Source organism: Streptomyces sp. NPDC127097 (genome assembly GCF_042724075.1).
Classification (GTDB): domain Bacteria; phylum Actinomycetota; class Actinomycetes; order Streptomycetales; family Streptomycetaceae; genus Streptomyces.
In genome coordinates this window covers 40,425-81,822 of the sequence record NZ_JBHXFI010000039.1, presented here as the reverse complement: position 1 = coordinate 81,822, position 41,398 = coordinate 40,425, and the positions used below count along the sequence as shown (strand labels likewise).

Here is a 41,398-nt window from a genome sequence, read left to right as displayed (position 1 = left end):
GGCCTGGTGTGTGGACGTAAAGCGAAGCAGTCCACACACCAGGCCCCGGAGGCCCGTCACCGCACCCACAGCCCCGCGCAGCGGACCCAGCCCGCCGCGTGGGGGTACCTCCCACGCCCTTCAGGCAGTGGGGGAGCAACGGCGAGCAACAACCACGGCGGGAAAGCCGAAAACGTGGGCCGAAGGCAAAGCGCAGCGGAAAGGCGGGAAAGCCGACAACGTGGGCCAACTACCTAACGCGGCAAGCCGCTACCGCTCCCGTAAGCGCAACCGCCGCCATCGTCGCGAACACGGCCACAAACGCCACGGAGTGGCTCGCGGAGCCACTCCCCCCGCCGAACGCGACGAACAACACACCGCCCAGGCCGACGAACGTCACATTGCCGAGCGCGTCCGACATCTGTAGGGACGCCGAGTTGCTGCCGGCCTCCTCGGGGCGGGACAGCTTGAGGAGCAGGACGCCGGCGCTGGAGATGTTCAGGCCCATGCCGAGGCCGCCGATCGTCCAGGCCACCGCGACGATCCAGACGGGCACGCCGTCGAGCAACGCCAGCGGCACCAGCGCGATGGCCAGCGCGAGGAGCACCATGCCCAGGACCATCAGCCGTTCCCGGTGCGGTTCCAGGCGCGGCCGGCTCTGTACGTACGAGCCGAGGGCCCAGGTCAGGCCGCCGCCGGTGAGCGAGAGCCCGGCGAGGGTGGCGGAGAGTCCGCGCTGGGTGACCAGCATCAGCGGGATGAAGCTCTCGGCGGCGACCATCGCCCCGGCGGCCAGCCCGCGCAGCAGCACCACGCTCGGCAGGCCGCGCGCCGCCCGGAACGTACCGCGGGGCAGCAGCCGCACGATGCCGGGCGCCAGCAGTACCAGGCCGACGGCCGCGGGCAACAGCGCGGTCCAGGCCGGGTGCTGGCCCGCGTATTGCAGCAGACAGGCGCCCACCGCGACGGCCAGCGCGAGCAGACAGCGCCGGCTGCCCAGCACCTGCCGTACGCCGCCCGGCGGGCCCGGCCGGGTCCGTGGCAGGGTGCGCAGCGCGGGCAGCATCACCGCGAGCGGCAGCAGTATCAGGACAGGGATGGCGAGGAAGACCCAGCGCCAGCCGAGGTGTTCGGTGACGGTCCCGGCGACCAGCGGGCCGACGATCACCGGCAGCACCCAGGCCGCCGAGAACGACGCCATGATCGACGGCCGCAGCCGCTCGGGGTAGGCGCGCCCGACGACCACGTAGAGCGAGACCACCACCAGCCCGCCGCCGATGCCCTGGACCCCGCGGCCCACGATGAACATCCCCATGCTCCGGGCGGCGCCCGCGATCAGCAGCCCCGTCCCGAACGCGGCGATCCCGGTGAACAGCGGCCCGAGCGGCCCGCGCCGGTCGCTCCACTCCCCCGCGAGCGCCATCGCGAACAGACTCGCCGTGAAGAACGCGGAGAAGCCGAAGGCGTACAGCCCGATGCCGTCCAGGGCACGGGCGGCGACCGGCATCGCGGTGTTCACGGCGCTGGCCTCGAAGGCGACGAGCGAGACGACGGAGATGATGCCGAGGGTGAGCGCCCGGTAGGCCCGGCCGAGGATGCCGCCGTCCGGCCCGCCAGCGCCGCCACCGCCACCGCCGCTGTCGTCGGCGGCCTGAGTGGGGTGGCCGGGGGTGGTGGACTCCGCGATGAGGGTGGCGGTGGACTCCGCCACGGGGATGGCGATGGGCTCCGCCACGGGCGTGGCGGTGATCTCTGCGCCGGGTGCGGCAGTGGACTCCGTGCCGGATTCGGCGGGGGTCATCGCCCCGGGTGCGGCGGGGGTCATCGCCCCCGGTGCGGCGTCGGTGCCCTCGGCGCCGAGTGCGGCGTCGGTGCCCTCGGCGGTGCCGATTCCGAGGCCGGCACCCTCGTCGGCGCCTAGGTGGGGGCCGGCGCCAGTGCCAGTGCCCGTGCCACTACCCATGCCGGCGCCGGTGCCGATGTCGTGCGAGCGGTCAGCGGTCATCGGGCCACCGTAAGGGCCGTACGACGGTGACGCCCCTGGCGGAGGACGGGGATCGGCTCGGTCATCGGTCCTACGCCGCCGAGCCCGCCCGGACCGCCGTCGCCCCGCCGCCGCCCGCCGCCCCGCCTGCATCGCCACACGTCGGGCAGGCTGTCCATATGCCGCACTTCCGTACGTACGACGATGCCGAGCTCCACTACCGCGTGCTCGGCCCGGCCGACTCCCCGCTGCCGCCCCTGGTGTGCCTGGCCGGCGGACCCGGGCGGGACGCCGCCTATCTGGGCGACCTCGGCGGCCTGGCCGTGCACCGGCAGCTGATCCTTCCCGACAGCCGCGGCACCGGCGCCTCCCCGTCCGCCGCCGACCCGGCCCGCTATGCCTTCCCGCAGCTCGCCGAGGACCTGGAGGCGCTCCGGGCGCATCTGGGCCTGGAGCGGTTCGCGCTGCTCGCGCACGACGCGGGCGCCGCTGTCGCGCAGGCGTACGCGGCGGGGTACCCGCAGCGGCTGACCCGGCTGGTGCTGGTCTGCCCCGGCTCCCGGTTGCAGGGCGAACTCCCCGACGACGCACGGGAGATCTTCGAGGCCCGCCGTGCCGAGGAGTGGTGGCCGGAAGCCTCGGTAGCACTGGAGCAGCTGACCGAGGCCACCGATCTGAGCGAGGTACGGGAGCTGCTGTTCGCCGCGGCACCGCTCGCCTACGGCCGCTGGGACGAACCGCAGCGGGCCCATGCCGCCACGGAGGGCGAGCAGTTGGGACCGGTGCCACGGGCCGGCTTCTGGCAGGGCGTGGACGAGCAGCTGCGGCTGACCCTGCTGGCAGGGCTGCGCGAGGTGATCTGCCCGGTGCTGGTGGTCACCGGCGACCGGGACGGCGTGACCGGCATGCAAGCGGGCGAACTGGTGGCCGCCTCCTTCCCCGACGCCCAGGTGCACCCCCTGCACGGTGTCGGCCACTACCCATGGGTGGACGAACCGGAAGTGTTCGGACCGCTGGTGGAGGGCTTCCTGCACGCGACGTGAGGCCCCCGCCGGGACGCCCCCGCAGCCCGTCTCCACGAACCCCGCACCCCGTGTTTCCCCGTGTTTCCCCACATTGCAACCTCATGGCACCCCGCCCCACACCCTTGCCGGGCCCCCCGCCCCGCGGCCTACAGTCGGGACAGCACCGCACCCCGGCCGTGTGCCCGAGTGGTTCAGGGGCTCGCCTGCAAAGCGAGTTACGTGGGTTCGAATCCCGCCACGGCCTCCACGCCCCGCAGGGTCCCGTGCCCTGCACGGGACCCCGTGCGGCGTCCGGAGGCGGCCCCAACCCCTGTGGGGACCGCCTCCGGACGCGCTCGGCGCCGAGGGCCCGCGCGGCACCACCGGTCCGCTCGGCGCCCCTATCGCGCTCGGGCCCCCCGCTGCCTCCCGGCTCTTCACCGGCTAAGCCGCCGCCCGGACCGCTCCCCCTTCCTGCCCCCTACCGGCCGACGGACAGCGCGGCCACGAAGCGGTAGATGTCGCCGGCCTCGCCGGAGTCCGTCGGGCGGCGCAGTTCCACCAGGGCCAGTGGGCGTTCCACCGGTTCGCCGGTGTCCGGGTCGAAGGCTATGTAGCCGCTGATGCCACGGACCCGGGACCTGCCGTTGGTCTGCTCCAGCAGGGCCAGGACCATACGGGCGGTGACCTGGCGGGTGCCGTAGACGCCGACGGCGTTCCGGGCCGCCTTGCCGATGGTGTACGTGGCGTCATGGCCGAGCATCGCCTGGCCGCTGGCGAGGTCGGTGGTGGGGCCGCCGACCTCTTCGCGGTAGGCCCGCTCGAAGCCCGCGAACGGGCCGTTCCCGGCGCCGCCGTAGACCTCCTTGGGTATCGCGGGGTGGGTGAACGCGGTGTAATAGACGGTCAGTTGGCTGTCCTTCCAGCGCGCGGCGAGGGTGGCGAGCTCGGCGCGGTGCCGGTCGCCTCCGGTGTCGAAGTAGACGCCCAGCGCACTGGAGCCGGAGAGCACCGTCGTACGGCAGTGCCGGCCGCCCTCGCCGGCCGCCTCGATGAACCGGCGCAGTTCCCGCCCCCGGCCGGCGAAATACACCACGTCCGGCGGCTTCGGGCCGCCGCAGACCTTGTCGGCGACCAGGGACAGCGCGTTGCCCGCCGTCGCCTCCTCGTCCTCCCCGGAACGGAACGGGATGACCTCGTCGTCCACGTCGAGACCCGCGCGCCGCGCCGCCGCCGAGAAGTCCTCGTAGAGCGAGGTGTTGTAGTCGTCCTTCTCGTTGCCGTCCCGGATCACCTGGACGCGGTAGCCGGGGTGCCTGCGCTGCTGCTCCTTGAGGTAGCCGGCGGCGGCCGCGGTCTGGTCGCGGTTGGGGAAGGAGACCCGGTAGAACCCGGCCGTACGGGAACTCAGCCCGTCCGCCGCCACCGTCGCCCCGACCATCGGCAGCCCGGCGGCCCGCAGCCGCTTCACGGCGCTCATCGTCCGGTCGTTGCTCTGCCCGAAGCCCGCCACCGCGACCAGGTGCTCCTTGTCCTTCATGGCGATGAGCTGGTCGACGACCGGGCGCCAATGGCGGTCGCCGCGGCCGGTGTTGGCGAGCAGCAGCCGTATCTTGGGGAGGGTCGAGCGCTCGGCGTTCAGTGTGCGCTGGGCGAGGTAGGCGCCGCTGACGGCCTGCCGGGTGGCCTCCGGCCCGCGGTCCGCGGAACCGCCCGCCATGGCCTCCAGATAGGCGATGGTGACCGAGGGGTCCCCGGACTTGACGACCTTGGCGTTCTCGGCGCGTATCTTGCCGCTGAGCGCCTTCATGTTCCCGAAGGCGTACGCACCGTCCGTGACGCCCACGCACTCGCCGTCGGCCACCTCACGGACGCCCTCCCCGCACCGTCCGTTCGTCTCGACGATCTGCACCACGCCGGCGACCACGACCGCCGCCGCCACCAGCACCGAGATGATCCACAGGCCCCAGCGCCGCGGCGGCCGGGGCGGTTCGAAGACACGGGTGCTCACAGCCACGGCTCCTTTCCGTACTGCTTCGCCTTCCGCAGCAGCGCCGAGGTCCACGGCACGCTGTCGGCATGCACGGCGAGGGTGTGGAAGCGGGCCTGGATCTCGCCGTACAACTCGGCCCCGGGGTCGCCGAGCGGATCGCGATACGGATCGCCGACCCGGTCCGTACGGGGATCGTCCGGCGGCTCGGGGCCGATCCAGACCGCCGCGAGCAACCGGGTGATCGTGCGCAGCCGCTGCTCCACGGCACCCTCGCCGAGGTGCTCCACCAGCCGCTCGTAGCGCTCCCACAACGGCTGGTCGAGGGCCGGGCCGGTTTCGGCGAGCGGGGCGCGCCGCAGCCGGCACAGGTCGGCGCACCACTCCTCCGGTGCGACCCGGCCGAACGCGTCGTCCAGATAGGCGGCCGCCGCGGCGAGATCGCCGCCCGCCAGCGCGTGGTAGGCGGCGGTGGCCTCCTCCCCCGCGGCGGCCGCCCGGTCCCGCAGCGCGGCATGCACCGTCCGCCGTCCCCGGACACCGGCCGCCCCGTCGCCGCCCCCGGCCGCTCCCCCCGCCCCGGCATCGGGCTCGGGGACCGCGGCGAGCCGTCGCAACAACAGCAGACGCAGCAGCGGGTGGGGAGTTTCCGTCCGGCCGTCGGACTCCTCGTCACCGCTGTCGAGATGCATGGTGCGCAGCACGTCCGTACAGAAGTCGTTGAACTCCTCCTGGACGCGGGCGCTCGACTCGTCCCACAGCACCCGGCCCGCCTGCGCCTGGGCCAGGTCGACGGCGGCCGCGCCCCGGGCCAGCGCCTGCATCAGCTCGCCGCTGGCATCGATCGGCAACAGCCGCTCCAGCAGGGCGTCGACCAGCTCCGAGGAGGGCTGAAGGACCTGCCGCAGCCGGGCCTCCCAGCCCGCGTCCGCCGGGCACTCCAGCAGGGCCGCCAACAGCTGTGCGGTGCCCGCCGGATGGCCACGGGTGATCTCATGCACCGCCCAGCCCAGCCACTGCACACCGTTGTCGGCGGCCGGCACCGGCACCCGGCGGCCGGCCGACCGCAGCGCCTCCTTGGCCTGCTGCTCGACCTCGTGCCGGACCAGATCGCGTAACCGGCCCACCACCAGCCCCTTCACGACCTGCTCCGGAACGAACCGCTCCTCCTGCGCGGGCCACCGGCCGGGCAGCGCACCGGGCCGCCGCGGCCCCCCGAACGCAAAGCCCTCCAGCGCCGCCGGATAGCTCCCGGCGGTGGCGAGCACCAACAGCGGATCGGCCGCCCCGGCCTTCCGCCGGGCGTCCAGCAGCGCCTTGAGGAAGTCGTTGCCCAGCGGACTGTCGACGTTGTCCAGCAGCACCAGACACTGCGTCGTACGCCGCTTGTCGCCGCCACGCGAGCCGTACGCCCGCCGCAGATCGTCCAGGAAGGCGTCGAAGAGCACCGCCTCGGCCCGCTGCCGCTCGGCCGCCTCGCGGTCGCCGTAACGCTGGTTGAGATCGACCAGAAAGCCGTCGACGGAACCGCCGCCACGGCTGCGGCGCCGGATACGCGCCAGCTGCCAGCGCACCCGCAGCCGCACCCAGTGACGCCGCCACTCCGGCAGCAGCGGCAGCGCGGCGGTGACCGCGGTCGGGGCGCCCAGGACCGTCGCGGCGTACGTGGCAAGCTGGTTGATCACCTCCGTCCGACTGCCCGGCGGTCCGACCAGCGCCTCTTCCATCTGCCGTACGGCGGCGTCCCGGTCGGCCGCGTCCATCCGCGCCGCGACCGCGATCGTCAGCAGCCCGAACGCCGGGAAGCTCAGCCGGGGGAAGTCCCTCTTCTTCTCGTTGAGCTGGAAGACCAACGCGGCCAGCACATCGATCGGTTTACGGCCCTCCTGGCCCAGCGCCGCCAGATCGAGCCGGGCCACCGGTGCCCGCCGGGCCCAGTCCGCCAGATGGCGCAGCACCGTCGTCTTACCGCTGCCACGCGGCCCCAGCAGCAGCGTGGCAGGCAACTCGGGCCGGCCGCCCGGCCGGCGCACCAACAACTCCTGGACGTACTGCTCCACAGCCCGGTCCCGCCCGGACTCCCCCGCCCACTCCTGCGGCATCCCGCTCCCCCTCGACCTCGCGAACCCCTGCGATCCCCGCGATCCCCACGACAGCCCGGCGCCCACTCCGGCCGCCCCAGCATCCTCCAATTCCCGCTCCCCGCAAGCCGTTTGCCCCCACAAGGCCGTTTCCCTCCCCTCGCACGACGCCATCCCGCCCACCGGAAATCACTCTAAGTGACCCCACTGACAATCTCCGTGACGGACCGTGAAACCCCAGGTCATCGCCCGATCCCAGAGAAAGCCGGCACGAGGCACCCACCCAGCCCGGAACGGATACGCAGCCACTCACGCACACCGATCCGCCACGACCACCGGCCACAGCGGCGTCGGCGCACGGACACCACACCTGGCAACTTTGGTGCACGATCATCGGCCCCGCGCATCGGCTCAGTACGCGGGAAGCTCCACGCCGCACCCGCCACGCATCGGTTCAGCGCGCAGGACGCCCCACGCCACACCCGCACGCAGGCGCCCGCCCACGCCCCAGCCACACGCAGGCGCCCGCCCACGTCGCACCCCCAACGCACGCCCCGCCCACGCCGCACCCTCACACACGCACGCCCAGGCCCCAGCCACGCACCCCCACGCCCCGTCCACAGGCACAGGCGCGCCCCCCACCCCCAAACCCCCACGTACGCGCGCCACCTGAAACCGACCCACATACACCCGCCCACCCCCCGAAGGGGGGTGGGCGGCGGGGAAAAACCCAAGGGGGCGAGCAGCCAACCCCAAAGGCGCGCGGCCCCAACCGCCCCGCCTCGCCTCGCCCCATCCCGCTCCTACTGCTGCACCACCTGCGCCACCGCCGCCTGGGGGCGGATCGGGAGGCGGCCGATGGGGCGGCCGGTGGCGGCGCGGACCGCGGAGGCCACGGCGGCGGGTGAGGTGACGACCGGGACCGCGCTGGCGGGCTTGGCGCCGAAGGGGGCGATCACGTCGCGCTCCTCGACCAGTTTGACGATGCGGATCTCGGGGGCGTCCAAGGCGGTCGGCAGTGCGTAACCGGTCAGGTCGGGGTGGCGGACCTGGCCGCGGGTGGTACGCAAATTCTCCATCAGGGCGGCGCCCATGCCCTGGGTGACCCCGGCCTCGATACGGGCCCGCAGCTGGCGGGGGTTGAGCACCCGGCCCACATCCTGGGCGACGGTCATCTCCACGACCCGGATGGTGCCGAGCTCGATGTCGACATCGGCGACGCAGCGGATCGCGCAGAAGGCGAGGCCGACGAACGCATCGCCCTGGCCGCTCTCGTCCAGCGGCTCGGTCGGATGCGGCCGGCACTGGGCGGTGGCCCACAGTTCCTTGCCGTCCAGGGCCTCCGTGACGGTCGTGCTGAGCACCCCGTCGTACGAGGTGATCTTGCCGTCGTTGATCTGAAGCAGCTCGGTGGACATCCCGAACTTGTGGGCCAGCGGCTGGAGCAGCTGGGTGCGGACCATCTTGGCGGCGCGCTCGACGGCGCCGCCGGAGACCCAGGTGTGCCGCCCGTGGCAGGCCGCTCCGGCCGGCGGCTGGTCGGTGTCGACGCCCGCGACCTGCACGTCCTCGATGCCGAGCGTCTCCTGCACGATCTGCCGCGCCAGCGTGGAGAATCCGGAGCCGGTCTCGACGGCGGCGCAGATGACGGTGGCGGCCGAGCCGCTGACCTTGACGGTCGCGGTGGAGACCTCATCGGTGCCCTCCGCGCCGAGCATGTGCACCATGCCCAGCCCGTAGCCGACGCCCCGGCGTACCGCGCCCGGCTCGCCCGCCCCTTCGGGCCCGCCCGGCAGCAGCCATTCCGCTTCGGGCGCGTCCTTGGGCAGCTCGGGAAGCGGCGCTTCCTTGACGGCGTGCAGAAGTTCGGCGACCGGGGCGGGGCAGGTCACGGTCTGCCCCGTGGGGAGCAGATCGCCGGTGGCCATGACGTTGCGCAGCCGGATCTCGTCGGGCTCCAGGCCCAGTCGGGCGGCCAGCTTGTCCATCTGGCCCTCATAGGCGGCGCAGACCTGCATCGCGCCCTCGCCGCGCACATGGCCGGACGGCGGGTTGTTGGTGCGGACCGCCCAGCCGTCGACGACGGCGTGCGGGACGACGTACGGGCCGCAGGAGAACGACACCGCGGCGGCGAGCGCGTCGGCGGAGGTGTCGGCGTAGGCGCCGGCGTCCATGAGGATCTGCGCCTCCACCTTGACCAGCTTGCCGTCGGCGTCCGCGTGGTGGCGGTAGCGCAGCAGCGTGGGGTGGCGGTGGGCGTGCGAGAGGAAGGACTCCTCCCGGGTGGCGGCGAGCTTGACGGGGCAGCCCGTACGCAGCGCCAGCAGGCCGAGCGAGAGCTGGATGCCGGGGTCCTCGCGGTCGGCGGTGGCGCCGGGGACGCCGGTCACCACGACCTTGACCTGCTCCGGTTCGAGGCCGAAGGAGGCGGCGGCCAGATCGCGGTCGGTGTGCGGGTCCGTGGAGGCGGTGTAGATCTCCACGCCGCCATCGGGGCGCGGCACCGCGAGCCCGGCCTCGGCCCCGATGGGCGCCGGGTCCTGCCGGCCGATCCGGTAGAGCCCCTCGACCATCACCTCGCCGACGGCCTCGGCGTCGCCGAAGCGGAGCGGGATGTGCCGGATGAGGTTGCCGTCCGGGTGCAGCGGCTCGGCCTCGAAGGCCAGTTGGGGATCGGTGACCGCGTCCAGGACCTCGTATTCGACGGCGATGGCGGCGGCGGCCAGCCGTGCCGTGTCGGGGTGCTCGGCGGCCACCGCGGCGATCGGCTCCCCGTGGTGGCGGACCTCGTCCTTGGCGAACACCGGGCGGTCGGCGGTGCCCCGCCCGTGCCCCGCGTCACCGGGGACGTCCTCGTGCGTGACGACGACGCGTACGCCCGGCATCTCCACCGCGTGCTTGGTGTCGATGGACAGGATCCGCGCGCGCGGGTGCGGCGAGCGCAGCACCGCCGCCCACAGCAGCCCCTCGGCCCACAGGTCGGCGGCGTACGGGAAGGTGCCCTCGGTCTTCGCCGGCGCGTCGGCGGGCGGCAGCGAGACGCCCAGGCCGTGCGGCGGCGGCTCGTCGGGGACCGGGACACCCGCCGCGGGGGTCGCGGTGACGGCGCCCGCGCCGTCGGACGTGCCACTCATGCCGAAACCTCGCTTCGCCCGGCCCCGCTTACGCTCGGCGCGCGCCGCTCCCCGATGCTCCCCCGGCCTCCGGCCGGGGAGCCCCCCATGCTGTGCTCCCTCATGCGGAGCCTCCCGTGTGCCGATCGTGGTCGTGCGGGGCGTGGCCCGTTTCGTCGGCGGGGCCCGCCTGGTGGGGAATGCGGGCGGTGTCCGCGGGCGCCGCCCCGTCCGGTTCGTCCGCGGGCGCGTAGCCGGCCTCGGCGGCCTCCACACGGGCCTTGACGACCTCGCCGACGGCGTCCAGCACTCCCCGGTAGCCGGAGCAGCGGCACAGGTTGCCGCACAGCGCCTTGCGGGTCTCCAGCTCGCTGGGGGCGTGGTTGCCCTCCAGGAGGTCGTGGACGGTCATCGCCATCCCCGGTACGCAGAAGCCGCACTGCACCGCCCCTGACGCGGCGAGCGCGCGCTGCACGTCGGAGGGCACACCGTTCTCCGCGAGCCCCTCGACGGTACGGACCTCACTGCCCGCCGTGGTGGCCGCGGGCACCAGGCAGGACGCCACCAGGCGGCCGTCCACCTGGACGGAACAGGCTCCGCACTCGCCCTGTGAGCAGCCGTCCTTGGCGCCGGCCAGTCCGAGCCGCTCGCGCAGCACATAGAGCAGCGACTCGCCGATCCAGGCGTCGGTGACCGGCCGGTCGATGCCGTTCACGCGCAGGACGTAGGAGGCGGCGGGGTGTTCGTCGTGGTCGTCGAAGCCGGGGTCGGCCGCGAGGTCGGAGGTCTGCGCGGCGGCGGCGAGCCCCTCGACGAGGCCGGCGTGGTCCTCGGCGCCCGCGTCGGCCCCCGTGGGTGCCCCGGTCTCTGTGGGCTCCTCGGTAGCGGCGGGGGTCCGGTCAGCAGGGTGCTCGGCGGCGGCGCCGGGCGAACCGGCGGCGTTGGCGGCAGTGGTGTCGTGTGGCTCCGCGCGTTCGCCGGTGGCGTCCACCGGGCCGGCGGTGCCGGTGCGGTCCGCGAACTCGTCGGGCTCGTGGTGCGCAGCAGACTCGTGGTGCGCAGCGGGCTCGGTGTGCGCAGCGGGCTCGGTGTGCGTGGTGGGCTCCGCGGTCTCCGTCGGAGCGTCCGCCGCGCCGTCGGCCTCCTGGACGGCGGGCGAGGCGGGCCGCCCGGTCGCATCGAGGCGCGCGAACTCGCCGGAGTGCTCGTGCGGTTCGCCCTCGGCCACCGGGATCGTCCAGCCGCCCCCGCCGGTCGCGTCCGCCGCCCCGTCGGGACGTTCCGCGGCCTCCTGCGGGTGCGGTGCCGCGTCGTGCGACGGCTGCGCCGGCTCCGCGGGCGGCGGCCACTGGGCGAGCGCGTCGGCGGGCAGCGACCAGTGTCCGGTCGCGTCGCCGGCCCCGGCGTTCCGGCCGCCCGCGCCCGTGACGTACGGGTCGCCGGCCGACGGGCCGCCGTCTCCGCGCAGTTCGCCGCCCGGCTCGGTGCCGTGCCCCGGCAGACCGCCCTCGTGCGCGTACGGGGCGTCCTCAGGGCCGCCGAAGGGGTCGTGCGCAGCTCCGCCGTGCGCCGCGTCCTGCGCCTCCCCCGGGTGCGTCTCCGGCGCGCTCGTGGCGCTCAGCCCGGTGGTGAAGTTCCAGTGCCCGGTCGGGGCGGACTCGCCCGCGTCCGCCGCGTTCCCGGCGTCCCCGTACGCACCGGCGCCCGGGTATCCGCCGCCGTGGTAGCCGTCGGCGGCACCGTGCCCCGTAACACCCGGATGCCCAGGATGGCCTGGATGCCCCGGATGGCCGGGGAGGCCCGGGTGGCCGCCCGTAAGTCCCGTATGACCCGTCAGACCGTCCTCGCCGACCAGGTACTCGCCGGACTCCTCCAGTCCGTCGTCCGCCGCCGCGGGGACCGACCAGGAGCCGGTGGCGCCCGCCTCCGGGCTGCCCGCCACGGGCCAGTCCACGGCGTCGCCGCCCCAGGGCTGGGCCGCCTCGGGCGCGCCGCCCTGGTAGCCCGCGGAGGGGTCGTGGTGGGGCGCGTGCCCCGTGTGGGTGGGATATCCGGCGGCCGGGTCCGCGTAACCGGCCGAGGAGTCCGCGAAGGGCATCGTCCACTGGGCGGTGGTCGAGGGGTCGCCGCCCGCGTCCGCGGCCGGCGGGGTGTCGGGGTGCGAGCCGAAGGAGGAGGGCGGGGTGTAGCCATGGCCGGGTGCGGCGAGCGGCTCGGGGCCCGGGGTGTTGTACCGGGGCGACCCGCCGCCGTACACCCCGGTGGTGAAGCCCTCCGGGAGCTGCACGAAGGCCGTCGCCTCCGACTCGTACTCGCCGCCCTGGGGCAGCGGCTGCCAGCCCTGTTCAGGGTGCGGCTGGTACGGATGGCGGTTGTCTGCGTCGCTCATGCCGAGCCCTCACTTCGCCCGGCCTCGCATTCGCGAGGCGCGCACCTTTCGATGACGATCCACCGGTCTCCGACCGGGGCGGCCCCCGCACTGCGCTCGCTCATGAGAGCGCCCTCCCGAGTGCGCGGCGGGCCAAGGCTGCCACCGTACGGCGAAGGTGCAGGGCGGCGGGCGGCAGGGTGGCCGGTTCCGAACCGTCCTCGGGTGGTGCCGGGTCCGGGATGCAGGCGGCCGCGACATAGTCGCCGAAGGCCGTCAGCGCCTCGGGCACCAGGCCGCGTTCGCCGTCCCAGTCGATGAGCGAGGCCACCCACTGCTCGGCCTCCAGGGGGCGCAGCGGCATGGCGGCGACCGCGCCCACCGCGCAGCGCACCCCGCGCCGGGCCGGGTCCAGGACGAGCGCCACCGAGGCGGTGGCACGCCCGGGGCCGGTGCGGCCGGTGGCCTTGAGGAATGCCTGCGGGGCGTGCAGCAGCGGCACCCGTACGAAGCCGACGAGTTCGCCGGGGCTCAGCATCTCCCGGCCGGCCAGCAGGTGGCTGACCGGGATCTCGCGGCGGCTGCCCTTGGGGCCGGCGATGATCACCGTGGCCTCCAGGGCGGCGAGCACCGGGAGGGTGTCGCCCGTGGGGGCGGAGGTCACGATGTTGCCGCCGAGGGTGCCGGCGTTGCGGACCTGCGGCGGGCCGGCCGCGCGGGCGGCGGCGGCCAGTCCGGGGATCAGGGCGGCGAAGTCGGGTCGTCCCATACGGGCGAGGGTCAGGCCGGCACCGAGCAGCGCATGGCCGTCCAGGTACTGCCAGCCCCGGATCTCGCTGATCCGGCCGAGGCCCACCAGGGCCGCGGGTCTGAGGAGTCCGGCGTTGACCGCCGCCATGAGATCGGTGCCGCCCGCGACGGGCACGGCGGCGGGCATGGCGGTGAGCGCCGCCACCGCCTCGTCGAGCGAGTCCGGCAACGTCACCGTGTGCGACGCGTGCGGTGCGTGCGTGGTCAAGCCAGCTGCCCCTTCCCCGGTGTCCCGGCAGTTCCGCTCCGCCGTACGGTACGTGCTCACAGCCCGGACGTGGCAACTCTGGCACATCTTCCCGGGCCCCCGGCGCGAGGGTCCACGAAGGGACGATCCGTCCCCGAACAGGCTGCTGGTCCGGTTTCGGCCGCCGCGGCGGTGCGGAACTGCGCTGCGGTGCGTCGGCGGAGGCGTCCGGCGGGGCGCACACCGTCGTTGCGGCGGTGGTGCGGTACGGCGGCGCGGGGGAACCGCCGTACCGCACCACCGTCCCAGGGACCGGCCGCACGAGCGCCTTCCTTGCCTCCGGGCTCACACGTTTGGGGGCGCCCCGTCGATCGGGCGTCCGAGCACGCCGGGGCGTTTCTGCCACGGGAGGGGGCCGCCGGGCGGGCGGTAGCCGACACCGAGGGCGTCGAGGCGGGTGTAGTGGGCAGCCATCCGCCGGGTGAAGTCCTGGTAGTCGCGCGCGGCCGGGGCGGGCAGCCGGGACCAGGCGACCTCGGCGAACCCGGCCAGCCGGGGAAAGACCTGGTAGTCGAGGCGCTGCTGACTGTCCATGACCTCGGTCCAGACATTGGCCTGGGTGCCCAGGACGTGCGCGGCCTGCTCGGCCGTGAGCTCCGGTGGTACCGGCTCGAAGCGGTAGACGTCCTCCAGGGTCCGTACGAAGCCGATCGGCACCGGCTCGTCCGGGGAGGGGTGCTGACGGTGATCCAGATACACCTGCTGCTCGGGACACATGACGACGTCATGGCCGGATTTCGCGGCTGCGATACCGCCCGCGTAGCCGCGCCAGGAGGAGACCGCGGCGCCCGGGGCCAGTCCGCCCTCCAGGATTTCGTCCCAGCCGATCAGCCGCCGGCCGCGGCCGGTGAGCCAGCGGTCGAAGTGCCGGATGAACCAGCTCTGTAGTTCGTCCTCGTCGGCCAGCGACAGTTCGGCGATCCGCGCCTGGGCGGTGGCGGATGCCCGCCACTGGTCCTTGGGGCACTCGTCGCCGCCGATGTGCACGAACGGCGAGGGGAAGAGGCCGAGGACCTCGTCCAGGACGTGCTCGTAGAACCGCAGGGTGGTGTCAGTGGGGGCCAGTACGTTGGGGTTGACGCCCCACGTGTCCCAGACCTTCAGGGAGGTGGTGTCGATGGCGTCGGTGTTGCCGAGTTCGGGGTACGCGGCGATGGCGGCCTGCGAGTGTCCGGGGATGTCGATCTCGGGGACGACGGTGATATGCCGCTGGGCGGCGTAGGCGACGATCTCGCGGAGGTCGTCCTGGGTGTAGTAGCCGCCGTGCGGGCGCTCGTCCCACAACGGAGAGGCACGGTGGCCGAGTTTGGTGCGCTCCCGCCAGGCGCCGACCTCGGTCAGCTTCGGGTAGCGCCTGATCTCGATCCGCCAGCCCTGGTCATCAGTGAGGTGGAGGTGCAGGACATTGAGCTTGTGGGCGGCGAGCAGGTCGAGAGTGCGCAGCACCCCGTCCTTGGGCAGGAAGTGCCGGGCGACGTCCAGCAGCATGCCGCGCCAGGCGAAGCGGGGGCCGTCCTCGATGGTCTGTTCCGGCAGGACGGCCGGGCACCCCGGTGCGAGCGGCGCCCGGCGGAAGGCGTGCGGTCCTAGGAGCTGCCGCAGCGTCTGCGCTCCCCAGAAGACGCCGGCCGGGCCGCCGCCGGTGATCCGTACGCCCCAACGGGCGTCGGCCGCCAGCCGGTAGCCCTCCGGGGGCAGGGCCGGGTCGAGGGCGAGGGCGAGGGTGTCCGGCGCCGTGCCGGAGCCGGGCGGCAGCGGGAGACCGAAGGCCGCGCCGAGGGTGTCGCGCAGCCAGCGCGCGGTGTCCTCGGTACCGGGCCCGGCCGCCAACGCGGTGTCCGCGCCCAGCCGGACGGTGCCGCGGCCGGGCCCGTCGATGCTCAGCGGTGCCGGGACCAGGCCGCCGCCCGGTGCCGTGGGGGTGAGGTACGTATCCGGCATACCGTCCATCCTTCACCGTGCCGACCGGCCGGCCCGGGACCGTTCCGGCCTGTGGAGTACGCAGAAGACCAGCGACGCGTATGCAGAAGACCTGCCCGCGCACGGAGAAGACTGCCCGCGTACGCAGAGACCTGCCCGCGTACGCGGAGAGCAAGAGCGGGAAGCAAGGAGCGGGAAGCGGGGAGCCGGAAAGAGGAGCAGGGGCGCGGGTCGGGTAATTCCGGGGCGCCCATGGGCGGTTGTGCGCCCGGGTGCCGGGACGGCGGCCGTTCCCCGGTCCGGTGCGGCGGCTGCGGACCGTGCGCCCGTTTCACCCGAAGGCGCGGCCGGGCACGCGGACGGGCCCGGTCCGCGAGGGATCCGGGCCCGTACCCGAGGCGGGGTGGCGCGGCCGCAGGACGAGGACCGTGTCCTGCGGCTCCGCTGTGCTCATGGCAGGAGCTGAGCGCGTACGGCCGGGCGCGCGGCCGGGCTCATGCGCTGACGGACGGGCAGGACCGGCCCGGGGGGGGGCACGGTCCGCCGCGGCTACTTCTTGCCGCCGTCCTTGCCGCCCTTGTCCTTGTCGCCACCGGCGCCCATGGACTCGAAGATCTCCTTGCACATGGGGCAGACCGGGTACTTCTTCGGGTCGCGACCCGGAACCCAGACCTTGCCGCACAGCGCGACGACGGGGGTACCGTCGAGCGCGCTCGCCATGATCTTGTCTTTCTGGACGTAATGGGCGAAGCGCTCGTGGTCGCCGTCGCCGTGCGACACCTGCGGTGTCGGCTCTACGAGGGTCCCCGTACCTGCCCCGCGCTCGGGCTCAACAGTGCTCATAACAGCCAAGGGTACTCACGCGCGCGACAACCCGGGAGCGTCGGCCCACCGCCAGGAGGAGCGCCGGACCCGGTGGCCGCCACCCGCCGCCACCCGGGGCAGCGCGTACGGCGCCGGCCCGGCCCCGAGCACCGGCCGGCCCAGCACCGAACCGGCCGCGCTGCCCGGCCGGCTACGAAGCCACCGCCATCCCGCCCCGGTCCCCGGCCGTCAGCCCCAGCTCCGTGGCGAACGCCAGCGCGGCGTCCGGCCGGACCTCGTACCAGGTGTCCTGACCGCAGACCGTGTCGAGCAGGGTGGCGATGTCCTGGGCGCCGACCGTGCGGGCCTCGGCGGCGGTGAGGAAGGCGCGGACCGCGCCCACCGCATCGACCTCGGTCTCCGTACGGGCCATGAGGTCCTCGGCGATCTCCCGGACCGCGTCGTCACCGGGCGCGACCCAGCTCATGGCCGTCTCCAGGCCGTCGTCCGGCATCTTCCCGGGGTACGGCGCGCGGGCCCAGGCGCCGTCCTGCCACCAGTAGACGAAGCCGAAGAGATTGCCGTCGGCGTCCTCCCGCAGCTCCTCCCAAGGCAGCCACGCGGGGCCGCCGTCCAGGAAGTCGATCTGCCGGCCTCCGCTGTGCGTGTGACTGCCGTCGGAGTCCTGGCCGCACAGCAGGGCCCGGCCGCCCTCGAACATCTTCAGCCGCCACCAGTAGCTTCCGCCGACGTTCCAGCACTGCAATCCCTGGTCGCTCCAGGAGAATTCGTCCCCGTCGTCCACGGCGGCCGCCACTACCGCCAGCGTCGCGGCGCGCGCCCACAGGCGCGCCGGGTGGTCCAGATCCTCGGGCACGCTCGGCCTGTGCATGGCCTCTCCCCGTGTGTCCAGCGCGGCCCCGCCGACGCGGCCGCGCACCGTCCCCTGTCATCCCGCACCATAGCGACGGGGGCTGACAATCCCCCATGACGAAGCCGTCACAATAATCAAGTCGTCAACAAAATCGGGGTCATGAGGCACCGGCCGCCCGTCGCCCCGGGCGGGCGGGTTCAGTCCCGCCCCGGCGACGATCAGTTCAGCGACGGATCGTCCGGGTAGGTGGCCACCATGGCCAGCTCATTGCGTTGGCGACGCAGCACCGCGCGCCACAGCTGCTCCGGGTCCGGCGAGGAGACGTCGCCGGGCTCGGATTCGACCACGTACCAGGCGCCCTCGACCAGTTCGTCCTCCAACTGGCCCGGCCCCCAGCCCGCGTACCCGGCGAAGATCCGCAGACTGCCGAGCACCGCCGCGAGCAGTTCCGGAGGCGCCTCCAGATCGACCAGGCCGATCGCGCCGTGCACCCTGCGCCAGCCCAGCGGCTCGTCACCCGACTGGACGCCCGCCCGGTCCGCGGCCGGTGCGCCGGCGACCTCCACGGCGTCGTCACGGGGGCGGGCGCCGCTGTCCACCGACGGGATACCGCCCTCACCGGACAGCCCGCCGGGCACCACGGCCACCCCGAGCGCCGAGTCCAGCGACACCGGTCCGCCCTGGAAGACCACTCCCGGCTCACCGGCCAGTGCGGCCCAGGGCGCGAGGATGTCCGCCACCCCGACCGGGGTGGGGCGGTTCAGGACCACGCCGAGGGAGCCCTCCTCGTCGTGGTCGAGGAGCAGCACCACCGCGCGGTCGAAATTCGGATCGGCGAGCGCGGGCGTCGCGACGAGTAGCCGCCCTGTGAGCGAGGACACCTCGGTCATGGCCACATGATCCCGCACTTCTGCCCGGAGCGGGGAGTCAACGCCGGGACCCGCGTGAGAGCAGGGCAGGGCGTACGGCGGCAGCACCGGCGCACACCGTTGGCGCCGGACCGTCCATTGACGACATTCCCCGGCAATTCCCTCAAAGGGCGATTACAGAGCAAAGACTGATCGTAGCGGAGCGTGTTGTGACAAAGCCATTACATGTGCAAAGCGTGCACGGGCCTACGGGCACACCCCCCGGCGCCCTTACCATTTCAGCTTGGCCCCTGCCCGTCTCCAGGAACGCGAGATCCATGACCGTCTCTACTGACGACGTACTGCTTGTCCACGGCGGCACCCCGCTCGAGGGCGAGATCCGGGTTCGCGGCGCGAAGAACCTTGTGCCCAAGGCCATGGTCGCCGCCCTCCTCGGGAGCGGCCCCAGCCGACTGCGCAACGTGCCCGACATCCGCGACGTACGCGTGGTGCGCGGGCTGCTCCAGCTGCACGGCGTCACGGTGCGCCCGGGTGACGAGCCGGGCGAGCTGATCCTCGACCCGTCGCACGTGGAGAGCGCCAACGTCGCGGACATCGATGCGCACGCGGGCTCCTCCCGGATCCCGATCCTGTTCTGCGGCCCACTGCTGCACCGCCTCGGCCACGCCTTCATCCCCGGCCTGGGCGGCTGCGACATCGGCGGCCGGCCCGTGGACTTCCACTTCGACGTGCTGCGCCAGTTCGGCGCGACGATCGAGAAGCGCGCCGACGGGCAGTATCTGGAGGCGCCGCACCGACTGCGTGGCACCAAGATCCGGCTGCCGTACCCGTCGGTCGGCTCGACCGAACAGGTGCTGCTGACCGCCGTCCTGGCCGAGGGCGTCACCGAGCTGTCGAACGCCGCCGTGGAACCGGAGATCGAGGACCTCATCTGCGTCTTGCAGAAGATGGGCGCGATCATCTCCATGGACACCGACCGGACGATCCGGATCACCGGTGTCGACAAACTCGACGGCTACAACCACCGCGCCCTCCCGGACCGCCTGGAGGCGGCCTCCTGGGCGTCCGCGGCGCTGGCCACCGAGGGCAACATCTACGTCCGCGGCGCGCAGCAGCGGTCGATGATGACCTTCCTCAACACCTTCCGCAAGGTCGGCGGCGCCTTCGAGATCGACGACGAGGGCATCCGCTTCTGGCACCCGGGCGGTCTGCTCAACGCCATCGCCCTGGAGACCGATGTCCACCCCGGCTTCCAGACCGACTGGCAGCAGCCGCTGGTCGTCGCGCTGACCCAGGCGTCGGGCCTGTCGATCGTGCACGAGACGGTCTACGAGTCCCGGCTCGGCTTCACCTCCGCGCTCAACCAGATGGGCGCGCACATCCAGCTCTACCGGGAGTGCCTGGGCGGCTCCGCCTGCCGCTTCGGCCAGCGCAACTTCCTGCACTCCGCGGTCGTCTCCGGGCCCACCAAGCTCCAGGGCTCCGACCTGGTCATCCCCGACCTGCGCGGCGGCTTCTCGTATCTGATCGCGGCGCTGGCGGCCCAGGGCACCTCCCGGGTGCACGGCATCGACCTGATCAACCGCGGCTACGAGAACTTCATGGAGAAGCTGGTCGAACTCGGCGCCGATGTAGAGCTGCCGAACGGCGCCCTGCCCAACTGAGCCGCGCCGAAGGGGCGGTGCCCGGAGGGGTACCGCCCGATGGCTCCGGGACCGGGTGCGCCCGGCGGTCCCGGCTGCGTGCCGTCCGGCAGTCGCCGCGCACGGCGGTCCCGCGCCCCGTGGCGCAGCGCTGACACCGTCCCGCTTATTCGGGCGCGCACCCGAGGTACAGCGGGAGTTTCCCGGCCAATGCGCCCAGTTCGGCCTGCTCCGCCTCGGTCGGGGCCCGCCGTCCGGTGCCGACCAGCAGCGCGTCCTGGTCGGAGAACGACGCGGGGAACGCGGCCCCGGCGATCTGCTCCAGCATCGCGCGGGACCGGGCGAGCCCCTCCGCCGGCGGTTCCGCCGCGTCGGGCAGATGCGCGATCAGGTCGAGGTGGTGCAGCGTCCACTCCAGGACGTACGCGGAGAGGTACTCGCCCGTGGTGAGGACCTCTCCGCGGGTGCCGACCCGGCGGTCCGGATCGGCGAGTTCGGCGGCACGGCCGGCCGCGGAGCCGAGGTCGTCCAGGTGGAACCTGAGCAGCCACGGCTCCTGGTAGGCGGCGGCCAGCCGGACGGTCAGCGCGTCGAGCGGGTCGTCACCGGTCGGCGGCGTGGCCGAGACATCCCAGTAGGTCACCGCGTCGCGGGTGGGTTCCGTTTCGGCGGGGCTCACCAAGGTGATCAGGACATCCTGGGCGTCGATGACCAGATGGCACACCAGGTCCCGCACGAGCCAGCCGGTGCAGCCGCACGGCCGGGCGAAGTCCGCGTCCGGGAGTCCGGCGACCACCGCTCGCAGCGCCGTCCAGGAGCGTGAGAAGAGATCCACCCCGGCAAGGTAGTTCGGTGCCGTGAGGGCGGACAAGCGTATGAGGGCCCGGCGCCGGGACGGGTACGCCGCCCGCACACGGCCCCGCCGCGCACGGGCCCGACCGTGCCGCACCGTGTACCAGCCCCCCGTACGGCCGTGGCGGCCCGCCTGACGGACGTAGACCCGCGGGCTTCCCGTTCACCCCACCCAGCCCCTCCGGGGCGGGCACAGACCGCCTCGCGGGCACCGGCCCGCCCCCGTCACGGCGGAGGCCGCCCCGTACGACGCCAGACCGGCCCTGCGGGCGCCCCGGCACACGAAAAGGCGGCCACCCCGAAGGGATGGCCGCCCTGTCATGCCGTGCTGAGGGTCTTACTTACCCTTGGCGGCTTCCTTGAGCTTGGAGCCCGCGGAGACCTTCACGCTGTAGCCGGCCGGGATCTGGATCGGGTCGCCGGTCTGCGGGTTGCGCGCGGTGCGAGCGGCACGGTGGGTGCGCTCGAAGGTCAGGAAGCCGGGGATGGTGACCTTCTCGTCGCCCTTGGCGACGACCTCGCCGGTCACCTCGGCGAGGGCGGCCAGAACGGCGTCGGCGTCCTTGCGGGTCACCTCGGCGCGATCGGCCAGAGCGGCCACCAGCTCACTGCGGTTCATGTTTGTACTCCCGTGTTCTTCTTGCCAATGAGGCGTGAGATCGAAGCCGATGCTGCCAGGGTCCTCGGACAGTCCCCGGACCCGGGTCTGGTGCCAGACCCTCGCGCCCGATTACGCATCCTGCCCCCACCTGCGGCGGTAAAGCCAATCCGGCACCCAGGAGGGTCACACGAAAAGCGCCACTGCCTCGTTAGTGGTGACGCTCCGTATCATTCCCGCTCCGGGCCGGCCCCACAGGACGGCGGTCGCTTGCTGCCCGCCACCCTATGGGGGCCCCAACGACGGCGTGTCCAGCGACGCGCCGTACTCAGACCGCCGTGGTGGCCGTCACAGCCGGGTCACCGCTCTTCGCGGCCTCCCGGACCGCACCGGCCACCGCGCCCGCGACCTTCTCGTTGAAGACGCTGGGGATGATGTAGTTCGGGTTGACCTCGTCCTCCAGGACGACGTCCGCGAGGGCTCCGGCCGCGGCCAGCATCATCTCGGTGTTCACCGTACGGGAGTGGGCGTCCAGGAGGCCGCGGAAGACTCCGGGGAACACCAGGACGTTGTTGATCTGGTTGGGGAAGTCGGAGCGGCCGGTGGCCACCACGGCGGCGGTCTGCCGGGCGACGGCCGGGTCGACCTCGGGGTCCGGGTTGGCGAGTGCGAACACGATCGCGCCCTCGGCCATCTTCGCGACATCCTCGCCGCCCAGGACGTTGGGCGCGGAGACGCCGATGAAGACGTCCGCGCCGACCACGGCCTCCTTGAGGGTGCCGGTGACGCCCTCGGGGTTGGTGTTGTCGGCGATCCAGCGCAGCGGCGAGTCCGGGTCGGCGTCGACCAGGTCGGTACGGCCGGCGTGCACCACACCGTGGATGTCGGCGACGACGGCGTGCCGGACACCGGCCGCGATCAGCAGCTTGAGGATGGCGGTGCCGGCCGCGCCGGCGCCGGACATCACGACCCGGACGTCCTCGGTCTTCTTGCCGACGACGCGCAGCGCGTTGGTGAGCGCGGCGAGCACCACGATGGCGGTGCCGTGCTGGTCGTCGTGGAAGACCGGGATGTCCAGGGCCTCACGCAGCCGCGCCTCGATCTCGAAGCAGCGGGGGGCGGAGATGTCCTCCAGGTTGATGCCGGCGAACCCGGGGGCGATGGCCTTGACGATCTCCACGATGGCGTCGGTGTCCTGGGTGTCCAGGCACAGCGGCCAGGCGTCGATGCCGGCGAAGCGCTTGAAGAGGGCCGCCTTGCCCTCCATGACGGGCAGGGCGGCCTTGGGGCCGATGTTGCCGAGGCCGAGGACGGCGGAGCCGTCGGTGACCACCGCGACGCTGTTGCGTTTGATGGTCAGCCGGCGGGCGTCCTCGGGGTTGTCGGCGATGGCCTGGCAGACGCGGGCGACACCGGGGGTGTAGATCATCGAGAGGTCGTCACGGTTGCGGATCGGGTGCTTCGACGACATCTCGATCTTGCCGCCGAGGTGCATCAGGAAGGTACGGTCGGAGACCTTGCCGAGCGAGACGCCCTCGATGGTGCGCAGCTGCTGGACGATCTCGTCGGCGTGGGCCGTAGAGCTCGCCGCGATGGTGACGTCGATACGGAGCTTCTCGTGGCCGGAAGCCGTGACGTCGAGGCCGGTCACCGAGCCTCCGTGGGACTCGACGGCCGTGGTGAGCTGGGAGACCGCGGTTCCGCTCGCGGGCACCTCCAGCCGGACCGTCATCGAGTAGGAGACGCTGGGCGCCGTTGCCATGGCCGACTTCCTCTGCTTTCACCGTGTGGCTGAATTTGCCGTCCGATCGTCGCACCTACCGCGGAGTACGCGGTAGCCGCCCGGCATTGCGAACATTTTGTTCGCGGGCGGCGGCTACTTCGGAAAACGACTTCCACCATACGAGATGTCACAGCCACAGCAAAGAGGCCCACGTCACGGGGTGACGTGGGCCTCTCTCACGTTAACGGCACCGACCCGCCATGCTCGCCTCGCGGCAAGTGGTCGCTCGTAGCGACGATGGTTGGGCCCGGGGGCTTGGATCGAGCCGGTGCCGTCACCCAGGCTAACAAACCATCCCCGGAAGCGAATCCCGTCCCGCGGGGCCGATTTCAAGACCCCTCGGACGGCGGCGCGCACGCCCGGCGCGGGCCGCCGAACGGGTGCCGGCCCGGGCCCGGCCGGCGGCTCAGTCCCGCAGCAGGTCGGGCACTCCCGCCGCGTCCGGTTCGTCCCGTCCGGCCGACAGTACGGTCAGCTGCTGGGTGGCCCGGGTCAGCGCCACGTACAGGACCCGCAGGCCGGCCGGGGACTCATCGGCGATCTCGGCCGGCGAGACCACCAACGTCGCGTCGTACTCCAGCCCCTTGGCCTCCAGGGAGCCCAGCGCCACCACCCGGTCGCCGAGCGGGGCCAGCCAACGGCGGGCCTGCGCACGGCGGTTCATGGCCACCACGACGCCGACCGTGCCGTCCACCTCGCCCAATAGCCGCTCGGCCTCGGCCACCGTGGCCTCCGCCAGCGCCGTGTCATCGGCGGGCCGGTCCGGCCCCTCCCCGTCCACGGCGAGCGCGAAGCGGGGCTCCAGGCCCGTGGAGCGGACCGCCTTCGGGGACGCCATACCGGGCATCGCCAGCGCCAGCACCCGGGCGGCCAGCTCGGCGATCTCCGCGGGATTGCGGTAGTTCACGGTGAGCGTGAAGCGGCGGCGCGGGCGGGTGCCGAGCGCCTCGTCGCGGGCGACGGCGGCCTCGTCCGGGTCGGACCAGGAGGACTGCGCGGGGTCGCCGACCACCGTCCAGGTCGCGTGCCGGCCCCGGCGGCCGACCATCCGCCACTGCATCGGCGTCAGGTCCTGTGCCTCGTCGACGATGACATGGGCGTAGTCGGTGCGCTCCTCCTCCAGCCGTTCGCGCCGGCTGCGGCCGCCGCCGTTGCGGTCGGTGTAGGTCGTGAGCTCCTCCAGGCCGGTCAGGTGGTCCAGCGGATCGGCCTCCCGCGGCCGGGCCGGGCGCATCGGGGCGCCGAGGACCATCTGGAGCTCGTCCAGCAGGGCGACGTCGTGCACCGACAGCGGGCCGTGACCGGTCCGGTCCAACCGCTGGAGCGAACGGGCCAGTTGGCGTACCTCGCGGGGGTTGAGCAGCCGGCGCGCCCAGCGGCCCAGCAGCCGCTCGTCGGCCATGGCGGCCAGTACGCCGCGCGGGGTCAGCTCGGGCCACCAGGCGTCCAGGAACTCCTGGAAGTCGGGCTCGGTGATGATGTCCTCGTCGAAGCCCTCGCGGGCCTCGGCGGCGAGCTCGGGGTCCGTGTAGCGGCGCGCGGCACCCGACTTGGCCCACAGGGCGTCCAGGATCAGCCGGCGGGCCCGCGGGCGCAGCAGGTTGACCGGCGCGGTGCCGCCGAGCGCGGACTGCCGGATGGCGCGCAGCTCGTCGGCCGCCAGCTCGATCCGGCCGCCGAACGCGACGACCCGCAGCTGGGTGGGCGCCCCCGCGTCGGGCGCGGCCGGGCCGGGGCGCGGGCCCCGGGTGCGTCTCCGGCGGCTTCCGTTGGGGGCCGCGTCGCGGTCCGCCGGGTCCCGGTCCGCCGCGTTCCCGGCCGCGCCGAAGAGGTCGTCCAGGGACAGCTGGGCGTCACCGTCCCCGTGCCCGGCCCCGTCGCCCGCCCTGGCACCGCTCCCGTTGCCGTTCCCGTTCGCCGCCGTGGTGGCCGCCGGGCCGGTGGGCTGCCCGCCCGGCGCCGCCAGCTCCAGCGCTCCCCGGGCCGCCTTGCGCAGCAGCTTCTGCATCCGCGAGGAGCCCTTGATACGGGCCACCGCCGGCGGGTCGTAGGCGGTGGCCTCGGCGCCGTCCACCAGCGAGCCGAGCGCCCGGATGGCGACCTGGCCCTCCTCGCCCAGCGACGGCAGCACGCCTTCGGTGTAGGCGACCAGCAGCGGCGTCGGGGAGACGATCAGGATGCCGCCCGCGTAGCGGCGGCGGTCCTGGTAGAGGAGGTAGGCGGCGCGGTGCAGGGCGACCGCGGTCTTGCCCGTGCCGGGGCCGCCCTCGACCTCGGTGACGGAGGCGGCGGGCGCCCGGATGACCTTGTCCTGCTCGGCCTGGATGGAGGCGACGATGTCCCGCATGGTGTGGCTGCGGGCCCGGCCCAGGGCGGCCATCAGCGCACCGTCACCGATCGCCGGCAGCTCCGCGCCGTCCAGTGTCGCGGTGACCTCCGGGCGCATCAGATCGTCCTCGACGCCGAGGACCTTACGGCCCTTGGAGCGGATCACCCGGCGGCGCACGACCCGGCCGGGGGCGACCGGGGTGGCCCGGTAGAAGGGGGCGGCGGCCGGTGCCCGCCAGTCGATGACCAGCGGGGAGTAGTCCGCGTCGAGGACGCCGAGCCGGCCGATGTGCAGCGTCTCGGCGATGGTGGCGCGGTTGTTCTCGATCGCGCCGTCGGCGGGTTCGACGGAGGTGAAGGCGCCGTCCGGCCCCTTCTTGCCGTCCTTGCCGAGGAGCAGGTCGATGCGGCCGAAGAGGAAGTCCTCGTACTCGGAATTCAGGCGGTGGAGATGGACGCCGGCCTGGAAGACCTGGGCGTCCCGCTCGGCGAGCGCGCCGGGCGTGCCGACCTGGCCGCGCTTGGCGGCGTCGTCCATCAGGAACTCCGCCTCGTGGATCTTCTCCTCAAGGCGCCGGTAGACACGGTCCAGATGCGTCTGCTCGGCTTCGATCTCGCGGTCGCGAACGGAATCCGGGGCGTGCTCCGGTGCGTGCGTGGCGTTGTGCGCGGCCACCCAGGCCCCCTTCTGCTGTGCGTAGGGCAGCCGTCAACCGTACGCGAACCAGGCACGCTGCGCACCTGGTGAAAGGGACAAAAACGGGCGAGTTTGGTCGGATGTTGACTCGGACGGCTACGTCGGGTGTGCCGGGCGGGGGTTTCGCCGATCGGCGCCCCGCGGTTCTTGACCGGCGCCCGCACCGTCTCCGGCCGGGGCGCCGGTCCGGGCACCCCGGATTCTCAGGCTTTGATCGTGGCCAGCCGCTTGCCGTCGAGCGTGTTGATCTCGAAGTGGTCGATGTCGCCGCGGTTGAGGGCCGCGCCGCCGGTCGCGTAGAGCGGCTCGCGGTTCCACTTCTCGGCGCCGCCCGGGATGCCGTAGCCGCCCTTGGGGACCGCCCAGGTGGTGATGGTCTGCCGCTTGCCGTCCTTGCCGACGGCGACCAGATCGCAGCTCTGCGGCCCCTTGACGTTGGCGAGTTCCATGACGACCTGGGTGCCCCAGGGCCGGGCGGCCATGGAGACGCCCGCCGAGACCTTGGTCTCCGGGTCGACGGAGGTCACCTTCTCGCCCGCGGCGTACTGGGCCCGGACGGCGTTCGCCAGCGGCGGCGCCGGCTCCTTGTCGCCTCCCCCGGTGAGGGAGACGGCGGCGAGCGGCCCGCCGACGATCAGCACGACGGCCGCGGCGACCAGGAACAGCCGGCGCCGGCCGCGGCTGCGGCGGGTGGCGTCGACCTCGTCGAGCAGCCCGTCCAGCACCCGGCGGCCGGGGACGGCCGTGATCGTCTCCGGGGTGGGGGCGGACTGCTTGAACTCGGCGAGCACCGGCGTCAGGGCCATCAGCTCCTCGAGTTCGGCCGCGCACCGTTCACAGCCGACGAGATGCCGCTCGAACCGGTCCGCGTCGGCGGCGTCCAGGACGCCCAGCACATAGGCGCCGACGTCGCTGTGCCGGTCCGGCTGCGTGGGCGGGATCACTCCGTCACTCCTCGTTCCTCGAGCGAGAGCTTCAGGGAGCGCAGCGCGTAGAACACCCGGGACCGCACGGTTCCGGCCGGCACGCGCAGCACCTCCGCTGCCTCATTGACCGTACGTTCCTTGAAGTACGTCTCGACGAGGGCCTCTCGGTGGGCCTGGCTCAGGTCGCTCAGCGCCTCGGAGATCGTCATCAGGCGCAGCGCCCGGTCGATCACATCGGCGGCGGGCATGGTCTCCAGCGGGGTCGCGTCGACCTCTTGGGGCCGTGCCTTGCGGCTGCGGTGCCCGTCGATCACGATCCGCCGTGCGACGGTCACCAGCCAGGGACGGATCGAGCCGGTCGCCCGCTGGAGCTGGTCGGCGTTGCGCCAGGCGCGCACCAGCGTCTCCTGCACCACGTCCTCGGCGCGATGCCGGTCGCCCGCCACCAGCCGCAGGACGAAGGCGAGAAGCGGGCCCGCGTGATCGTCATAGAGGGCTCGCATGAGCTCCTCTTCAGGTGTCGTCCTGTCTGCCACGACGGCATCCTTACGCACTCCAACTCCCGGGTCGATAGCCCAGATCGCCCAAGATCGACGGGGACCCTGCCATGAATCGGACTTGCGGTGAGGAGTACGGACGGGACGGACGGGGTGTTCAGCGGCCGGCGGAAAATTTTTCCGCGGCGGTGACGGGGCTCGCGGCGGTGCCCGTAACGGGGTTTGTGACGGGATTCGTGACGGGGTCCGTGGCGGCGTCCCCGGACTGCTCCCGGCGCACCATCGTCCGCCGCCGGTGCCGCGCCACCCGCTCCCGGTTGCCGCACACTTCGCTGGAGCACCAACGACGGCGCCGGCCCCGCGAGGTGTCCAGGTAGACCAGGGTGCAGCTCTCGCCCTCGCACTGCCGCAGCTGCCCGCGCGCCACCGTGTCGGTGAGCAGCCCGATCGCGTCCCGGGCCACCGCGGCCAGCAGACCGGCGCACTCGGGCGGGCCGGTGAGGGCGCGGGCCAGGGTGCCGTCCGCGGCGCGTACCGCAGAGGGAGCGGGCGGCTGTCCGGCGGCGGCCGCGGAGTTGAGCAGCGCCAGATCGGCCCCGTCCGCCTGGCCCCGCAGCTCGTCGTGCACCACCCGGACCAGCAGGTCCCGCAGCGCGCGGAAGTGGCCGAGCCAGCCGGCGTCGACGCCGTCCAGCGGGGTGCCGTGCGGCACCAGGCCCGCGCCGGTCAGCCAGGCCCGCAACTGGTCCGGGCCGGTGAGGCGTTCGGCGGCGGTGCCGTCGGCGGTGGCGGCCAGGTCCAGGCAGAGCCGCCCGCAGTCGAACCGCAGATCGCAAGGCACCGCCATGTTCCTGTCACTCCTTGGGGACCGGACGTGTGTGCTCCCAGAGTGCCCGGCCCGCGGTCCGGCCGGAACCCTCCGGAGGCGGCCACTCCGCGCACCCGCGCCACGTAGACACCACACGTAGACTCTGGGTGTATACACCTGATGTATAGTCCCCGGCACGCGCTCCGCAGGCCGCCCGCACCGGTCCGCCGCATGCTGGGTGCGTGTCCCGCTCCACCTGCCCGGCCTACGCGCCCCAGCCCCTCCAGGACGAAGGTCTCCATGTCGCGCAAGTCCCTGCTCACGAACCGCGCCAGCCTCACCCACAAGGTCGGCTACGCGCTCCGCCACCCGGCCCGGATCACCCCGTACGTCAAACGCACCGCCCGCGACACCTGGCTGCGCCTCAAACACCCCGATCACGTGGCCTACTACCGGGCGGTGATGGCCTCCGACACCGGCCGCAACCCGGAGGCCGCGGTCGGCAGCCGCAGCCATGACCGCTGGCTGGCGCTGGGCGAGATGCAGTTCGACTACCTGGCCGAGCACGGCCTGAAGCCCGACCACCGGATGCTGGACATCGGCTGCGGCAATCTGCGCGCCGGCTGGCGCTTCATCGCCTACCTGGACACCGGCAACTACTACGGCATCGACATCTCGCCGGACATCCTGATCTCCGCGAAGCAGACCCTGACCACCTACGAACTCCAGGACAAACTGCCGCACTTGACGATCACGCAGGACCTGAAGCTGGATTTCCTGCCGTCCGCCCACTTCGACGTCGTCCACGCGCACAGCGTCTTCTCGCACTCACCGCTCGACGTCATCGACGAGTGCCTCGCCCACGTCGGCCGGATTCTGGCCCCCGACGGCTTCTTCGACTTCACCTTCGACCGCACCGAGGGCGCCGAACACCAGGTGCTGCGCGAGGACTTCTACTACCGGACCGAGACCCTGTTGCAGCTCGCCCGCAAGCACGGCCTGGAGGCGCGTTTCATGGACGACTGGGAGAAGCGGCCGCACGGCCAGTCCAAGATCCGCGTCAGCAACCCGGCGTAGGGCGGGGCCTTACACCGGACGGGCCTTAACGCCGGAGGGCCTTAAACGCCGGACGGGCCTTTACGCCGGGCCGCCCCCGTCTCCTGTCCGCCCCCGCCTCCGGACCGGCCCCACCTCCCGACCGCCCCGCCCCCTACTCCCCGCCGTACTTGTCCGTGCCCGCATGCGGGTCCAACGACAGCCGGTAGCCGCGCTTGACGACCGTCTGGATCAGCTTGGGCGCCCCCAGCGCCACCCGCAGCCGGGCCATCGCGGTCTCCACCGCATGCTCGTCCCGGCCCGCGCCCGGCAGCGCCCGCAGCAGGTCGGCACGGGACACCACCCAGCCGGGGCGGCGGGCCAGCGCGCGCAGCAGCCCCATGCCGGCCGGCGGCACCGGCCGCAGCACCCCGTCCAGCACCACGGCGTGCCCCCGGATCTCCAGCCGCCGCCCGGCCACCGGCAACGGCCGTACCCGGCCCGGGAGTTCCCGGCACAGCAGCTGCACCAGCGGCCCCAGCCGGAACCGCTCCGGCTGGAGGGTGGGCACGTCCTCCGCCTCCAACGGCAGCGCGGTCACCGGCCCCACGCACACCGTCAGCACGTCCCGCCGCAGCGCCGCCAGCACCTCCTCGCGGATCCCGCGCTCCCCGGCCCGGCGCAGCAGCGACGCGGCGGCCGGCGCGCTGGTGAAGGTCACCGCGTCCAGCCCGCGCCCGGTCACCGCGTCCAGCAGCCGGTCGACCGGCCCGATGTCCTCCGGCGGCATCCAGCGGTAGACGGGGACGCCGACGACCTCGGCGCCGTCCGCCCGCAGCGCCTCCACGAACCCCGGCAGCGGCTCCCCGTGCAGCTGGAGGGCCACCCGGCGCCCGGCGACGCCCTCCGCCAGCAGCCGGTCCAGCACCTCGGCCATCGACTCGGAGGCCGGTGACCACTTCTCGGTCAGCCCGGCGGCCCGGATGGCACCCCGCACCTTGGGCCCGCGCGCCAGCAGCTCCACCCCGGCCAGCCGGTCCAGCAGCGCCTCGCCCAGGCCCCAGCCCTCCGCGGCCTCGATCCAGCCGCGGAAGCCGATCGCCGTCGTGGCGACGACGATGTCCGGTGCGTGCTCGATCAGGTCCCGGGTCACCGCCAGCAGCTCGGTGTCATCGGGCAGCGGGACGATCCGCAGGGCGGGCGCGTGCAGCACCTGGGCGCCGCGGCGCTCCAGCAGCGCGCCCAGCTCCTCCGCCCGCCGGGCCGCGGTCACCCCGACGGTGAACCCCTCCAGCGGCCGGACGGCCGGTTCCGCTCCCGATTCCGGCGCCGTCCGCCCCGTCTCGCCGTGCTCCTGCTGCTGCTCGTACATGGTCGTCCCGCTCCGCCCAGAGTGGTGTGGTGCCTCGTGCTTCCCGCCCCGCCGCGGCTCGGGCGGCACGGAGTGCCAGGACGCCAGCGTGCCAACGGCACGTGACAGCCCCGGTCCTCCCATATTTCCCCGGGGTTACGACGCTCCGCACGCCCGGCCCGTACGACCGGGCGGATACGGGGCGGGCGCGAGGGAGGGAGCGGGGCGGGCGCGGCGCCCCCCGGAGCCCGCCGCGCCCGCCCCTCCCCCTCCGCTCACGCCTCCCCTCACACCTCCGCGTACACCGCGGGCCGCGCCTCGTCCGCCGGAGCCGCGTCCGGCGCGCCCGCCGCCCGCGCCGTACGCCGCGCACGGGCCGCCGGGCGCAGGTATACGGCCCAGGTCACCCCGCCGCACACCACATAGCAGCCGAGGAACGACACAAAGGCCGGCGTGCCCGACCCCGCCACCAGGAACGACTGGCGAAAGGCGAGGTTGATGGCCAGCCCGCCGAGCGCGCCCACCGCCCCGATCAGCCCCATCGCCGCCCCGGACAGCCGCCGCCCGTACGCCGCGGCCTCCTCCCCCACCAGCCCGCGCCGCAGCGCCTGGGCCTGGAAGATCCCCGGGATCATCTTGTACGTGGAGCCGTTGCCGAGCCCCGTCAGCACGAACAGCGCGATGAACCCGACGAGGAACACCGGCAGCGACCGCACCGACGACGCATAGATGACGACGCCGGTGGCCAGCCCCATCGCCGCGAAGTTGCCCAGCGTGATCCGGGCGCCGCCGAACCGGTCCGCCAGCCGCCCGCCGACCGGCCGGATCAGCGACCCCAGCAGCGGCCCGATGAAGGTCAGCGACGCCGCCTGGAGGGGCGTCCGCGCGAACTGGTTCTGAAGCACCAGGCCGAAGGCGAAGCTGTAGCCGATGAACGATCCGAAGGTGCCGAGGTACAGCAGCGACATCACCCAGGTGTGCGGCTCCCGGGCGGCGTCGAGGGCCGCCCCGGTGTCGTTCGTCACCGGCGCGAGGTTGTCCATGAACAGCGCCGCACACACTGCCGCGACCACGATCAGCGGCACATAAACGGCCAGCACGATCCGCGGATGCGCGGCCCCCGCGGTGCCGATCACCAGCAGCCCCAGCAGCTGGATCACCGGCACCCCGATGTTCCCGCCCCCGGCGTTCATCCCCAGCGCCCACCCCTTCTTCCGCAGCGGATAGAAGGAGTTGATGTTGGTCATCGACGAGGCGAAGTTCCCGCCGCCGACCCCCGCCAGCGCCGCGACCAGCAGGAACGTCGTATACGAGGTGCCCGGCTCCAGCACCACCGCCGCCACCGACGTCGGCACCAGCAGCATCACGGCGCTGATCACCGTCCAGTTGCGCCCGCCGAACCGCGCCACCGCGAAGGTGTACGGCACCCGCAGCACCCCGCCCACCGCCGTCGGCAACGCCACCAGGAAGAACTTCTCGGCCGGCGCGATCCCGTACTCGGGCCCCATGAACAGCACCATCACCGACCACAGGCTCCAGATCGAGAACCCGATGTGCTCGGAGAGCACGGAGAACACCAGATTCCGCCGGGCGATCCGCTCCCCCGTCTCCCGCCAGAAGCCCTCGTCCTCCGGGTCCCAGCGCTCGATCCACCGGCCGCCCCTCCGCGGCCGGCTCTCGCCATGGCTGCCGTCAGGGCTCTCGTTACGGGTCTCTGCTGCCGCGGCCGTCATCGCGCCTCCCAGGGGGTCGGGTCCTGAGTTCGACGCTAGGGATGGCGGATTTCCATACCGTGCCGCCCGGTGACACGTACGAAACCTTGCGCTCACGGGGTGTGGTGGGAGCGGGTGAGGGCCCACGGCCGCTCATGCAGGGGCGATCCGCGCATTCCTCCGACAACGGTCGCGCTGCGTAACTATGCTGCCGCGGCAGACGGACCCGTACTCCTCGTGAGTACGGGCGCACACACGGTCACCGGGGCCCGACCAGGGGGAGTGGAAGGCCATGCAGTCGCGAAAGAAGCCGAAGAACCGGCACTCCGCAGCCATGGAAGTCATCGGCGCGCAACTGGCGATGTTCCGCGTCAAAGCCGGACTCACCCAGCGCGCCCTCGGCGAACGGGCCTCCGTCGCCGAGGAGACCATCGCCTCCATCGAACAGGGCAGGCGGGCCCTGATGCCTCACCTGGCACGGGAGCTCGATCAACTCCTGGGAACGGGAGGGGCGTTGGCGACGGGGGTGGAGAACCTGCCGCCGAAGGAGAAGTATCCGATCTGGGCGGAGGAGTTCATCGCGTATGAGAAGCAAGCTGTTGCCCTGTCGGGGTACGAGAACCAAGTACTTCCGGGTTTGCTCCAAACCGAGCCGTACGCCCGCGCGACGTTCCGCAGCGACCTTCCGTCCCTGAGCAAGGAGACGATGGAGCTGCGTGTCGCGGGACGGCTGGAACGCCAAGAGGTCTTGCACCGCGACGTACCCGTCATTGCCAGCTTCATCATCTCGGAGGCCGTCCTCAGGGATCACCTCGGTGGCTGTGAGGTCATGCGGGAACAGCTGCGGCATCTGCGGGCATGTACCGATCTCCCTGGAGTGGCAATTCAGGTCATGCCGTTCGGCAACACCAGCCATGCCGGTCTCTCCGGGCCTTTCGTGCTGCTGGAGACCTCAGACCACCAGCGCCTCGCCTACTCCGAGACGCAGATCGGCAGCCACCTCATCTCCGACGCAGACAAGGTCAGCAGCCTCACCCAGAAATATGGAATGCTGCGAATGCAGGCCCTCAACGCCGAAGAGACCACGGGTCTGTTGGACCGGCTGCTAGGAGAGCAATGACCGACCTGATGTGGTTCAAGTCCAGCTACAGCAGTGAGCAAGGCGGCAACTGTCTCGAAGTGGCTTACGAATGGCGCAAGTCCACCCACAGCGGCAGCGAGGGCGGCGCCTGCCTAGAGGTAGCCACCCACCCCACCACCATCCACATCCGCGACTCCAAGGACCCCGAGGGCCCGCACCTCGACGTCTCGCCGGGCGCCTGGGCCGCGTTCACCTCGTTCGCGGCACGTACTACCACCGCCACAACGGCCCCGTAACCAGGGCTACTCGGCCGCTTCGCGCGGCGGGTCCATCCAGATCGTGTCGGCGCAGATGTTCATCCGCAGCCGCTTGCCCTGCTCGTCGCGGGCCACGACGGCCTGGCCCCCCGCCTTGTCGTGCGGCGCGGACACCACGGCGGTGTCATTGGTGACGGCCACGGGCTCGTTCAGCAGCGAGCCCTTGGGGCAGTCCCGGTAGCGCAGGCCGGCCGTGACCTTGCCGCCGCGCCGCAGGTCTATCGGCAGGGCCCGGCCGTGTCCGCGGGCGTCGGACTGGGGGCCCTTGCCGAGGTGGACCACGAAGGCCGGGAAGCCGCGGAACACACAGGGGTCCGTGCCCTTGTTGACGACGGACAGCCGGGCCTCGCGGTGCTTGGCGCGCGGCTGCTTCTTGAGGACGGTGACCTTCCACCGCAGGCCCTTGGTGGTGCAGTTGGTGTGCAGCGCCGCCATCCGCGGGGAGCCGCAGCCGGTCAGGGCCAGGCCCGCCGTGACGGTCAAGGCCAGCGCGGCGGCCGCCGCCGCGAGTAGTGAACGCCGTCGCACGGCCGCTCCTCCTGTTCGTTCCACGGACGATTCCCTGCCGTTAAGGAAAGGTTTTCCCGCGCCCGCGGTTGCCTGTGCGTGGCTATTTTCTGCCGTACGTGGCGCAACGCCGGTCCGTCACCCGTGCGCCGGTCGTCACCCGTCCACGCCCATCGCCCGCGCATCCGCCTCCGGGAGCCACCAGGCGGCCCCGGGCGGCGCCAGCCAGGCGTGCCGCCCGGCCAGTTCCGTCGCGGCCGCCCGCAGCGCGTCCAGCCCCGGATGCCGCAGCCCGCGCCGCCACACCATCGACACCGGCGACAGCGGTACGGGGTCGACGAGCGGCCGCAGCACCATCCCCGGCACGTCCATGAACTCCACGCTCGCCAGCACCGACCAGCCCCGCTTGCGCACCACCCGGACGAACTCCTGCGAGCCCTCGATCTCCGGGAACGGCTCGGCCGTCGCGATGCCGCGCCCCGCGAAGAGCCGCTCGGCCAGGTCGGTCCACTCCACGGTCTGCGGATTCCCGGCGGCGGCGTAGAGCGTCTCGCCGGCCAGTTCCGCGAGCGGGACGGCGGGCCGGGCGGCCAGCGGGTGATCGTCGCGCAGCAGGACCGCCATCGGCTCCAGCCGGACCGGCTGATGGTCGAGACCGGCGCGGACGTCGGCGGGCAGCGCCGCGTACCGGCCGAAGGAGACATCGAGCCGGCCGGCCGCCATCTCGGCCGCGGCCCCCGTCAGGCCGCTGTGGAAGCGGGCGACCAGCTCACAGTCGTCCGGCAGCCGGCCCCTGGCCGCCTCCAGCACCGCGTGGGCGGTACCGATCGGCACGCTCACATCGACCAGCAGCGGCCGCTCGGGCGCGGAGCGGAACGCGGCGGCCAGCTCGTCCTGCGCGGTCAACACCCGCCGCGCGTACGGCAGCAGCCGCTCCCCGTCCGCCGTCAGCGCGACCCGGCGGGTGCTCCGTACGAACAGGGTGGCGCCCAACTCCCGCTCCAGCCGCCGGATATCGCGGCTCAGCGCCTGCTGGGCGACGTACAGCCGGGCGGCGGCCCGGGTGAAGTGCAGCTCCTCGGCGACGGCGGTGAACGCGCGCAGCAGTCGCGGATCGATGTCGTACGGCATCGGGCCATCCTGGCAGGATCAGCGGCGGGAGCCACCCTCGATTTCATTGACAACCCAGCCGCGTAAATGGGCGCTGACCAGGTGTTGGACGGGCGGGGGCCGCGGCGGCGACCGTAGACGGCATGATCCTCTTCCTCGCCGCCCGGCCGGTCACCGCCCCTCCCGTACGCCCGGCCCCGCGCCGCCGCCGCGCACGCTTCCGTCCGCTCGCCCGCCGCCGCCCGTTCGCGCCCTACCGGCGGATCTTCGCCGTCCCCGGCACCCGCGCCTTCACGGCCGCCAACCTGCCGGCCCGGCTGCCCATGGGGATGCTCAGCATCAGCGCGGTCCTGATGATCGCCGGCACGCGCGGCTCCTATGCGCTCGCCGGGGCGGTCACCGCCACCGGGCTGGCGGCCACGGCGCTCGCCGGTCCCTGGACCGCCCGGCTGATCGACCGCTACGGCCAGTCCCGTATCGCGGTCCCGGCCACCGCCCTCGCCACCCTCGGCTCGCTCTCCCTCCTCCTCTGCGTCCACTACGGCGCGCCGGACTGGACCCTCTTCGCCTCGTACGCCGCCACCGCGACGACGCCCAACACCGGCGGGATGTCCCGCGCCCGCTGGGCGCACCTCTTCCGCGACGACCCGGCCGCCCGGCACACCGCCAACTCCTTCGAACAGGCCGCGGACGAGCTGTGCTTCCTGCTCGGGCCGGTGCTCGCCACGCTGCTGTGCACCACCCTCTTCCCGGAGGCGGGCACGGCGGTGGGCGCGGCGCTGCTGCTGACCGGGGTGCTGCTCTTCGCGGCCCAGCGCCGCACCGAGCCCCCGGCCGCCGCCCGCGCCGCGACCGGCGCCCCGGCCCGCACCCCGCTGCGTCTGCCGGGCCTCCCGCCCCTCCTGCTCACCTTCCTCTGCACCGGCGCGATCTTCGGCTCCCTGGAGGTGGTCACCCTCGCCTACGCCGACGCCCACGGCATCCGCTCCGCCGGGGGCGCCCTGCTGGCCCTCCAGGCGGCCGGCTCCGGCGCGGCCGGGCTGCTCTACGGGCTGCTGCCGCCCGCGGCCCGTACCGGCCGGCGCTTCCTCCGCTGCGCCGGCGCCATGGCGGCCCTGATGCTGCTCCCGCTGCTCGCCGCGTCCACGGGGAGCGCGGCAGCACTGGCCGTCGCCCTCCTGGCCGCCGGTATGGCCACCGCGCCGACCATGGTCACCGGCATGGGCCTGGTCCAGTCGCGGACGCCGCCGGGGCAGCTGAACGAGGGCATGACCCTCGCCGTGACCGCACTGCTCGGCGGTATCGCGGCCGGCTCGGCGGGCGGCGGCTGGGCGGTCGACCGCCTGGCCGGTGCGGGCGCGGCCTACGGGGTGCCCGCGGCGGCGGCCGCCCTCGCGCTGACCGTCACCCTGCTCACGGGCCGCCGTCCCCGGCACCGCCCGTGAAACGACCTCACGGGCCGCCGGCGCCCGCACCGCCCGTGACCGGCGCCCACACACCGCCCGTGAAACGACTCAGGCCCCGCTGTCCTCACGGACAGACGGGGCCTGGGCCTACATGGGATGACGGGGTCCGGGGGGCATACCCCCCGGCTCTCCGTGTGGTGGAGATGGCGGGAATCGAACCCGCGTCCAACGGTGCGGAATCAGGGCTTCTCCGAGTGCAGTTCGCTGCGATTTTCTCGGCCCCGGAGATCACGCGAACAAGTCTCCGACGGGCCCAGTCACTGTTTAATTTCCTTCTGCACCCCGTGACCGGGTCCAGAAGTTTAGTTCCCTAGCTGATGCCAGGATCCGGGTCGGGAACATCCCCGGGCTGACACTTCGCAAGTCGCTACTTAGGCAGCGAGGGCGAAGGAATCGCGCTTGGTGTTGGCGATTATTGGTTGCGACATATGGTTAACGAGATCATTGCCGCTTCCTCGACTCGCTTCCCCTGCTTCGACATCCGCTGTCGAAACCGATCATCCCCATGTTGATTTATCAAGGTGGTGCCTGCGCCCCTCGTGGGGTGCGGAGCCATCGTACGGGAACAACGCCCGCGGTTGCCAGCGTATTCCCGGGAGCCCGGCCGGACCGGGCCCCATCGGGGCAGATCAGGCCCGCTGCCGCCGCCGGGCCGCGGAGATCGCCCGGTCGGTCTCCCGGCGGTCCTGCTGCTCGCGCAGCGTCTGCCGCTTGTCGTACTCCTTCTTGCCCTTGGCCAGCGCGATCTCGACCTTGGCCCGGCCGTCCTTGAAATAGAGGGCGAGCGGCACGATCGTGTGGCCCGACTCCTGGCTCTTGGACGCCAGCTTGTCGATCTCGGCGCGGTGCATCAGCAGCTTCCGCTTGCGCCGCGCACTGTGATTCGTCCAGGTGCCCTGGGCGTATTCCGGAATATGTACGTTGTGCAGCCATGCCTCGTTGTCGTCGATCTGGACGAAACCGTCCACCAGCGACGCCCGGCCCTGCCGCAGCGACTTCACCTCGGTGCCGGTCAGCACCAGACCACACTCATAGGTGTCCAGAATGTGGTAGTCGTGCCGCGCCTTCTTGTGCTGCGCCACGAGCTTGCGCCCCGGGTCTTTGCCCTTGCCCTTGTCCTTAGCCATAGTGCGGCCATTTTCGCACTAAGACCCGCCCCCGAGGCCACTCAATACCGTGCGGGCCCGTTTCTCGGCTCCGCTGCCCGCGACCAGGTCGGGCGTGAGGCCGGAGTCGTCGACGGTCCGGCCCGACGGCGTGCGGTACTGGCCGACGGTCAGCTCGGCGACCGAGCCGTCCGGGAGCTCGCTGGGCATCTGCACCGCGCCCTTGCCGAAGGTCGGGGAGCCGACCAGCACCGCCCGGCCGCGGTCCTGGAGGGCGCCGGCCAGCAGCTCGGCGGCGCTCATCGTGCCCCCGTCGACGAGGACCACCAGCGGAAGGTGCGTGTTCCCGCCGCGCTTCGCGTACAGGGCACGCTGATCGCCGTGGACGTCGTAGGTCGCGACCAGGCCGCCGTCCAGGAAGGCGGAGGCGGTGGCGACGGCCTCGGTGACCAGGCCGCCGGTGTTGCCCCGCAGGTCGAGCAGCATGCCGTCGTCCCCGGAGGCCCGGCGCACCGCGCGGCGGACCTCGTCTCCGGTGCCCTTGGTGAACGCGGCGATCTTGACGCGGGTCGGGCCCTGGCCACCGGCCGGCCGGTCGACGACGACATTGCGGGATCTGAGCCGGGTGCGGTGCAGCGTCTCCGTCCAGCGGCGGTCGCCGCGCTGAAGGTCCAGGGTCACCGGGCTGCCGGCCGTGGCGGGACCACGGGCGTCCTCGGAGGAGGCGCCGCGCAGCCGGGCGACGACCTCGGTGACCGGGGCGTGCCGGGTGCTGCGGCCGTCGACGGCGCGCAGCCGGTCACCCACCGCGATACCGGCCCGTGCGGCGGGGCTGCCGGGCTGGACCCGGGACACCGCGATCCGGCCGCCGTCCGCGGGCCGTACCCAGATCCCGACGCCGACGTAGCCGCCGCCCAACTGCTCCTGGAAATCCTCGTACTCGCCCGGGGTGTAGATCGTCGACCAGCGGTCGCCGCTGCGGCTGACGACCTCGGCGGCGGCCTGCGCACCGGACTTGCCGTCCTCGACGGCCTCGGAAGCGGCCCGTTCGACGGCGGCGCGGTCCGCGAGGTCGGACTTACGGGCATGCGCTCCGGAGGGCATCCGGTCCGGGGTGTGCCCGGCGGCGCCCTCCGCCGCGTCGCTCCACGTCCCCGTCACCACACCGGTGGCGAGGACGCTCGCGAGGAACAACGTCAGGGCCGCCCCGCGGCGAATGCGGCGGGGCCGGTCGTACGAACACGGGCCCGACATGCCGGTGAGTCTAGGGGACAAAAGGGCGCCGTACGGCAAGTTGCCGTACGGCGCCCCTTGGCAAAGCTCACACCTTGAGGTACTTGCGCAACGCGAAGAACGCGGCGAGCGCAGGCATCAGCAGCCCGATCAGAAGGACCAGCGGGAGGACCGTCACCACCGAGTCCCAGCCGATGAAGTTGATCACCTGGATCTTCTTCGCCAGCCAGTTGTTGACGAGGATGTACTTGCCGCCGACGATCAGCACACAGGCGAAGGCGGCGCCGAGCAGGCCCGCGATGGCCGCCTCCAGGATGAACGGCATCTGGATGTAGAAGCTGGACGCTCCCACCAGCCGCATGATCCCGGTCTCCCGCCTCCTGCTGAACGCCGACACCCGCACGGTGTTGACGATCAGCATCAGCGCAACGACCAGCATCAGCCCCATCACGACCAGCGCGGCGATGTTCATGCCGTTGAGGAGGTTGAACAGCGGCTCAACGGTGTCCCGTTGGTCCTGCACCTCCATGACGCCGGGCCGCTCGGAGAACGCCGACTTGATGACCGTGAACTTCGTGGGGTCCTTGAGCTTGACGCGGTAGGACTCCGGAAGCTGGTCGGGCGTCACCAGCCCGGCGACGGGGGTGTCCCCGAACTGCTCCTTGTAGTGCTTGTACGCCTGATCGCTGGACTCATAGGTCACGTCCTGCACGATCGGCAGCCGGCCGAGCTCGGCCTTGATGTCGTCCTTCTGCTGCTGGGTGGCCGCGCCCTTCGCGCAGTTGGCACCGCTGTCGGCGTCGTTCTTGTTGCAGAAGAAGATGGAGACGTTGACCTTGTCGTACCAGTAGCCCTTCATGGTGCTGACCTGGTCGCGCATCAGCAGCGAGGCGCCGAACAGACCGAGCGAGAGGGCTACGGAGACGATGACGGCGAACGTCATCGTGAGGTTTCGGCGGAGACCGACGCCGATCTCCGACAGGACGAACTGGGCGCGCATGGCGTCCTTTCAGTGCTGGTAGCCGTACACGCCGCGCGACTGGTCGCGTACGAGCCGGCCCTTCTCGAGTTCCATGACCCGCTTGCGCATCTGGTCGACGATCTGCTGGTCGTGGGTGGCCATGACCACCGTCGTACCGGTCCGGTTGATCCGGTCCAGCAGCTTCATGATGCCGACCGAGGTCTGCGGGTCGAGATTGCCGGTGGGCTCGTCCGCGATGAGCAGCATCGGGCGGTTGACGAACGCCCGCGCGATGGCGACGCGCTGCTGCTCACCACCGGAGAGCTCACCCGGCATACGGTCCTCTTTGCCGCCGAGGCCGACGAGTTCGAGGACCTCGGGAACCGTCTTGCGGATCTGGCCCCTCGGCTTGCCGATGACCTCCAGGGCAAAGGCGACGTTCTCCCCCACGGTCTTGTTGGGGAGCAGCCGGAAGTCCTGGAAGACCGTCCCCACCTGGCGCCGCATCTGCGGAACCTTCCAGTTGGAGAGCTTGGCGAGGTCCTTGCCGAGCACATGCACATGGCCATGGCTGGCCCGTTCCTCGCGCAGCAGCAGCCGCAGGAAGGTGGATTTGCCGGAGCCCGAGGAGCCCACCAGGAAGACGAACTCGCCGCGCTCGATTTCGAGCGAGACGTCCCTGAGTGCGGGACGGGTCTGCTTCGGGTAGGTCTTGGAGACGTTGTCGAATCGGATCACAGATGCACCACGGTCGACCTGGATAGGGGCACGGGTTGCCGAGTTGCGGCGCCCGTCGGTGTGCGTGACCATACGCGAACCTCGCGGGACGGTGCAGTCGGCGTGGAGGGTTGGTGCGTTTATTCACGGCACCTACGGGACAAAAGGCGCACAATCTCGCGGGACGCGCCGTTCCGGCGGCGAGCTGGCACAGTGGAGGAGGGAACCAATGCGCTTTCCGGTGCGTTGGTGCAGTGGAGAAGGAGGTCGCATGACGTACGACCGACTGGTGTGCGCCAATTGCGCGGCCCCTGTGAGCGAGGGCCGCTGCCCCGTGTGCCGGGCCAGCAGGGAACGGCTTCAGCAGCAAGCGGGCGGACTGTTCGCCCAGCTCAGCCCCGCGATGCTGGTGGCGCTGATGATTCTGCTGATCGCGGTGGGCCTACTGCTCCACCAGGCCGTCTGAGACCGAGAGCAGGCTTATTGGGCGGACGCGGCGGCGCGGACGCCGAGGGGCGCGGGGCGGCGGCGCCGGCCCGGGGCCCGCCCACCGCGAATGGGGGGGGGGTGGCCGCCCCGCGCCCCCCGCCCGGGCAGGGTTTTTGAGCGGGGGGGCGAGCAGGGAAA

At 72.7% G+C, this 41,398-nt stretch carries 32 protein-coding genes, 1 tRNA gene and 1 other RNA gene; 8 read left to right on the top strand and 26 right to left on the bottom strand.

The genetic code is table 11. The annotated features are described in order from the left end of the window. Window positions 1–229: 229 nt before the first annotated feature. Window positions 230–1,984: an MFS transporter gene (locus ACFWJW_RS26065; protein WP_387245938.1), complete on the bottom strand. Its 1,755-nt coding sequence runs from the start codon at window positions 1,982–1,984 to the stop codon at window positions 230–232. 158 nt (window positions 1,985–2,142) lie between these two features. Here ACFWJW_RS26065 and ACFWJW_RS26060 point away from each other — a divergent pair, with 158 nt between their 5' ends. Together ACFWJW_RS26060 and ACFWJW_RS26055 are read left to right on the top strand one after the other, a co-directional pair. Further along, window positions 2,143–3,006 carry an alpha/beta fold hydrolase gene (locus tag ACFWJW_RS26060; protein ID WP_387245936.1) on the top strand — a complete coding sequence of 288 codons (864 nt, stop codon included), beginning with the start codon at window positions 2,143–2,145 and terminating at the stop codon, window positions 3,004–3,006. Between the two features lie 154 nt (window positions 3,007–3,160). Next, a tRNA-Cys gene (locus tag ACFWJW_RS26055) sits at window positions 3,161–3,235 on the top strand. A 213-nt stretch (window positions 3,236–3,448) separates the two neighbouring features. On the opposite strand, the gene ACFWJW_RS26050 is transcribed toward ACFWJW_RS26055, so the two are convergent. From ACFWJW_RS26050 to ACFWJW_RS26010, 9 genes are all read right to left on the bottom strand, one after another. Then, complete coding sequence (locus tag ACFWJW_RS26050; protein WP_387245934.1) at window positions 3,449–4,978, bottom strand: ABC transporter substrate-binding protein; 1,530 nt, start codon at window positions 4,976–4,978, stop codon at window positions 3,449–3,451. Beyond that, entirely contained in the window at window positions 4,975–7,059 is a 2,085-nt protein-coding gene (locus tag ACFWJW_RS26045; RefSeq protein ID WP_387245932.1) for an ATP-binding protein, read from the bottom strand. The genes ACFWJW_RS26050 and ACFWJW_RS26045 overlap by 4 nt, the downstream gene beginning before the upstream one ends. A gap of 782 nt (window positions 7,060–7,841) precedes the next feature. Then, entirely contained in the window at window positions 7,842–10,172 is a 2,331-nt protein-coding gene (locus tag ACFWJW_RS26040) for a xanthine dehydrogenase family protein molybdopterin-binding subunit (RefSeq protein ID WP_387245930.1), read from the bottom strand. A 100-nt stretch (window positions 10,173–10,272) separates the two neighbouring features. Next, window positions 10,273–12,540 carry a 2Fe-2S iron-sulfur cluster-binding protein gene (locus ACFWJW_RS26035; RefSeq protein ID WP_387245928.1) on the bottom strand — a complete coding sequence of 756 codons (2,268 nt, stop codon included), beginning with the start codon at window positions 12,538–12,540 and terminating at the stop codon, window positions 10,273–10,275. A 100-nt stretch (window positions 12,541–12,640) separates the two neighbouring features. Beyond that, window positions 12,641–13,537: an FAD binding domain-containing protein gene (locus tag ACFWJW_RS26030; protein WP_387245926.1), complete on the bottom strand. Its 897-nt coding sequence runs from the start codon at window positions 13,535–13,537 to the stop codon at window positions 12,641–12,643. A 324-nt stretch (window positions 13,538–13,861) separates the two neighbouring features. Continuing rightward, a complete protein-coding gene (locus tag ACFWJW_RS26025) occupies window positions 13,862–15,517 on the bottom strand; it encodes a beta-N-acetylhexosaminidase (RefSeq protein WP_387245924.1) in 1,656 nt (551 codons plus the stop codon). 528 nt (window positions 15,518–16,045) lie between these two features. Continuing rightward, on the bottom strand, window positions 16,046–16,339 hold the full coding sequence (locus ACFWJW_RS26020; protein WP_078568732.1) for a DUF3039 domain-containing protein: 294 nt from the start codon (window positions 16,337–16,339) through the stop codon (window positions 16,046–16,048). Window positions 16,340–16,511: 172 nt separating this feature from the next. Continuing rightward, window positions 16,512–17,192 carry a hypothetical protein gene (locus ACFWJW_RS26015; protein ID WP_387245922.1) on the bottom strand — a complete coding sequence of 227 codons (681 nt, stop codon included), beginning with the start codon at window positions 17,190–17,192 and terminating at the stop codon, window positions 16,512–16,514. 200 nt (window positions 17,193–17,392) lie between these two features. Next, window positions 17,393–18,064, bottom strand: coding sequence for a YqgE/AlgH family protein (locus ACFWJW_RS26010; protein ID WP_387245920.1), 672 nt, complete (start codon window positions 18,062–18,064; stop codon window positions 17,393–17,395). Window positions 18,065–18,360: 296 nt separating this feature from the next. On the opposite strand from ACFWJW_RS26010, the gene murA reads away from it, so the two are divergent. After that, the gene (gene murA, locus ACFWJW_RS26005; RefSeq protein ID WP_387245918.1) at window positions 18,361–19,707 is read left to right on the top strand and encodes a UDP-N-acetylglucosamine 1-carboxyvinyltransferase; all 1,347 of its coding nucleotides are present in this window, start codon (window positions 18,361–18,363) and stop codon (window positions 19,705–19,707) included. Window positions 19,708–19,852: 145 nt separating this feature from the next. Here the strand turns inward: murA and ACFWJW_RS26000 are convergent, their stop codons facing one another. From ACFWJW_RS26000 to ACFWJW_RS25970, 7 genes are all read right to left on the bottom strand, one after another. Continuing rightward, window positions 19,853–20,521, bottom strand: a complete 669-nt coding sequence (locus tag ACFWJW_RS26000; RefSeq protein ID WP_387245916.1) for a maleylpyruvate isomerase N-terminal domain-containing protein — start codon at window positions 20,519–20,521, stop codon at window positions 19,853–19,855. A gap of 354 nt (window positions 20,522–20,875) precedes the next feature. After that, window positions 20,876–21,157 (bottom strand): HU family DNA-binding protein, encoded by a 282-nt coding sequence (locus ACFWJW_RS25995; RefSeq protein ID WP_006605312.1) that lies wholly within the window; start codon window positions 21,155–21,157, stop codon window positions 20,876–20,878. 307 nt (window positions 21,158–21,464) lie between these two features. Then, on the bottom strand, window positions 21,465–22,898 hold the full coding sequence (locus tag ACFWJW_RS25990; RefSeq protein ID WP_387245914.1) for an NAD-dependent malic enzyme: 1,434 nt from the start codon (window positions 22,896–22,898) through the stop codon (window positions 21,465–21,467). A 427-nt stretch (window positions 22,899–23,325) separates the two neighbouring features. Further along, entirely contained in the window at window positions 23,326–25,923 is a 2,598-nt protein-coding gene (locus ACFWJW_RS25985; protein ID WP_387245912.1) for a HelD family protein, read from the bottom strand. A gap of 224 nt (window positions 25,924–26,147) precedes the next feature. After that, window positions 26,148–26,888, bottom strand: coding sequence for an anti-sigma factor family protein (locus tag ACFWJW_RS25980; RefSeq protein ID WP_387245910.1), 741 nt, complete (start codon window positions 26,886–26,888; stop codon window positions 26,148–26,150). Then, window positions 26,885–27,424: a sigma-70 family RNA polymerase sigma factor gene (locus ACFWJW_RS25975; RefSeq protein WP_107070693.1), complete on the bottom strand. Its 540-nt coding sequence runs from the start codon at window positions 27,422–27,424 to the stop codon at window positions 26,885–26,887. Before ACFWJW_RS25975 ends, ACFWJW_RS25980 begins: the two co-directional genes overlap by 4 nt. 100 nt (window positions 27,425–27,524) lie before the next feature. Continuing rightward, complete coding sequence (locus ACFWJW_RS25970; protein WP_387245908.1) at window positions 27,525–28,214, bottom strand: CGNR zinc finger domain-containing protein; 690 nt, start codon at window positions 28,212–28,214, stop codon at window positions 27,525–27,527. 261 nt (window positions 28,215–28,475) lie between these two features. On the opposite strand from ACFWJW_RS25970, the gene ACFWJW_RS25965 reads away from it, so the two are divergent. Next, window positions 28,476–29,252, top strand: coding sequence for a class I SAM-dependent methyltransferase (locus tag ACFWJW_RS25965; RefSeq protein ID WP_387245906.1), 777 nt, complete (start codon window positions 28,476–28,478; stop codon window positions 29,250–29,252). A gap of 133 nt (window positions 29,253–29,385) precedes the next feature. Here ACFWJW_RS25965 and ACFWJW_RS25960 read toward each other — a convergent pair whose 3' ends face one another. Next, window positions 29,386–30,582, bottom strand: a complete 1,197-nt coding sequence (locus ACFWJW_RS25960) for a uroporphyrinogen-III synthase (protein ID WP_387245904.1) — start codon at window positions 30,580–30,582, stop codon at window positions 29,386–29,388. Between the two features lie 266 nt (window positions 30,583–30,848). Next, complete coding sequence (locus tag ACFWJW_RS25955) at window positions 30,849–32,294, bottom strand: nitrate/nitrite transporter (protein ID WP_387245902.1); 1,446 nt, start codon at window positions 32,292–32,294, stop codon at window positions 30,849–30,851. Between the two features lie 271 nt (window positions 32,295–32,565). Between ACFWJW_RS25955 and ACFWJW_RS25950 the strand changes: the two genes are divergently transcribed. Next, window positions 32,566–33,393 carry a helix-turn-helix domain-containing protein gene (locus ACFWJW_RS25950; protein WP_387245900.1) on the top strand — a complete coding sequence of 276 codons (828 nt, stop codon included), beginning with the start codon at window positions 32,566–32,568 and terminating at the stop codon, window positions 33,391–33,393. Next, window positions 33,390–33,650, top strand: coding sequence for a DUF397 domain-containing protein (locus tag ACFWJW_RS25945; RefSeq protein WP_387245898.1), 261 nt, complete (start codon window positions 33,390–33,392; stop codon window positions 33,648–33,650). Before ACFWJW_RS25950 ends, ACFWJW_RS25945 begins: the two co-directional genes overlap by 4 nt. Before the next feature lie 6 nt (window positions 33,651–33,656). On the opposite strand, the gene ACFWJW_RS25940 is transcribed toward ACFWJW_RS25945, so the two are convergent. Both ACFWJW_RS25940 and ACFWJW_RS25935 read right to left on the bottom strand, forming a co-directional pair. Then, entirely contained in the window at window positions 33,657–34,199 is a 543-nt protein-coding gene (locus ACFWJW_RS25940) for a DUF4232 domain-containing protein (RefSeq protein ID WP_387245896.1), read from the bottom strand. 135 nt (window positions 34,200–34,334) lie between these two features. Next, window positions 34,335–35,309, bottom strand: a complete 975-nt coding sequence (locus tag ACFWJW_RS25935; protein WP_387245894.1) for a LysR family transcriptional regulator — start codon at window positions 35,307–35,309, stop codon at window positions 34,335–34,337. A 122-nt stretch (window positions 35,310–35,431) separates the two neighbouring features. Here ACFWJW_RS25935 and ACFWJW_RS25930 point away from each other — a divergent pair, with 122 nt between their 5' ends. Further along, entirely contained in the window at window positions 35,432–36,733 is a 1,302-nt protein-coding gene (locus ACFWJW_RS25930; protein WP_387245892.1) for an MFS transporter, read from the top strand. Between the two features lie 156 nt (window positions 36,734–36,889). Here the strand turns inward: ACFWJW_RS25930 and ssrA are convergent. From ssrA to ftsE, 5 genes are all read right to left on the bottom strand, one after another. Then, window positions 36,890–37,259: a transfer-messenger RNA gene (gene ssrA, locus ACFWJW_RS25925) on the bottom strand. A 124-nt stretch (window positions 37,260–37,383) separates the two neighbouring features. Further along, window positions 37,384–37,881, bottom strand: a complete 498-nt coding sequence (gene smpB, locus ACFWJW_RS25920; RefSeq protein WP_386444751.1) for an SsrA-binding protein SmpB — start codon at window positions 37,879–37,881, stop codon at window positions 37,384–37,386. 18 nt (window positions 37,882–37,899) lie between these two features. Further along, window positions 37,900–39,114 carry a S41 family peptidase gene (locus tag ACFWJW_RS25915; protein ID WP_387245890.1) on the bottom strand — a complete coding sequence of 405 codons (1,215 nt, stop codon included), beginning with the start codon at window positions 39,112–39,114 and terminating at the stop codon, window positions 37,900–37,902. Window positions 39,115–39,181: 67 nt separating this feature from the next. Then, window positions 39,182–40,093 (bottom strand): permease-like cell division protein FtsX, encoded by a 912-nt coding sequence (gene ftsX, locus ACFWJW_RS25910; RefSeq protein ID WP_387245888.1) that lies wholly within the window; start codon window positions 40,091–40,093, stop codon window positions 39,182–39,184. Window positions 40,094–40,102: 9 nt separating this feature from the next. Continuing rightward, complete coding sequence (gene ftsE / locus ACFWJW_RS25905) at window positions 40,103–40,792, bottom strand: cell division ATP-binding protein FtsE (RefSeq protein WP_006605294.1); 690 nt, start codon at window positions 40,790–40,792, stop codon at window positions 40,103–40,105. Window positions 40,793–41,042: 250 nt separating this feature from the next. Here ftsE and ACFWJW_RS25900 point away from each other — a divergent pair, with 250 nt between their 5' ends. Continuing rightward, complete coding sequence (locus tag ACFWJW_RS25900) at window positions 41,043–41,237, top strand: hypothetical protein (protein WP_042155281.1); 195 nt, start codon at window positions 41,043–41,045, stop codon at window positions 41,235–41,237. The last annotated feature ends 161 nt before the right edge of the window (window positions 41,238–41,398 follow it).

Excerpts from the sequence above, each read along its gene's own strand:
- ACFWJW_RS25990 (WP_387245914.1), bottom strand. The coding sequence starts at position 22,898 with ATGGCAACGGCGCCCAGCGTCTCCTACTCGATGACGGTCCGGCTGGAG.
- ftsX (WP_387245888.1), bottom strand. The coding sequence starts at position 40,093 with ATGCGCGCCCAGTTCGTCCTGTCGGAGATCGGCGTCGGTCTCCGCCGA.
- ACFWJW_RS26065 (WP_387245938.1), bottom strand. The coding sequence starts at position 1,984 with ATGACCGCTGACCGCTCGCACGACATCGGCACCGGCGCCGGCATGGGT.
- ACFWJW_RS25900 (WP_042155281.1), top strand. The coding sequence starts at position 41,043 with ATGACGTACGACCGACTGGTGTGCGCCAATTGCGCGGCCCCTGTGAGC.
- ACFWJW_RS25930 (WP_387245892.1), top strand. The coding sequence starts at position 35,432 with ATGATCCTCTTCCTCGCCGCCCGGCCGGTCACCGCCCCTCCCGTACGC.
- ACFWJW_RS26025 (WP_387245924.1), bottom strand. The coding sequence starts at position 15,517 with ATGCCGGATACGTACCTCACCCCCACGGCACCGGGCGGCGGCCTGGTC.
- ACFWJW_RS26045 (WP_387245932.1), bottom strand. The coding sequence starts at position 7,059 with ATGCCGCAGGAGTGGGCGGGGGAGTCCGGGCGGGACCGGGCTGTGGAG.
- ACFWJW_RS26040 (WP_387245930.1), bottom strand. The coding sequence starts at position 10,172 with ATGAGTGGCACGTCCGACGGCGCGGGCGCCGTCACCGCGACCCCCGCG.
- ACFWJW_RS25995 (WP_006605312.1), bottom strand. The coding sequence starts at position 21,157 with ATGAACCGCAGTGAGCTGGTGGCCGCTCTGGCCGATCGCGCCGAGGTG.
- ACFWJW_RS25960 (WP_387245904.1), bottom strand. The coding sequence starts at position 30,582 with ATGTACGAGCAGCAGCAGGAGCACGGCGAGACGGGGCGGACGGCGCCG.
- ACFWJW_RS26020 (WP_078568732.1), bottom strand. The coding sequence starts at position 16,339 with ATGAGCACTGTTGAGCCCGAGCGCGGGGCAGGTACGGGGACCCTCGTA.
- ACFWJW_RS25935 (WP_387245894.1), bottom strand. The coding sequence starts at position 35,309 with ATGCCGTACGACATCGATCCGCGACTGCTGCGCGCGTTCACCGCCGTC.
- ACFWJW_RS25965 (WP_387245906.1), top strand. The coding sequence starts at position 28,476 with ATGTCGCGCAAGTCCCTGCTCACGAACCGCGCCAGCCTCACCCACAAG.
- ACFWJW_RS25915 (WP_387245890.1), bottom strand. The coding sequence starts at position 39,114 with ATGTCGGGCCCGTGTTCGTACGACCGGCCCCGCCGCATTCGCCGCGGG.
- smpB (WP_386444751.1), bottom strand. The coding sequence starts at position 37,881 with ATGGCTAAGGACAAGGGCAAGGGCAAAGACCCGGGGCGCAAGCTCGTG.
- ACFWJW_RS25955 (WP_387245902.1), bottom strand. The coding sequence starts at position 32,294 with ATGACGGCCGCGGCAGCAGAGACCCGTAACGAGAGCCCTGACGGCAGC.
- ACFWJW_RS26035 (WP_387245928.1), bottom strand. The coding sequence starts at position 12,540 with ATGAGCGACGCAGACAACCGCCATCCGTACCAGCCGCACCCTGAACAG.
- ACFWJW_RS26010 (WP_387245920.1), bottom strand. The coding sequence starts at position 18,064 with ATGACCGAGGTGTCCTCGCTCACAGGGCGGCTACTCGTCGCGACGCCC.
- ACFWJW_RS25945 (WP_387245898.1), top strand. The coding sequence starts at position 33,390 with ATGACCGACCTGATGTGGTTCAAGTCCAGCTACAGCAGTGAGCAAGGC.
- ACFWJW_RS25970 (WP_387245908.1), bottom strand. The coding sequence starts at position 28,214 with ATGGCGGTGCCTTGCGATCTGCGGTTCGACTGCGGGCGGCTCTGCCTG.
- murA (WP_387245918.1), top strand. The coding sequence starts at position 18,361 with ATGACCGTCTCTACTGACGACGTACTGCTTGTCCACGGCGGCACCCCG.
- ACFWJW_RS26015 (WP_387245922.1), bottom strand. The coding sequence starts at position 17,192 with ATGCACAGGCCGAGCGTGCCCGAGGATCTGGACCACCCGGCGCGCCTG.
- ACFWJW_RS26060 (WP_387245936.1), top strand. The coding sequence starts at position 2,143 with ATGCCGCACTTCCGTACGTACGACGATGCCGAGCTCCACTACCGCGTG.
- ACFWJW_RS25950 (WP_387245900.1), top strand. The coding sequence starts at position 32,566 with ATGCAGTCGCGAAAGAAGCCGAAGAACCGGCACTCCGCAGCCATGGAA.